We start from the raw sequence: 57382 nt of genomic DNA, 5'->3' as shown, positions 1-57382 counted from the left end.
CACCGGCAGCGGCAGGTCGGTCGCCGAAGACTGCACCGTCACATCGACCGCACGGACTTCGATGGCACCCGTCGGCAGGTTCGGATTGACCATGCCCTCCCCGCGCGCCACGACATCGCCGGTTACGGTAATCACCGATTCCGCACGCAGCGCATCGAGCACCGCAAACGCCGAATCACCGGTGTTCGACACAATCTGCGTCAGCCCGTAATGGTCGCGCAAATCGATGAACAGCACGCCGCCATGGTCGCGCTTGCGGTGCACCCAGCCCGAAAGCCGCGCGGTGCTGCCGGCATCCTCCAGCCGGAGCTGGGCGCAAGTGTGTGAGCGATAGACGTGCATGGGAACCGATCATTCTGAACAGGGCAATAAGCGGGGCGTGACACACGCTGAGCGACAAAATGTCAAGGTTCGAGCGCCGACGCGGGGCGTAATGCCGCTGGCGAGAGCCCATTTGGGGTCGTCAGCGGTGGGTGCGCGGCACGCGTTTCCCGTCCAGATGATTCGCTTGACAGCGAGTATCCATGAGATATTCACTGCATCTGTTCTATTTGATTTCTGTACTAAAATGAGTGGAGTAAAGTGTTGAAGATTTATTTATTTTCTGGCGTGATCCTTGCGCTTGCAACCATTGCAACCCCAGTTTCGGCGATAATCGTCAAAGTGACCTACACCGGTACAGTCGACTGGGGCTATGACCAAACTGGGATTTTCGGGACTCCGGGGGCCGATCTTGGCTTTTTGCCGTACCAGATGGTTTATGGTTACGATACAACGCGAGGCAACATCGTAGCTACGCCGACCACCAACAAATTGTATGGCGGGGATTTGACTGGCGTTTTGTCACCTGCGTTGTGGACAAAGGTGACGATCGGCGGCGTTACCACGTCATTCTCGCCCCGCTCCTACGGGTTGATTTGGGGTTATAACGACGGCTTGCAGAGTCAACAATTTCATGAGGCCGAACACATATATGTTAATAAAGAAATTGAATATAGAACATTTACTCAGAATTCTGTCTATGATTTTGTAGGAAATATTCCGTCGTCTATTCAAGATCCGTTTAGTTATAATGTTGAATCCAACGGCTATGCCTATGGTATTTTCCATTCTTACGCATATGATTTTTCAACTGGTTCGTACGTGCACGAAACTTATGCCTCCATGGCAATTAGTAACGTGACTTTAGCCGCGGTGCCAGAGCCAGCGAATTGGGCAATGATGATTGCAGGTTTCGGCCTGACCGGTGCAGCGATGCGGAGGCGGCGCGAAGCGGCCTTGAGCTGATTTGTACCATAGAGCCTGCGCCTGTCGGACTTCGGCAGGCGCAGCGCGCATCGATGCTAGCGATGCGACAGCGTACGCACTATGAACGGCAAATGCATATCCATCCGCTGATCACCGACACCGCCACGCTCGCCGCGCTTTGCACCCGTCTTGCCGCGGCCGACTTCGTCACTGTCGATACCGAATTCATGCGCGAAAACACCTTCTACCCCGATTTGTGCCTCGTGCAGATCGCCGGTGGCGGGGAAGCCGCCGCGATCGACCCGAAGTCGCCCGACCTTGACCTCAAGCCGCTGCTCGACCTGCTCGTCGAGGAACCGGTACTCAAGGTCTTCCACGCCGGCGGCCAGGACCTCGAAATCATCTACAACCTGACCGGCAAGACCCCGACCCCGCTGTTCGACACGCAGATCGCCGCGATGGCGCTCGGGCAAGGCGAGCAGGTCAGCTACACCAACCTCGTCCAGTCGTTCCTCGGCGTCGCCATCGACAAGGGCGCGCGCTTTACCGACTGGGCGCGCCGGCCGCTCAATGACCGGCAGATCGACTATGCCATCGGCGACGTTACGCACTTGGCCGCGCTGTTCCCCAAAATGCTCGCCAAGCTGATGAAAACCGGCCGCGGCGCCTGGCTCGATGACGAAATGGCGCGCGCGTCGAACCCCGCAACCTACGCCAATGACCCCGATACCGCGTGGCAACGCCTGCGCCTGCCCAACCGCAACCCCGTCATCCTCGGGCGCCTGAAAGCGCTCGCCGCATGGCGCGAGCGCGAGGCACAGAGCAAGGACGTGCCGCGCGGCCGCATCGTCAAGGATGAAACCTTGGGCGAACTCGCCGCCTCGCCGCCCGCCACGCAAAACGACCTCGCGCGCATGCGCGGGCTGTCAACCAGCTGGGCGAGCAACGACATCGGCAAGCGCCTGTGCGCCGCGCTCGCCGCCGCCACGCCGCTGCCCGCCGACGAAATGCCCGTCCGTGAAGTCTCGCGCCCCGGCCTCAGTTCCGAAGGCGCGCTGATCGCCGACCTGCTCAAACTCCTCCTCAAAATCCGCGCCAAGGAAGCCAATGTCGCGCCCAAGTTGGTCGTCAAAGGTGACGAGCTCGACGCCATCGCCGCCGGCGTCCGCGACGGCCTGCCGGTGCTGAACGGCTGGCGCTTCGACATCTTCGGCAAGGACGCGCTCGCGCTGGTGGACGGCCACCTCGCCTTCACGGTGCGCGACGGCAAGCTGACGATGACGGGGACCGGGGTAGAGGTAGAGTAAAAGGGCCTCCGGCGGGCAGGGCTGAGCCCTGCACCCGACTGATCAATAGTCAGATTTGGCTGCAATGTGGGAATAGGGTCTACAATATTTTCAGACCAACGCTGAAATCAAACCAAGCTGCAAAAGAAGGACCAAGGAAGTAAACACGGATAGCGGACCATCTAAACCGAATGGACCAGCAAAATGGATCTAATTGCAATTTGGCAATCATGCGATTCGACGATTAAGGCCTCAATCATTGGCGCTGGCGCAACCTGCGCAGCTGCATTCTTTGGGTTTAGTGCCGTCGTATTCCAAATCGGTGCACAAGGCCGCCAATCACGTAGGTCAATTATTGAGAATGAGCGACGTAAGCTAAAAGCGTCGATGTACGAGGATGCGGTTGCTGTTACTCGCGTGATGGCTGACGCCGCTATAGAACTAGCGAACGAAATTCGCGGGCTTGATATGCAACTGGCTGTTGCCAGCCTTGCAGCAGGTGTAGGTATGTCGTTCGACGTACCTACCGCACGATTCCCAGAAATTTTAGCCGCCTATGGTCGATTCTCGGACTCCACAATTAAATTAATATTTCTAGTTGAGAATCGTCGTGTAATCGACCCACGTTTGTTGATTTTCCGAGCAGCTTTGAACAGTGTATTGCATAATACAAATGCACTTATGTTTTCAGAATTCATGATGCACGTAATGCCAATTGTTCCTGTCGAAAACCCAAATGGAGGCACATTTCCATACGAACCTCCAAAGAAGGAAGATTTGCCGAAGATTAAGGAAATATTTTCGGCATTTATCGATAATGTTGAAGATTCAATAGCATATACAGACGATTTTTTAGTAGATTTGCAGAATTTACTTCTAAGCGACTTATTTGATAACAAAGTCGAGCACCGAGTTCCGCTTGATCCCGCAAAAAGAACGATAACTATCGAAAATTTTAAGGAAATTGAATCCTGGCTAAATTCTAATACCGCTTTCGGCAAAACGACTGCTGATATAGATTCCAACGTGGCCGCCAAATATAGATGATCTTTTTCATAATTCCGATTACAATTGACCAATCAATTTCAAATTTTACCGATAATTACTTCGGATAAAAATCTAAACAACACACCGTCGATAGTTGTTCTGGAAGTCGGGTGCAGGGCTCAGCCCTGCCCGCCGGAGGCCCTTCCCGCTTCCCCTAACTCACCCGAAACTCGGGCGTCAGCCCCAAGGCGCCGGCGAGGGTTTTCAGCCGCCGTGCCACGGCCTCGCCGTAGAGCGGGGCGTCGCGTTGGGCGAGGCTGAGCACGAGGGCGCTGCCGTCGCGCCAGAGGCGGCTGGCCACCAGCGGCTTGGCGGTGCCGCCGGTGAGGCGTTGGCCCAGCCGCAGCGCCATGCCCCAGCTGCGGGCGCGGGCGAGTTGCGCGGGGGTGGCGAGTGCGGCGAAGGAGGCGACTTGCGGCGCGGTCGGGCTGCCGCCGAAGCACGAGAAGAGTGCGGCGGCGAGCATGGCGCGTTCGGGGGCGGTGATCGCCACCCAGTTGCCGTGGAGCGCGAGCTCGAGGCCGCGTTCGGCGCGGAAATCGGGGTGGGCGCGCCAGGCGACGTCGCTGAGCAGGCTGGCGGCCCAGCGGATGCGGCGGTCGGCGAGGGTTTCGTCGGCTTCGAACAACCCGTCCATCCACGTCATCAGCAGGTCGCCGTGTTCGGGGAAGCGGCCCTGGCGTTCGCCTTCGTGGCGCGCGGCGGCGAGCAGCGGGTCCTCGCGTTGCTGGGCGGCGGGGAGTTGCGCGTAGAGCAGCCCTTCGCGCAGGCCATAGGCGCTGGCGACGACGCTGCTGCTGCCGAGTTTCTTGACGACGGCGCCGAGCAGCGTCGCGGCACCGGGCAGCGACGGGATGCGCGAGCTCGACATCGCGGGAATGTCGCGCAAAGATCGCGGATTGGTCTGCGCCAGCGAGCGCGCCAGCCGGTCGGGGGCGCCGGCGTCCATCGTATATTGGTGCACCACCGGCAACGGATAGTCGGTCAGGTGGATGTGCAGCTGCGTCAGCGCGCGCCAGGAACCGCCGACCATGTAGAACGGCTTGCCGCGCCCGGCCTGCGCCCAGCCGACGCGGTCGAGCGCCTTTTTGATGAACGGCACGAGCTGGCGCTGGCCGCGCTTGCGCACCGCATCGAGCCGCAGCGAGCCGATCGGCAGCGAGATCCACTCGTGCGCTTGGCCCCCCGACACGCGCACCAGCTCCAGACTACCGCCGCCGAGGTCGCCGATGACGCCATCGGCTTCGGGGATGCCGGCAATGACGCCTAAGGCTGCGGCGCGGGCTTCGGCCTCGCCGTCGATGATTTCGACTTCGAGGCCGCAATGTTCGCGGACCAGCCGGACGAATTCATCGGCGTTCGATGCCTCGCGCACCGCGGCGGTGGCGACGGTGCGCAGCGAGGTGACCGCCATGTCGTGCGCCAGCATTGCAAAGCGCGACAGCGCGGTCAGCGCGACGCCGATGGCGCCGGCATCGAGCTTGCCGTCAGTGGCGACGCCGCGGCCGAGACCGGCCATGACTTTCTCGTTGAAGATGACGGGGGGCACGCGCGACAGGCCCTGATAGACGACAAGCCGGATCGAGTTCGAGCCGATGTCGATGATGCCGGCCAGCCCGGCACGGGTCGGCGCCAGGCCCTCGATCAGATCGAGCTGCGGCACGAAATTGGTCGCCGGCAGGTTCGCCTCCACTCGCCCCGGCGCCGGCATGATTGCCCGGCGCCTGCGCGCCGCCGCCCCCGGCGTCGCGCGCTGACTGCATAGCGCGGTCGGTGGGTTAGCGCCAGCGGATGTGCGCCCTACCCGGCCTTCTCCCAGCCGCCGCCGCTTTCTTTCCAATAGGTAAGTTGGTGCCCGCCGCCGCCGAGCGCCTTCCACTGGCGCCGCGCCATTTGCAGTGCGGCGTTGTCGTTGCCGTCGAACAGCAGCAGCACGCGCGCAAAGTCATTGGCGCTGTCGGGCAGGCCGCCGCCGACGCACATCAGCACATCGGCGCCGTTGAGGTTGGTCGCTTCGGTGGCGAGCAGCACGGCCTGTTCGGCGGGTTCGTCGACGCTACCGTCTTCGCCGACGAGCGCGTGTGGCAGGAACGACGCAGGCGCATAACTCCACAGCGCGACGTCGAGCTTTTGCAGCACGGCGCGGTCATCGCCGATGAGCAGCACTCGGTGCCCCGCCGCGATCACCTTTTCGAGCAGCCGCGGCACGACGGCGTCGAGCTGCCGCGTCATCAGCTGGTAGAAGCCGTAGTTGCTCACTGGGTGGGCTTTTGTTCGCCTACGCTCACTTGCTCTCGTAGTTATCCGCAATGAAGCGGTCGAGCAGGCGCACGCCGTAGCCGGTGGCGCCCTTGTCCCACAGCGGGCCGGCGCTTGCCGCCCAGACCATACCGGCGATATCGAGGTGCGCCCATTTGACGCCGGGCTTGACGAAGCGCTGGATGAACTGCGCCGCGGTGATCGAGCCGCCTTCGCGCGGGCCGACGTTCTTGATGTCGGCGATCGGCGAGTCGATCAGCTTGTCGTAGGCGTCGCCGATCGGCATGCGCCACAATTTGTCGCCGCTGGCGTCACCGGCGGCGAGCAGCTTGGCGGCGAGGCCGTCGTCGTTGCTGAAGCAGCCGGCATATTCATGGCCGAGCGTGATGATTATGGCGCCGGTCAGCGTTGCCAGATCGACGACGACTTCGGGGTTGAAGGTTTCCTGCGCCCACCAGATCGCGTCGCAGAGCACGAGACGGCCTTCGGCATCGGTGTTGATGACTTCGATGGTCTGACCCGACATGCTGGTGACCACGTCGCCGGGGCGCTGGGCATTGCCGTCGGGCATGTTTTCAACGAGCCCGCAGACGCCGATGACGTGCGCCTTGGCACCACGTGCGGCGAGCGACGTCAGTGCGCCGGCGACGGCGGCCGCGCCGCCCATGTCCCACTTCATGTCTTCCATGCCGGCGGGCGGCTTGAGCGAAATGCCGCCGGTGTCGAAGGTCACGCCCTTGCCGACGAGCACGACGGGCTTGGCATTGGCATCACCGGTGCCGTTCCAGCGCAGCACCAGCATGCGCGGCGGCCGCACCGAGCCCTGCGACACGCCGAGCAGCGCGCCCATGCCGAGCTTCTTCATCGCCGGTTCGTCGAGCGTTTCGATGACGAGGCCGGCGGGCGCGAGACTCTTGACGCGCTCGACGAAGCTTTCGGGGTAGATGATGTTCGCCGGCTCGGTGACGAGCTCGCGCGCCACGCCGACGCCGCGCGCCAGGGCGGCGAGCGCGGTGTGTGCGGCGTCGGCACCAGCGGGGGCATTGACGACAGTCAGCGCCGCCAGCGTCGGCTTCTGGTTGGGCTTGAGCTTGGTGCGATACAGGTCATAGCGCCAGCTTCGCAGCGCACTGCCATGCGCCAACCGTGCAGCAGCTTCGTCGCGCGAGATGGCGATATCGTCGACGCCGTCGAAATCGACCGTCACGGCAGTTTCGCCGCTGGTCAGCAGCTTCGCGGCGAGCGCGCCGCCGATCTTTTCGAATGTGCCGGCATCGGCCTTGCCGGCGGGCCCGGTGCCGGCGACGATGACGCGCGATGCCGCCATGCCGGCGGGCGCGAGGATTTCGACGAGGCTGGCGACGTCACCTTCGAAGCGCGCGCTCTTGAGGGCGCGGACGATCTGCCCGCCGAGTTTGGTATCGAGCGCCTGCGCGGCGCGCGACAGCACCGCGTCCTTGGCAGCGAAAACGACGAGCGTGCCGGCGGGATCGGCAGCGGCAGTGGTCTGGAAGGCGATGTCCATCTGAAGTCTTTCCATTTGCAAGTTGCTGTCATCTAGCGTCGAGGGGCCGCCCCCGTAAAGCCTAGCTGCGTAAAGCCCGCGCCTTGCGGGCAGCGGTGGTGCGGCCTAAGACGCAGACCAGACTTCCCGCCGGAGTACCGCTTGCCCCCTCGCCTTGCCCGCAATGTTGCCGTGACGGCCCCGAAGCTGGCGGCGCTGGTGGCATCGCTGCTGGCCTCGGCGGCGATGGCGCAGGACTATGTGACGCCGTCGGCGGATGTCACGACGAACAACTACGACCCCGCCAAGCCTGCCGCCAAGCAGCCGGTGCCGCTGCCCGCCGCGCTCAAGCCCGGCGACACCATCGATTTCGCCGCCGACCAGATCGGCTATTCGGACAACGACCAGATCGTCACCGCGCAGGGCGCCGTGCACATCAGCCGCGACGGCTATGTGCTGACCGCCGATTCGGTGAGCTGGGACCGCACCACTGGGCAGATCATCGCGACGGGCAATGTCACCACGACTGACCCGAGCGGCAACCGCGTGTTTGGCGACCGCGTCGAGCTCACCGATTCGCTGCGTGACGGCGCGCTCGACAATATCTTGCTGGTGCTCGAAGGCGGCGGGCGGCTGGCGGCGCAATCGGGCGTGCGGATTTCGGGTAAGACGGTGATGAACCACGCGGTTTATTCGCCGTGTTCGGTGGTTGGCGCCGATGGCTGCGCCAAGGAGCCGTTATGGCAGGTGCGTGCCGTCAAGGTCACGCACGATCCGGTCAAACACCGCATCAGCTACAAGGACGCGACGCTCGATTTCTTCGGGCAGCCGGTGATGTTCCTGCCGACGATGTCGCACCCCGACGGCGTTGCGACCCGCGCCACCGGCCTGCTGGTGCCGATCCTGTCGTACAACGCCAACCTCGGCTTCGGGCTGGCGGTGCCGTATCTGTGGTCGATCGCGCCCGACAAGGATCTGACGATCACGCCGTGGATCTACACCGCGGTCAATCCGGCGTTGGGCTTCGAATACCGCCAATTGCTCGCGCAAGGGCCAGTACAGTTTTCGGGACTGATGACCTATGCGGCGCGGACGGTTCTGGCACCCGACAATGTGACGCGGCTTGAAACCGGCGAGCAGTTTCGCGGCTATTTCGCCGCCAACGGCCAATTCCAGCACAACGAAAACTGGCGCACGACATTTTCGGCGCGCTACGCCACCGACGACACCTTCACGCGGCGCTACGACATTTCGCTCGATGACACGCTGCGCTCGACGTTCAACGTCGAACGCTTCGGGTCGGACAGCTATCTGTCGATCCAGGGCTGGGCGTTCCAGGGCCTCGCGGTCGGAGACAGCTTCGGTGCCTCGCCGGTAGCACTGCCGCTGATCAACTATCTGTGGAACCCCGAGGAAACGATTCTCGGCGGCCATCTCGCGGTCAACGCCAACAGCCTCGTCATCACGCGCACCGACGGCACCGACATGCAGCGTGCGCTGGCCAGCGCGGTGTGGAACATCGACACGATTACCAAGGGCGGCCTGCGCATCGACGCGTTGGCGCAGATCCGCGGCGACGTCTACCACGCCAGCGAGACCGTGCTCGCCGACCTGCCGATCTATGCCGGTCGCGACGGCTGGCACACGCGTTTCCTGCCCGCCGCCGCGCTCGATTTCCGCTGGCCGCTGGCGGGGCCGGCATTCGGCGGCGTGCAGACGCTGACACCGCGCGTGCAGTTCGTCGCCAGCCCGACGGGGCGCAACACCAACATCCCCAACGAGGATGCGCGCTCGATCAACTTCAACACCGTCGACCTGTTCTCGATCAACCGCTTCCCCGGCTATGACCGCTGGGAGGGCGGCACGCGCGTCACCTACGGCGTCGAATACACGCTCGACCGGCCGCGGCTGGCACTGCGCACGCAGATCGGCCAGAGCTACCGCTTCGACACCAGCAACGAGTTCCTGCCGCCGGGCACCGGCCTGTCGGGCAAGGTGTCGGACATTGTCACGCGCACCACGCTGCAAGTCGGCAAGCTGCTCGAAATAACCCAGAGCCTGCGCTTTGACCCCAACAGCTTTGCCGCGCGCGCCAACGAAATCGACATCGCGGTCGGCAACAGCCAGACCTATGCGACGGTCGCCTACGTCAAGCTCAACCGCAACATCCCGATCGAGGACCTTGCCGACCGCGAGGAATTGCGCGTCGGCGGCCGCGTGGTGTTTGCCAAATACTGGTCGATCTTCGCGTCGAGTATCGTCGATCTGACGTCGACATCCGAAGACCCGACGACGACCAATGATGGCTTCTCGCCGGTGCGCCACCGGATCGGCGTGGCCTATGAGGATGAATGTTTCCGCATCGGCTTCAGCTGGCGCCACGACTATACGTTCGACCGCGACTACCGGCCGGGCAACACCTATTTGTTCACCGTAGCGCTCAAAAACCTCGGCCCGTCACCCAAGGTTCAGTAACCCACCGGTAAACGGTCCAGCTAAGCGCTTTCAGTTAGCGGCGTGACGCTGTAGAGGATGCGCCGGAAGGCGTTGGGGAAGCGCCGGTCGACGCATGGCAATGGGGCCGCGGCGGACGGAACCTCGATGGAACTGCTTTCGGGAGAATTGAATGCTTTCGCGTTTTCGTCTGGTTCTTGCGGCAGCGTTGCTTGGCGCCGGCATGTCGGCCATGCCCGTGCTGGCGCAGCAGGGCCCGGGCCAGGAGGATATGGGCTTCGACAGCCCCGAACTGCGCGTGCTCGGCCAGGCCGATCCGTCGGTGCGCAAGGCGACCGTCATCGTCAACGGAGACATCATCACCGACACCGATGTCGAACAGCGGCTCAATCTGGTGATCGCCGCCAATGGTGCGCAGATTTCGCCCGATGAACGCAACAAGCTGCGGCTGCAGGTGCTGCGCAACCTGATCGATGAAAAGCTCGAAATCCAGGAAGCCGCGAGCAACGAAATCCGCATCAGCGACGCCGAAGTTGAAAAAGCCTTCCAGCGCGTTGCCGCCAACTTCAAGCAGACGCCTGAACAGTTCAGCGCCTTTCTGGTGCAGAACGGTGCCTCGGCGGCATCGATCAAGGCGCAGATTCGCGGCGAAATGGCATGGTCGCGGCTGCTGCGCCGCAAGGTCGAACCCACTGTCACCGTCGGCGACGAGGAGGTTCAGGCGCTGCTCGACAAGCTCAACGCCGCCAAGGGCACCGAAGAATATCGCGTTGGCGAAATCTTCCTGAGCGCCACCCCCGAAAACCAGGCGCGCGTCATGGCCGACGCGCAGCGCATCGTCCAGCAGATCCGCGGCGGCGCGTCGTTCGTCGCCTATGCCCGGCAGTTCTCCGAAGCTTCGACCGCCGGTGTCGGCGGCGAGCTTGGCTGGGTCCGCGCCGGACAACTCAATGATGCCGTCGGGCCGGTCGTCACGGCGTTGCAGCCCGCCACCATCAGCGACCCGATCGTGGTGCCGGGCGGCATCGCCATTATGGCGCTGATCGAAAAGCGCCAGGTGCTCGCCGCTGATCCGGCAAACGCCGTTCTCAGCCTCAAGCAGATGGCCATCCAGTTCAAGCCGGGCATTACCGAGCCCGAAGCCAAGGCGGTGGTCGCCAATTTCCAGAAGGTCACGCAGGACATGGGCGGCTGCGGCCGTGTCGAAACCGTGGCAAAGGAAATCGGCGCCACAGTCGCGATCAACGACGCCATCCGCATCAAGGACTTGCCGCCAGCGCTGCAGGAAATGATGAAGACGCTGTCGGTCGGCCAGGCGACGCCGCCGTTCGGCTCGGCCAAGGACGGCGTCCGCGTGCTGGTGCTGTGCGGCCGCGACGACGCCGGGGTCAAGGCGCAGTCGGCATCGTTCGACGAAGTTTATGCGCAGCTCAACGAGGAACGCGTCAACATGCGCGCCCGCCGCTACCTGCGCGACCTGCGTCGCGACGCGGTGATCGACTATCGCTAGGCGCGACTGATGGACGCGCTCGCGGTTGCGCTTGGCGATCCCGCCGGCATCGGGCCCGAAATCATCGCGCTGGCGTGGGCACAGCGCCGCGAAGCCGGGCTGCCGCCGTTCTTCGCGATCGGCGACAAGCGCTCGCTGCGCGCCGTGTGGGACGGGCCGATTTCCATCGTATCGGGTCCGGACGAAGCAGTGCGCGCGTTCGACGAAGGTCTGCCGCTGATCCAGGTCGACGACCCCGGCGAAATCGTCCCCGGCGAGCCCAACCTCGCCGGCGCGCGCTGCGCGCTCGACAGCCTCGAAATCGCCGTCGGCTTGACGCGCGCCGGCAGCGCGCGCGCCGTGGTCACCGGCCCGGTGTCGAAGGCGCAGCTCTATGCCATCGGCTTCACCCACCCCGGCCAGACCGAATTCATCGCCGAACGCTGCGGCATGGCGGCAGGCAACACCGTGATGATGCTGGCCGGGCCGTCGCTGCGCACCGTGCCGATCACCATCCACACGCCTTTGTCCGAAGTCGCCAGCCAACTCACCACCGAGCTCATCGTGTCGCGCGCGCGCGTCGCCGCTCGCGGGTTGCAGCGTGATTTCGGTATCGCCGCACCGCGCCTCGCCGTCGCAGGGCTCAACCCGCACGCCGGCGAAGGCGGCACGCTGGGGCGCGAGGAAATCGACATTATCGCCCCCGCCATCGAGGCGCTGCGCGCCGAAGACATCGACGCGTTCGGGCCGCTGGCGGCCGACACGATGTTCCATGCGGCAGCCCGCGAGCGCTATGACGCTGCCATCTGCATGTATCACGATCAGGCACTCATCCCGTTGAAAACGCTGCATTTCGATGCCGGCGTCAACGTTACACTGGGGTTGCCGATCATCCGCACCTCGCCCGACCATGGCACCGCATTCGATATCGCCGGCAAGCGGCTGGCGCGCCCCGACGCCATCATCGCGGCAATCCGGATGGCGGGCGAATGCGCCGCACGCCGCATCGCGTGACCGACGCGCTGCTGAGCCTGCCGCCGCTGCGCGAGGTCATCGCGCGCCACGGCCTCGCCGCGAAAAAATCGCTCGGCCAGAACTTCCTGCTCGATGGCAATCTGCTCGACCGTATCGCCCGCGTACCCGGTCCGCTGGCCGGCGCCAGCGTCTATGAAGTCGGCCCCGGCCCCGGCGGGCTGACGCGCGCACTGCTGCGCGCCGGCGCCAATGTCGTGGCGGTCGAACGCGATGACCGCGCATTGCCGGCACTCGCCGAACTCGGCGCCCTGGCACCGGGCCGCTTGCAGGTCGTCGGCGGCGATGCGCTCGACTATGACCCGCGCGGCACCCTGCCCGGCCCGCTGCATATAGTCGCTAACCTGCCCTACAATATCGGCACCGCGCTGCTGGTGCGCTGGCTGACCATCGAACCCTGGCCGCCCTGGTGGGCCAGCCTGACGCTGATGTTCCAGAAGGAAGTCGCGCAGCGCATCGTCGCCGCCGCCGGCTCTGACGCCTATGGCCGGCTGTCGGTGCTGGCGCAGTTCCGCAGCCGCCCGCGCATTGCGTTCGACCTGCCCGCCAAGGCGTTCACGCCGCCGCCCAAGGTCGCCTCCGCCGTCGTCCACATCGTGCCCATGGACCCGGTGCTCGACGTGCCGATGGCACGCATTGAAGCCGTCACCGCCGCCGCGTTCGGCCAGCGCCGCAAGATGCTGCGCGCCAGCCTCAAGACATTGAACGGTGGTATCGAGGCGCTGCAACGCACCGGTATCGACCCCGAACGCCGCGCCGAGACGTTGACGGTGGCGGAGTTCGCGGCGTTGGCGGCGGAGCTTTAAGGGCCTCCGGCGGGCAGGGCCTTAGGCCCTGCACCCATTTGTTGGCGCTCTTCAATCGGGTGCAGGGCCTAGGCCCTGCCCGCCGGAGGCTCTTAGTTCTTCGCGGCCGCCGGCTTCGCCGGCTCAGCACTCGCCGTCACCGGCGCCTTGGCGGCCTTCGCTGCGGCCTCGGTCATTGCCGTCTGCAGCCGCGTTGCGGCAGCGCAGTCGGTCTTGCACAGCGTCTTGATACGCTGGAGATTGACGTTGGCGCGGGCGTTGGCGCCGCGGGCGACGAGCGCGAGGCCCTGGCCTTCCAATGCGGCGATGTCGTTGGGGTCGAGCTGCAGCGCGTCGCCCCAATAGCGCACGGCCTTGCCGGTCAGGCCTTGCGCTTCATAGGCGCGCGCGATGCCGATGTAGGCGTTGGCGTTCGCCGGATCGACCGCAAGCGCGGTTTCGAAGGCATCGATGGCGGCGGTCGGCTGGCCCTTGGCGAGCGCGGCCTGGCCCTTGGCTTCGAAGCTTTGCGACAGGGCCGACACCGGCTTGCCGGAAACCCCGGTGCTGGTCGCCGCACTGGCGCCCATCGCCGACGTCAGCAACACAGCCACGAACAGATTACGAAACATCATCGGGCAAATCCCAAACTATACTGGCGCGAAAGCTATCAGAGCCGCGTCAGTCTTGCGACAAAAAAGCCGTCGCAGCCATGGCGGTGCGGCGTCACGACCGCCGACGTTACCGGCTTCGGATCCGTGGCGATGCGGAATTCCGCCGGCTCCCAACCGTCATTCATGCTGAGGAAGCGCTTGATCTGCGCCTCGCCCTCGTCGGGCAGCAGCGAGCACACGACATAGACCAAGGTGCCGCCGGGCTTGACGCACGCCGCACCGATGTCGAGCAGCCGCCGCTGTTCGGCAATCAGCCGGTCGAGCCGCTGCGGCGTCAGCCGCCAGCGCGCTTCGGGGTTGCGCCGCCACGTCCCCGTCCCCGAGCACGGCGCATCGATCAGCACCAGATCGACACCACCGGTCAGGTCGGCGAGTGCCGCAGCTTCCTTGCCCGGGTTGAGCAGGCGGCGCTCAGCAATCGTCACCCCGGCCCGCGCGACGCGCAGCGCCAGCCGGTCGAGCCGGCCGCGGTCGGTATCGGTCGCAATCAGCCGACCGGTGTTGGCCATGTCGGCGGCGAGCGCCAGTGTCTTGCCGCCCGCCCCCGCGCACAGGTCGAGCACTGTGGTGCCGGGCTGCGCCGCGCACGCCAGCGCGGTGAGCTGGCTGCCTTCGTCCTGGACCTCGATCAGCCCGTCGTTGAACGCCGGATGCGATTCGACCGCCATCGCGCCGCTGGTCCGCAATCCGTCGCGGGCATAGCGGCAGGCGCTGACGCCCTCGATTTCGGCCAGCATCGCGTCGCGTGTCGTACGCAGGATATTGACGCGCAGATCGAGCGGCGCGCGTTCGAGCAGTGCACGTACTTCCTGCGGCGTTGAGCTGCCGAAGCGCGCGCGCAACCGCGACAGCAACCATTCGGGCGCCAGGCTGCTGTCGGCAGCATCCTCGTCCTCGTCGAGCGCGCGCGGCGAATGGCTCGCGTCGGTACCGAATTCGAGCAGCAGATCGGGCGCATGCGCGCTCGCGTAGCCGATCATCGCCGCACGACCCGACCGCGGGCAGGTGCCGATCGAGCGGATGACCTCGTAAATCAGCTCGCGCACCGCACGACGGTCCTTCGACCCGGCATAGCGCCGCGTGCTGAAATAGCGCGCGATCAACGTGTCGGCTGCAGCGCCACCGTCACGTGCGGCAGTGGCAATCTGGTCGAGGCAGTCGATGGCGGCCTGGATGCGGGCGGCTGGGGTCATGGCATTGTCGATTCAGAATAGGGGGAGAAAGTGCCTCCGGCGGGCAGGCCTGAGGCCTGCACCCGACTATTGGCCGGGTGCATCATGGGCCGAGGTGGCGGTATGCGGCGCCGACCCAATAATTGGGTGCAGGCCTCAGGCCTGCCCGCCGGAGGCCCTTTAGTCTTAGCGCGTCGGATAATTCGGCGCCTCGCGGGTGATCGTCACGTCATGGACATGGCTTTCGCTGAGGCCCGCGTTGGTGATCTGGATGAACTGCGCGCGCTTCTGGAAATCGGCGATCGTGGCCGAGCCGGTGTAGCCCATCGCTGCCTTGACGCCGCCGACGAGCTGGTGGAGCACGTCCTTCGCCGGGCCCTTGTACGGCACTTGGCCCTCGATGCCTTCGGGGACGAGCTTGAGCTGGTCCTTGATGTCCTGCTGGAAATAGCGGTCGGCCGAGCCGCGCGCCATCGCGCTGACCGAGCCCATGCCGCGGTAGGATTTGTAGGTCCGGCCCTGATACAGGAAGGTCTCGCCCGGGGCTTCTTCGGTGCCGGCGAGCAGGCTGCCGATCATGACGGCGGCAGCACCCGCGGCGAGGGCCTTGGCGATGTCGCCGCTGGTCCGCAAGCCCCCATCGGCGATGACCGGAATGCCGAGCTTGGCGGCGGCTTCGGCGGTATCCATGATCGCCGTCAGCTGCGGCACGCCGACGCCGGCGACGACACGCGTCGTGCAGATCGACCCCGGGCCGATGCCGACCTTGATACCGTCGGCGCCGGCGCCGATCAGCGCGCGGGCGGCTTCGGCGGTGGCGACGTTACCGGCGATGATCTGCACCGAGTTCGAGATGCGGCGGACGCGCTCGACGGCTTCGGAAACGCGCACCGAATGGCCGTGCGCGGTATCGATGATGATCAGGTCGCAGTCGGCGTCGAGCAGCGCTTCGGTACGTTCATAGCCAAGGTCGCCGACGGTGGTCGCAGCAGCGACGCGCAGGCGGCCGGTACTGTCCTTGGTCGAATTGGGATAGGTGACGGCGCGCTCGAAATCCTTGACGGTGATCAGACCGATGCAGCGATAGTCGTCATCGACAACGATCAGCTTTTCGATTCGGTGCGCGTGCAGCAGGCGGCGCGCTTCTTCCTGGCTGACGCCGGCGCGCACGGTGACGAGGTTATCGTGCGTCATCAACTCGCTGACCGGCTGGTCGGGGTTTTCGGCAAAGCGCACGTCGCGGTTGGTGATGATGCCCACCAGCTTGCCGGCCTGCCCGTTGGCGGCGGCGTCAAGCACCGGAATGCCTGAAATACGGTGATGAGCCATCAGCGCCAGCGCCTCGCCGAGTGTCTGGTTGCTCAGCATCGTCACCGGATTGACGACCATGCCGCTTTCGAAGCGCTTGACCTGACGCACCGCATGCGCCTGTTCGTCGACCGTCAAGTTGCGGTGCAGGACGCCGATGCCGCCGGCCTGTGCCATGACAATCGCCATGTCGGCTTCGGTCACGGTGTCCATCGCCGATGACAGCACCGGAATGTTGAGCTTGATGTCGCGCGTGATGCGCGTCGATGTGTCGGCCTCGCTAGGCAGGATACGCGATTCGGCAGGCACCAGCAGCACGTCGTCGAAGGTCAGGCCAAGCCGGATATCCATGGGTCTTACGTGCCTCCTATGGGCACCTTCGGGAACCGAGTCCTTGGATGCACCGGGATCAAAAACCGAAAGCGGGTCGCGCTCTATACGGAATGCCGCGCCGAAAAGCTACTGGTCAAAAAGCAACGGGCGGCACCATTGCTGGGACCGCCCGCAACTTTAGCAGCTTGTGGCTCAGGCCTTCTTGCTGAGCCAGATCAGCCAATACTGCGCGAGCGTCTTGCGTGCGCCAGGGCCGGCGACGGCCTTGAACGCGGCTTCGGCGCCGGCCTTGTCGCCCGACTTCGCCAGCACCATGCCGAGGCGCAGGTTGGCGGTATCGGCGTCGATGCCGCCCTTGCTCAGCGCCAGCTTGTACATCGCGGCAGCGTCGGCGTACTGGCCGTAACCGTACATCGCGTCGCCGGTCGACAGTGCGAGCTTGCCGTTGGCGGCCTTGGCGGCATCCTTGGCGAGACCCGGCAGGCTGGCCTTGTCGGCAGCGATCTTCGGCGTCACGACGCCCGACAGTTCCTTGACGAACGGCTTGCTGGTCGAAAGCATGCCCTTGGCAACGCCCTCGTCGAGCGCCGTCTTGGCTTCGCCGGGCAGGCCGCGGTTCGAAGCGGTTTCGGCGTATTCAGCATAGTCGCGTTCGCCGTTGAGCGCGCCGACCGTCGCCATCAGGCGCAGCGTATCGAGGCTCGCCTGGTCATCGAGGTTGGCGCCGTCACGGAAGATGGTGAGCGCATCGCGCCAGTTGACCGGGTTCGGATAGGCCGCAACCAGTGCCATCGCGGCCGGCTGGATATCGGCAGTCAGCTTGGCGTCATAGGCAATCGCCAGGCGGCGGCGATAGACCGTCTCCGGCGCCACGGTGCCATTGGCCTTGGCGGTATCGATGACCTTGCCGAGCATCGCCACAGCCTTCACCGGCTGCTTCTGGCGCTGGTAAAGTTCGGCGAGCGCGATCATCGGCTCGGTATCGGCAGGGTTGAGCGCCGCGAGCTTTTCGAAGTCCGACGTCGCGGTCGCATAGTCATTGTGCTGCAGCGCCAGCGCGCCGAGGTTGCGGTAGAACTTCGCCTGGTCTTCGGGCGGCACCAAGCCCGACGACAATGCGCCGCGCAGCGCCTGTTCGAGCAACGTGTTGTCCTTGGTCGCGATCGCGATATTAATCTTGACGGCGTTGATCATGTAGACTTCGTCAGGCGTCAGCGACGGCAGCGCCGCAGCTTCATTGGCCTTGGCGAGCGCACCGGCATTGTCACCGGCAGCCGACAGCTTCTGCGATTCGGCGAGCGCCTGCTGCACCGGCTTCGAAAGCTTGTACTTCGGTGCCGCGGGCTTGTCGGCGGCCTGTGCGGGCGCGGCCACGCCGACAACCACGCCGGTTGTCGCGAGCAGTGCCGAAATCGCCAAAGTCTTGAACGCTTTCGTCGTGAACGTCTTCATCGCATGAAACTCCCCAAAATGCCGCCTGACAGCGGGCGCTGTCTGCGTTTCAACATGTGTTTGCGCTAGCCCCGAGCGGCGTGCAGGTCAATCGGCTATGGCGATTTGATTAGTACCGCGCGGGTGAATGGCGATTGAACCGGCAACCGGCCATATCGCAAAAAAGCAAAAAGGGCCGGACGCTTGTGCGCCCGGCCCTTCATGTTCGATTCGATGTAAGAAGCTTACTTCTTCATCGCGTCGGCAGCGGCCTTGACCTTGTCCGCACCGTCGCTGACGGCACCGGCAGCAGCCGAAGTCGCATCGGCAGCAGCGGTCGTCGAAGCGGCAGCAGCAGCATCAGCAGCGACAGCAGCGTCGGTCGTGGCGACAGCAGCAGCGTCGGTTGCTGCAGCAGCAGCATCGGTCGCAACAGTGGCGTCAGCGGCCGGAGCGGCTGCGGCGTCAGCGGCAGGTGCTTCGGTCGTGGTTGCAGCGGTGTCAGCGGCCTTTTCGCCGCAAGCTGCGAGCAAACCCAGGCTGGCGACTGCCACCAGCGTCATTGCCGTCTTCATGTGTGTTTCTCCTTAGACATTGATGCGTGTGACACGCGAGCGCCCCCATATACATTTCAGACACGGATGCGAAGCGTTTATGCATCATCATTTCGTGCTGTGCAACAGGAGAGAAGATCATGCCACAAGTCACCGCCAGGACGCAAATCGTGCGTGTGCTGATTGCCGCATCTCTGTTGCTTGGCAGCGTCTACCCGCTGATTGAACCGCAACTCGCACCGGTGCCGGGCGTGGTGCTCAAGGGGCTGTGCATCGGGTTGTTGGCGCTGGTGGCGCTGCTGTGGGCGCGCAGCACCGATGGCTGGCTGCTTGCCGGCGTCATGGCGGCGGGGACGGCAGGCGACGTGCTGCTCGGTATGCCCGGCCGCTTCGAAGTTGGCGCGGCGGCATTCGGTGTCGGGCACATCCTCGCGATCACGCTCTATCTGCGCAATCGCCGGCGCCCGCTCGATGCACTGACGCTGGCCATCGTCGCGGCGTTGCTGGTCGCCGGCGTGGCGTTGCCGCGGATGCTCGTCGCCGGCAACACCGGGCTGGCGGTCTATGCGCTGCTGCTCACCGGCATGACCGCCGCAGCATTTGCCAGCCGCTTCGACCGCCGCGTGCCGCTCGGCGCGCTGATGTTCCTCGTCTCCGACGCGCTGATTGCGGTGCGCCTGCAGCACCCGGGGTCAGGTCCGGCGCTCGGCTTGGCCGTCTGGTGGCTCTATTACTTCGGCCAGTTCCTGATCTTCTGGTTTGTCGCCGGGGCTATTCGGTCGGGTCCGGCGCGCTGACGTCACCTGCGTCACCGTCGATCACCGTGCCTTCGATCACCGTGCCTTCGATCACCGTGCCGTCGTCCGCCGCGTCATCTTCCGACTCGTCATCGGTGATCTTCGCGGCCGACACGACATGCTCCTCGTCAGCGACGGTGAACAGTTTCACGCCCTGCGCGCCGCGTCCCATGATGCGGATCTGGTCGCAGCGGATACGGATCAGCTTGCCCTGGTCGGTGACGAGCATCAGCTGGTCGGCATCGGTCGCCGGGAAGCTCGCGACCACTGGCCCGTTGCGTTCCGAATCGGCGATGTTGGCGATGCCCTGCCCGCCGCGGCCCGACTGGCGATATTCATAGGCGCTCGACCGCTTGCCGAAACCGTTGGCGGTGATGGTCAGGATGAACTCCTCGGCGGCGGCAAACTGCGCCTGGCGCGTTTCGGAGAGCACTCGCTCGCCTTCGCCTTCCTTCCACGCAGCGGCCTTGAGATAGTCCTCGCGCTCCTGCGGTGTCGCCTCGAAACGCTTCAGAATCGACATCGAAATAACTTCGTCGCCTTTACCCAGCGTCATGCCGCGGACGCCCGTCGAGGTCCGGCTCTGGAACTCGCGCACGTCATCGACGGCAAAGCGGATCGCCTTGCGGCTGCGCGCCGCGAGGAACACGTCATCGCCTTCCTCGCACAGCGCAACGGCAATCAGCCGGTCGTCGTCGCCTTCCTCGAAGCGGATTGCCAGCTTGCCGTTCGACTGGATGTTGGTGAAGGCATCCATCGAGTTGCGTCGCACCGAGCCATGCGCGGTAGCGAACATGACGTGCAGACGGCCCCATTCGGACTCATCCTCGGGCAGCGGCAATACCGTGGTGATGGTTTCATCATCCGCCAGCGGCAACAGCTGCTTCATGAAGCGGCCCTTGGCCTGCGGACTGCTCAGCGGCAGCTTCCAGACCTTGAGCCGGTAAACCTTGCCGGCGCTCGAGAAGAACAGCACCGGCGTGTGCGTCATCGCCACGAACAAGTTCGTGACGACGTCTTCGTCCTTGGTCGACATGCCCGACCGGCCTTTGCCGCCGCGGTGCTGCGCGCGATATTCGGACAGCGCGACGCGCTTGATGTAGCCCGTCATGGTGACGGTGACGACCATCTCCTCGCGCGCGATCAAGTCTTCGTCGTCGATGTCGTCGCCGGCAACGACGATTTCGGTGCGGCGCTTGGTGGCGAACTGGTCGCTGACGGCCTCCAGCTCAGCGCGCAGCACGGCATACAGCCGCGCGCGGTCGCCGAGAATGTCGAGCAGGTCGGCAATCTGCGCTGCCAGTTCCTTGAGCTCGTCGGAGATTTCCTCGCGGCCCAGCGCGGTCAGCTTCTGCAGGCGCAGGTCGAGTATCGCGCGGACCTGCAGCTCGCTCAGCCGGTAGGTGTCGGCGTAATCGGCGTCACCGATCGCCAGCGTCGCGGTCGCGTCGACCAGCCCGAGATACGGCCGGATTTCGCCCATCGGCCAGTCGCGCGCCATCAGCGCTTCGCGCGCAATGACCGGTGTCGCCGAGGCGCGGATCATCGCCACGACTTCGTCGAGGTTGGCGACGGCAATCATCAGCCCGAGCAGGATGTGGGCGCGCTCGCGGGCCTTGCCGAGCTCGAACTTCGAGCGCCGGGTGATGACTTCTTCGCGGAACTTGATGAACGCCTCGATGACGTCTTTCAGGTTGAGCAATTCGGGGCGGCCGCCACGGATCGCCAGCATGTTGATCGCGAACGATGATTGCGCCGGCGTGTGGCGATAGATCTGGTTGAGCACGACGTCGGACACCGCATCGCGCTTCAGGTCGAGCACCACGCGCACGCCTTCGCGGCTCGATTCGTCGCGGATGTCGCTGACACCTTCGATGCGCTTATCCTTGACGGCTTCCGCCAGCTTTTCGACGAGGCTGTTCTTGCCGAGCTGATACGGAATTTCGGTAAGCACGATCGAGCGCCGGTCGCCGCGGCCCTCCTCGACGATGGCGCGGGCGCGCATGATGATGCTGCCGCGGCCGGTGTGATAGGCGCTGCGCAAGCCTGTGGTGCCGACCAGAATCGCGCCGGTGGGGAAGTCGGGCGCCGGCAAATGCACCATCAACTCGTCGATGGTGATCGCCGGATTGTCGAGATAGGCGCGGCAGGCGTCGATGACTTCGCCAAGATTGTGCGGCGGGATATTGGTCGCCATGCCGACCGCGATACCGCCGGCGCCGTTCACCAGCAGGTTGGGATAGCGCGCCGGCAATACCGAGGGTTCGGATTCGGAACCGTCATAGTTGTCGATGAAATCGACGGTATCCTTGTCGATGTCGTCGAGCAGCTCGTTCGCCGCTTTCGCCAGCCGCGCTTCGGTGTAGCGCATGGCGGCAGCCTTGTCGGGATCCATCGAGCCGAAGTTGCCCTGGCCGTCGATCAGCGGCAGCCGCATCGACCAATCCTGAGCCATGCGGACCAGCGCTTCGTAGATCGAGCTGTCGCCGTGCGGGTGGTATTTACCCATGACTTCGCCGACGATGCGCGCCGATTTGCGGTAGGGCTTACCGGCGACGAAGCCGCTTTCATGCGCGCCCCACAGGATGCGGCGGTGCACCGGCTTCAGCCCGTCGCGGACATCGGGGAGCGCGCGTGCGACAATGACGCTCATCGCATAGTCGAGGAAGCTGACACGCATTTCCTTGACGATCGAGACCGGCTTGATGTCGGGCTCGCCCGGAAGCTGCGATGTCGTTGAATCCATGAGACTATTTAACCTTGACGTTCAGGCAGATATCGAACCTCCGCTTCTAGGGGGTTTGCCCGCAAAACGCCAGTTTTTCCGCGCTTTTGCCGCACAAAACCGGGGCCGGACGGAACCTCGCGGCCAGGATTGCGTTGAAACGGTCATCGACAACGCAACCAGCGAGGAAATTTTATGGGCAAGGGCCTGATCTTGTGGATGCTCGGGGTTCCGGGGATCATCGTCATCGGCTTGCTGGTGTTTCACGTCATCTAGGCCTTAGCGCCAGCGCTTGCCTTAACCGTATTATTTATGCAATACACCTGCCGGCAACAACAGGTGGCAAACGGTTCATGGCGCTTCTTTCGCTCGACAATGTTTCGAAATCCTACGGCCGCAAGGCGGTTCTAAACGGCGTCTCCCTGACCTTCCCGGTAGGTCTGACGCTGCTCGTCGGGCCGAGCGGCGCGGGCAAATCGACGCTGCTGCGGCTGCTCGCCACCGCCGAACGCCCTGACCACGGCGCCATCGCTTGGGACGGCGCCGCACTGCCTGCCGCGCGTGCGACGTTGCGCGCGACGCTCGGCTATGCCCCGCAGGCGGTCGACTTGCCCGAAGACCTGACCGCACGCGAATTCGCACGCCACATGGCGAGCCTCAAGGGCCTCGACCTCGGCACCGCCGATGCACAGTTCCTCGGGCTTGCCGATGCCGTCGGGCTGCACGCCGACGTCAATGGCCGCATCGCCAGCTACTCGGGCGGCATGCGGCGGCGGCTGGTCTTCGTGCAGGCGCTGCTCGGCCAACCGCAACTGCTGGCGCTCGACGAACCGACCGCCGAACTCGACGGCGAAACCGCGCGCAAGCTCGGCGCGCTGATCGTCGACCGCGCCCGCGAGGCGGTGGTCGTCATGACCACACATCTGTCCGACGAGCTGGCGCCGCACGCGGTGCAGGTGCTGCGCGTCGACGGCGGCCAGGTGCTGCCGGCATGAGTGCAACAGCCGTCGCGCAGTCATCGCTGCTCACATCGCTCAAGCGCTATTCGCGCAGCTGGGGGCTGTGGCTGCTGCTGCTCGTCGGCCCGGTTGGCGCGCGGTTCTTTGTCGGGCGCGATGACGGCTCGTCGGTCACCATCGCTGTCGGCAACCACCTGCCGGTGCTCACGTCGGCGATGCTCGGCGTGTCGCTGGGCATCGTCGTCTCGACGCTGCTGCTGCCGGTGGCGTTCCTCTACCTGCGCGCCAACACAACGCGCCGCCAGCCATGGCAGATCGAGGAGGTCAGCCCGGCATCGCGCGTCGCCATCACGCTCGGTCGCTTCGGCGCCGATGTGCTGGTGCTGTTCGGCGTGCTCGCCGCGCTCAACCTCGGCGGCTGGCTGCTCGGCTGGCTGGTCATCACCGTCGAGCCGGTCAGTTTGTGGCAAATCAGCTTCGCGTTGTGGCTCGTCGCCGCGCCCGCAGTCATGGGGCTCGCCGCCATTCGCCAGCTGTTCGACGCAATGCCGTGGACGCGCCGCGCGCTCGGCGACTTTATCTATCTGTGGGTCTGGCTCGCGTCGATCGCCGTGCCCGCCGCCGCGCAGCATATGGCGCCAAGCTTTGCCGCCAACATGTACGATTTCGCCGGCTTTGTCCGGCCTTTGGTCTATGGCGCCCCCGCCGGCAGCGACGACTTTGCCGTCGGCGGTGTCGATGCACTGCCCGGCCGCGTATCGCTCGATGTCATGGCCGGGTTGCTGTCGCCGGGCTACATCCCGTCGCGGCTGGCCTGGGCGGCGATTGCCGTCGCGCTCGCCGCGTTCGCCGGGCTCATCTACCGCCCGCACCGCCCCGCCAAGCGGCGCTGGTACGCGGCGCTCGCCGACCGGGTGACCGCGCAGCCTGCGCCGCCACCCGCCAACCCCAACGCACAGCCCGCCGGCGCTGCCCGCGTCCCATTGCTCGGGCTGCTGCGCGCGGAATTCACCCTCATCGGTGGCGGCCGGCTGCTGTTACTTCTCGCGCTCGGCGCCAGCATCGCCGGGCTGGCTGCCGACTATCGCCATGTCGGCAGCGCCACCGCCAATCTGTGGCTGATCTTCGCGCTCACCGCGCACGCCGGCCGCACCGAGCCCAAGGGCCTACGCGCGCTGACCATGACCACCGCGCTCTCGCCGACACTGCGCCGTGCTGCCTTCGTCACGGCGGGACTGGTCTGGGCGCTGGCGATGGCGCTACCAGGCGCACTGTGGAACGCCGATGCCGCGCGGCTGCCGCTGGCGCTCGCCACCGGTGCTGTCGTCGCGCTGGTCAGCATGGCGCTGTCGGCCGTTTCGGGCAGCGGCTTTGCCGCACGCATGCTGCTGCTCATCGTCTGGTACGGCTATCTGTCGACCTAGACGACCTGCGACCGCCGTGCCAGAAATAGGGCGATTCGACAGGATTGCGCATGGCCAAATTCCCCGACGACATCTTCACCGAGCCCGAGGACGTCGACCCCGACACGCTCGCCAACCTCGGTCCCTTGCTGCCGCTTGCCGGCGTCTGGGAAGGTACGTTCGGCGTCGATCTCGCGCCCAAGGCAGACGGCCCAGAACGCCGCACCTTCATCGAACGCGCAGAGTTCCAGCCCATTGATCCGCAAGCCAATGGCCCGCAGCTGCTCTACGGCCTGCGCTACCACATCCACATCACCACGCTGGAAGAAGACATCACCTTCCACGACCAGATCGGCTATTGGTCGTACGAACCTGCCACCGGCCTGATCCTGCAATCGCTGACCATCCCGCGTGGCCAATCGGTGCTCGCCAAGGGCACCGCCAATCCCGGCGACCGCGTCCTCAAGGTCAGCGCCCAACGCGGCAGCACCGAAAATGGCATCGTCTCGACGGCTTTCCTCGAACACGCGTTCCGCACCGATGCCTACGATCTCGAAATCCTCTTCAACGATGCCGACAGCTACAGCTACGTCAGCGACACCACGCTGATCGTCCGCGGCAACAAAGAACCGTTCCTGCACCGCGACACCAACACGCTGAGGCGCATCGCGCCGCCGAAGCCCAATCCGTTGTTCGAGATTGTTTCGAAGCGGAAAAGGGCCTCCGGCGGGCAGGCCTGAGGCCTGCACCCGATTGTTGGGGCGTGCCCTAGTCCATTGGGTGCAGGGGCAAGCCCCTGCCCGCCGGAGGCTCTGCTGCTTTACGCCGCCGCGCGCAGCGCATACATCGCCCCCATGGAAAACACCGTTCACATCATCGGCGGCGGCCTCGCCGGATCCGAAGCCGCGTGGCAGCTGGCGCGTGCCGGCGTCTCGGTCGTGTTGCACGAAATGCGCGGCGTGCAGGGCACCGACGCGCACCACACCGACGCGCTGGCCGAACTGGTGTGCTCTAACAGTTTCCGGTCGGACGATCCCGAACACAATGCCGTCGGGCTGATCCACGCCGAAATGCGCCGGATGGAGTCGCTGATCATGCGCTGCGCCGACGGTGCGCGCGTGCCGGCGGGGTCGGCGCTCGCCGTTGACCGCGATGCCTTTGCCGATGCCGTCACCGCCGCGATTGCTGCCGAGCCACTCATTGAACTGCGCCGCGAACGCGTCGATGCGCCTGACCCCGACTGGCGCCATGTCATCATCGCCACCGGGCCGTTGACCGCGACGCCGCTCGCCAACTGGATCGCCGCGCGCACCGGGCAGGACGCGCTGGCGTTCTTCGATGCGATTGCGCCGATCGTGCATTTCGACAGCATCGACATGGAAACCGCCTGGTACCAGTCGCGCTGGGACAAGGGCGACACCAAGGACTACATCAACTGCCCGATGGACAAGGCGGAATACGAAGCTTTCATCGATGCGATGCTCGCCGGCGAAAAGACCGTGTTCAAGGAATGGGAGGCCAACACCCCCTATTTCGACGGCTGCATGCCAATCGAGGTCATGGCCGAACGCGGCCGCAACACGCCGCGCTTCGGCCCGATGAAGCCCGTCGGGTTGACCAATCCCGCCACCGGCCGCCGCGCCTGGGCGGTCGTGCAGCTGCGGCAGGACAATGCGCTCGGCACACTGTGGAATATCGTCGGCTTCCAGACCAAGCTGAAGCACGCCGAACAGGTCCGCGTGTTCCGCATGATCCCCGGGCTGCAGAACGCCGAGTTCGCGCGGCTCGGCGGCCTGCACCGCAATACCTTCATCAAATCCCCCGTGCTGCTCGATGAGACGCTGCGCCTCAAGGCCGAGCCGCGCATCCGCTTCGCCGGGCAAATCACCGGCTGCGAAGGCTATGTCGAAAGCGCCGCCGTCGGGCTGTTCGCCGGCCGCGCCGCCGCTGCCGAAGTCGCGGGCCGCACGCTCACCCCGCCGCCGCCGACCACTGCACTCGGCGCGCTGCTCACCCACATCACCGGCGGCGCGCGCGCCGACAGCTTCCAGCCGATGAACGTCAATTTCGGGCTGTTCCCGCCGATCGACGGCGTCGGCACCGGCCGCAAGGCCAAGGGCGACCGCAAAGCCGGCCTCGCCGCGCGCGCGGTGACTGACCTCGGGAACTGGCTCGGCGCATAGAGCCTCCGGCGGGCAGGGGCTAGCCCCTGCACCCTAAAATCACATGGGTGCAGGGGCTAGCCCCTGCCCGCCGGAGGCCCTTGCCGCCATTCCCCCCTTGCCAACCCCGCCGCGCCTGCGCCAAGTCACATCAAAACCTGTGGGGAGCATCCAATGAACGGCGCCGAAGCCCTGATCCAGACGCTGCACGACTGCGGCGTCGAGGTGTGTTTTGCCAACCCCGGCACGTCGGAAATGCAGCTCGTCGCCGCGATCGACGGCCAGCACGGCATGCGCGCGGTGCTGGCGCTGTTCGAGGGCGTGGTGACCGGCGCCGCCGATGGCTATGGCCGCATGGCCGACAAGCCCGCCGCGACATTGCTCCACCTCGGCCCCGGGCTCGGCAACGGGCTGGCGAACCTGCACAACGCGCGCCGCGCGATGTCGCCGGTGATCAACCTCGTCGGTGACCACGCGACTTATCACCTACATTATGACGCGCCGCTGACGTCGGATGCCGCAGGTGTGGCGCGGCCGATGTCCGACTTTGTCCGCATCTCCAAATCCAACCGCGACCTGCCGCACGCCGGTGCCGAGGCGTTCGTCGCCGCCCAGGGCTATCCCGGCCGCATCGCCACCGTCATCGTGCCCGCCGACCACGCCTGGGACGAAGGCGCCGGTGCCGTCGCACCGATTGCCGCCCCGCCCGCGCCGCAGGCACCCGAAGCCGCGGTTGCCGAAGCCGCCGCTGCACTCAAGGCCGGCACCCGCACCGCGCTGTTCCTCGGCGGCCGCGCATTGCGCGAAGGCGCGCTGCATGCCGCCGGCCGCGTCGCTGCCGCCACCGGCGCCAAGCTCATCTGCGAAACCTTCGCCGCGCGCATCCAGCGCGGCGCCGGCCGCGTCGCGGTCGAACGCCTGCCCTATTTCGGCGAAATGGCGGCCGAGTTCATCAAGGACTATGACACCATCATTTTCGCCGGCGCCGAGCCGCCGGTGTCGTTCTTCGCCTACCCCGGCAAGCCGAGTTGGCTATCGCCCGACGGCGCGAGGCTCGTCCGCCTCGCCACTCCGCGCGAGGACCCGCAAGCCGCACTGGCCGCACTCGCCGATGCGCTGGGCGCGCCCGCCGAACCCGCCGGCGTCGCCACACCGGGCACGCCGCCGGTCGAGCCCGGGCCGCTCAACCCGGCCAACCTCGCCGCCGTCGTCGCCAAACTGCTCCCTGAAAACGCCATAGTCTCAGACGAATCCGCAACGCTCGGCGGCGCCTGCTTCATGTTCAGCGCCGGCTCGAAGCGCCACGACTGGCTGGCGCTGACCGGCGGCGCCATCGGCCAGGGCCTGCCGCTCGCGGTCGGCTGCGCGGTCGCCTGCCCCGACCGCAAGGTCGTCGCGCTGCAGGCCGACGGCAGCGGCATGTACACCGTGCAGGCGCTGTGGACGATGGCGCGCGAAAAGCTCGACGTCACCACCATCATCCTCAACAACTCGAGCTACGCCATCCTCAACATCGAACTGCGCCGCGTCGGTGTGGCGAACCCCGGCCCAAAGGCACTGTCGATGCTCGACCTGTCGAACCCGTCGCTCGACTGGGTGGCGCTGGCCAAAGGCATGGGCGTCCCCGGCGTCCGCGTCACCACCAGCGAAGGCCTGTACGACGCACTGTCCGAAGCCCTCGCCGCCAAAGGCCCGCGCCTGATCGAAGCCATGTTCGTCTAACCTCTAAATCCTCCCCGCCTTCGGGGAGGGGGACCGCCCCTTGGCTGTGGAGGGGTAGCGCGCGCCGCCGCCAATCGCACCATATTCCAGCGCAAGCCACCCCTCCACCATGCGAAGGGCATGGTCCCCCTCCCCTTGCAGGGGAGGATCAGGCGCCCTCATCCCCCGACCGCCGCATGCTCGACGTCGCCTGAAACTCCCCCGCCGTCAGTTTCCCGTCATGGTCGGCATCGGCGCCGGTGAAATTGGCGATGGTCTTCGCCGCCGCCTCCTCGAAACTCAGCACCCCGTCCTTGTCGGTATCGAGCTTGGCAAACGCCTTGCGCCGCAGCGCCAGAAACTCGGCCTGCGTCACCGCCTTGTCATGATCCTTGTCGACCCGCGCAAAGCGCTTGGCCTCGCGCGCCGCATCATCTGCGGCGGCACTGGCGTCGCCGCATCAGGCGCCGGCATCACCATCGGCGGCACCGGCAGCTGCGCCGGCTGCGGCACCGGCAAGCCGCTCGGATGCGGCCGGTTCCACAGCCACACGGCGGTGACGAGCAATGCAAAAACAAAGGTCAGCGCAATCCATCGCCACATGGCAATTTCCCCGTTCGCGCGGCCCTGAACGGCAGTCTAGCTTAGCGAAATTGTGTGTGGCAAGCGACCGCGACAACGCGCCGGCACCGGTCCTGCAACGGTCAAATCACGCGCTGCAGAACCGGCGCCGGTCGACCTGACCGGGATCTGGACGAAATCAGGCGGCGACGACGCGACCGTTGCGACGGCGCAGCGACGCGCCGACCATGGCGAAGCCGGCGATCAGCAGCGCCCAGCTTGTGGGCTCGGGCACTGCGGAAACCTTGATCCGGAAGGCGCCCGTGTTGTCGGCAAAGTTGCCGTCGCTGACGCCGAAATGTAGCTGGCCAGGCGTCGTCAGCCCGGTGTTCAGCAAAAAGCTATAGCGATGGTTAGGATTCCACGCCGGCAACGGGCCGCCGAGGAAATACTTCGCTTCGCGCGCCGGATTGAACGGCACCAGCGGCACCGTATCAAACGCCAGCTGGTAATAAGATGACGAGTTGAAGTTGATGGTGCTGTTGTAGACGTAGAATGCGTCGTTGAACGTCGTACCAGCTGATTGCCCGGTGCCAGAGACAAACACCTTGACGGTTCCCGAATAAAGCCCGGTCGTCACCCCCGCATCCGGGGTCGTGAATGGTGCGGTAACCCACTCGCTAGCGGCGATGGCCTGCGTGGACACAGCCAGAGCACCAAGCGTCAAAACCGTCGATACGAGCTTCATGATTCCCTCCCGGATAAGTGTTAACCTGTGTTAACGCTATCCTAGGCATTGCTACAAGGAGAAATCGTTAAATAAATATTAATCATGATGCAGCCCACACGCCGAGGCATCGGACCCAGCCAGCTAAAGCCGGCCAACGCGCAGACGTCGCCCGCAATATTCCTGCATGCTCCCTTGGCAACACCCCGCGCGCGGCACGCCCAGCATGCTCGCTCTGCCCGCATCAAGCGCGGCAGAGAAGCAAGGAGCCTCCGGCGGGCAGGCGGAACGCCTGCACCCAGTTGTAAGAAGGCAACGCTACTCCGCAGCAACCCCCGCCAGCAGCCCGCCGGGTTCTTCCGCGCCGTCGCCGTTCGCAGCCGCATCGGCGCTCTTGGCCCCCTTGCGGCGATCGAACATGTCCCAGACCTCGTTCCAGTTCCCCTTCGTCGCGGCCTTCGAATATTCGGTCGCGCGCGCTTCGAAGAAGTTGGCGTGCTCGACACCGTTGAGCAGCGGCGTCAGCCACGGCAGCGGGTGTTCCTCGATCATGTAGATCGGCTTCATGCCGAGTTGCTTGAGTCGCCAGTCGGCGATGAAGCGGATGTAGCGCTTAATTTCCTTAGCGGTCATGCCCTCGACCGGGCCCATTTCGAACGCCAGGTCGATGAAGTTGTCCTCCAGACGCACGGTGCGCTGGCACATGTCGGCGATGTCGTCGCGGATCTTGTCGGTCATCACGCCGGTTTCGGCGCAGAACGCGTGGAACAGCTTGATGATGCCTTCGCAGTGCAGGCTCTCGTCGCGGACGCTCCACGTCACGATCTGGCCCATCCCCTTCATCTTGTTGAAGCGCGGAAAATTCATCAGCATCGCGAAGCTGGCGAACAGCTGAAGGCCTTCGGTGAAACCGCCGAACATCGCCAGCGTCCGCGCGATATCGGCGTCGGTATCGACGCCGAACGTCGCCAGATAGTCGTGCTTGTCGCGCATTTCCTTGTAGTTGAGGAAGGCGCTGTACTCACTTTCGGGCATGCCGATGGTGTCGAGCAAATGGCTGTAGGCGGCGATGTGCACCGTCTCCATGTTGCTGAAAGCCGTCAGCATCATCTTGATCTCGGTCGGCTTGAACACCCGTCCGTAGTTCTCGTGATAGCAGTTCTGCACCTCGACATCGGCCTGGGTGAAGAAGCGGAAAATCTGCGTCAGCAGGTTGCGCTCGTGCTCGCTGAGCTTCTGCGCCCAGTCGCGGCAATCCTCGCCGAGCGGCACTTCCTCCGGCATCCAGTGGATCTGCTGCTGGCGCTTCCAGAAATCGAACGCCCAGGGGTATTCGAACGGCTTGTAGGTGTTCGAGGCTTTGAGCAGCGACATGGGGTGGACTCCGGAGAAAGTGTTCTTGGTTTGTATCAGAAAATCAGGCGAAAGTCATCGAGAGTGAAGCGCGCCCGAAAATTGGGTGCAGGGACCAAGCCCCTGCCCGCCGGAGGCCCTTCACCCCGTCACCTGTCGGCAAGGAGCGAGGGGCCGTGCGGCTGCGTCGTGGAGGGCGGCAGCGCGGCCCCTCGCTCGCCCGTCGCGGCTGACGCCGCGCCGAGTCCGGCAGGAGGTCCCACCGGGATGCCCTACTGACAGGCAAGGCATTCGTCATAATCCTTGACCTCGACTTCGATCATCTTGAGGTCGGGGGTGTTGTCGGCTTCGACGCCGCCGGCGAACCCGGCGCGCTGGATCGACTTCGAGCGCAGGTAATACAGCGATTTGATGCCCAGTTCCCACGCGCGGTAGTGGAGCATCAGCAGGTCCCACTTTTCGACATCGGCGGGGATGAACAGGTTGAGTGACTGCGCCTGGTCGATATACGGTGTGCGGTCACCGGCGAGTTCGAGCAGCCAGCGCTGGTCGATTTCGAACGCGGTGCGGTACACCGCCTTCTCGTCGGGCGTCAGGAAATCGAGGTGCTGGACCGAACCGCCCATTTCGAGGATCGAGTTCCATACCGCGTCGGAGTTCTTCGACTTCGCCACCAGTAGCTTTTCGAGGAACGGGTTCTTGATCGAGAAGCTGCCCGACAGCGTCTTGTGCGTGTAGATGTTCGCCGGGATCGGCTCGATGCACGCCGAGGTGCCGCCAGTGATGATGCTGATGCTTGCCGTCGGCGCGATCGCCATCTTGCAGCTGAAACGCTCCATGACGCCCATATCGGCGGCGTCGGGGCACGGCCCGCGCTCGACAGCGAGCTGCATCGATGCTTCGTCCACTTGCGCACGAATGTGGCGGAAGATCTTCATGTTCCACGATTTTGCCATCGCGCCTTCGAACGCGATGCCGCGCGCCTGGAAGAAGCTGTGCAGGCCCATGACGCCAAGCCCGACCGAGCGCTCTCGCATCGAAGCGTAGCGCGCGCGCTCCATTTCGGGCGGCGCGCGGTCGATATAGTCCTGCAGGACATTGTCGAGGAAGCGCATCACGTCTTCGATGAAGCGCTTGTCGCCCGACCAGTCGTCCCACATTTCAAGGTTGAGCGACGACAGGCAGCACACCGCGGTGCGGTCCTTGCCGAGGTGGTCGGTGCCGGTCGGCAGGGTGATTTCCGAGCACAGGTTCGACGTGCTGACCTTGAGGCCGAGGTCGCGCTGGTGCTTGGGCATGTGGTCGTTCACATGGTCGATGAAGACGATGTACGGCTCGCCGGTCGCCAGCCGCGTTTCGACGATCTTGGTGAACAGCCCGCGCGCATCGACGGTCTGGCGCTGCTCGCCCGATTTCGGGCTGACCAGGTCCCAGGTGCCGCCCTCCCGCACCGCTTCCATGAACGCGTCGGTGATCAGCACGCCGTGGTGGAGGTTGAGAGCCTTTCTGTTGAAATCGCCCGAAGGCTTTCTAATTTCAAGGAATTCCTCGATTTCGGGGTGGTTGACGTCGAGGTATACCGCCGCCGAGCCGCGACGTAGCGAGCCCTGCGAGATCGCCAGCGTCAGCGAGTCCATGACGCGCACGAACGGGATGATACCGCTGGTCTTTCCGTTGAGGCCGACCGGTTCGCCGATGCCGCGGACATGGCCCCAATAGGTGCCGATGCCGCCGCCGCGTGCCGCGAGCCAAACGTTCTCGTTCCACGTGCCGACGATACCCTCCAGGCTGTCCGACACCGAGTTGAGGTAGCAGCTGATCGGCAGGCCGCGGCCGGTGCCGCCGTTCGACAAGACCGGCGTGGCGGGCATGAACCATAGCCGCGAGATATAGTCGTACAGCCGCTGGGCGTGCTCGGCGTCATCGGCGTAGGCGGCTGCGACGCGGGCGAACAGATCCTGGTACGACTCACCGGGCAGCAGGTAGCGGTCGCGCAATGTCTCGCGGCCGAAGTCGGTGAGCAGCGCGTCACGCGACCGGTCGACTTCGACAGGGAAGGCCCAGTCGAGCACCGTGCTGCTGGTCATCGGTGTTACCTGCGGCGCGCCGGCGGTACCGCCGCTGCTGCCGCCTTCACTCGTGCTGCTGAAATCCATCGTCTCTGCTCCATGGGGCTGCCCCGCCCCTTCAAGAATCTGTCGCCACGCTGCGGGCTGAACCGTTGCTGCTGGACCTTTCGGAGGCCGGCGTCACGCACCAAATTGCGTGGCCCGCCATTCATCCCCGATATCCACAGCCTGACTGGTCTGCCCACCTCATACGCTGTCGGGAAACTTGTCGCTGCGGCCGGCCGGAACATTCCCGGTGCTACCACTGCTAGTGCGTTGCCCCACCCCTATGCCTACAGATTGTGCCTGAAACGGGGGGTCGCGCAAGTGTAATAATCGTCGCTGATGTAGGAATTTTTGCAAATAGAACAAGGTCAAGGCGTTGGCGCGCTGCGTTCAATCGCTGTGGATAAAGCGTTAAAGCTGGACCTGATTCCCCACCCGCTAATGACAATCGGGTGCAGGCACCAGAGGCTCTGTTCTTGGTCTTTTCGCTCGTCTAAGACAGCGCCGATTCCGCTACACAAGGTGCGCCATGACCATCATCAAACAGGAAGACGTCATCGAGTCGGTCGCCGACGCGCTGCAATACATCAGCTATTTCCACCCGATGGACTATATCCGCGCGCTGGGTCGCGCCTATGACGCCGAGGAAGGCCCCGCCGCCAAGGACGCCATCGCGCAGATCCTGACCAACAGTCGCATGTGCGCCGAGGGCCACCGGCCGATCTGCCAGGATACCGGCATCGTCGTGGTGTTCTGCAAAGTCGGTATGAACGTTCGCTGGCAAGCCTCTATGACACTTGAAGAAATGGTCAACGAAGGCGTGCGCCGCGCTTACATGCACCCCGAAAATCGCCTGCGCGCCTCGGTGGTCAGCGACCCGGCGTTCACGCGGTCGAACACCCGCGACAACACGCCGGCCGTCGTCCACGTCGAACTGGTACCCGGCGACCACGTCGAAATCATGGTCGCAGCCAAGGGCGGCGGCAGCGAGAACAAGTCGAAGTTCACGATGTTGAACCCCAGCGACTCGATCCGCGACTGGGTGGTCAACACCGTGCCGCTGATGGGCGCCGGCTGGTGCCCGCCGGGCATGCTCGGCATCGGCATCGGCGGCACCGCCGAAAAGGCCATGCTGCTGGCGAAGGAATCGCTGATGCTGCCGATCGACATGTCGGAGCTCAAACTGCGCGGTCCGAACTCGCGAATTGAAGAACTTAGGATCGAACTCTACGACGCCGTCAACGATCTCGGTATAGGTGCGCAGGGGCTCGGCGGGCTGTCGACGATCCTCGACGTCAAGATTCTCGACTACCCGACGCATGCCGCATCGAAGCCGGTGGCGATGATCCCCAACTGCGCCGCGACTCGCCACGCGCATTTCACCCTGGACGGCAGCGGCCCGGCGTATCTCGAAGCGCCCGACCTGTCGGCGTGGCCCAAGGTCGACTGGAAGCCGTCGAAGGAAGCCATCCGCGTCGACCTCGACAGCCTCACCCCCGCCATCGTCGCCAGCTGGAAACCCGGCGACCGGCTGCTGCTCAATGGCAAGATGCTCACCGGCCGCGATGCCGCGCACAAGCGCATGACCGACATGCTCGCCGCCGGTACCCCGCTGCCCGTCGATTTCACCAACCGCGTCATCTACTACGTCGGCCCGGTCGATCCGGTGCGCGAAGAAATCGTCGGCCCCGCCGGCCCAACCACCGCCACGCGCATGGACAAGTTCACCGAAGCCATGCTCGCGCAGACCGGCCTGATCGCCATGGTCGGAAAAGCTGAACGAGGTCCTGCCGGCATCGATGCCATCAAGAAGCACAAGGCCGCCTATCTGATGGCGGTCGGCGGCGCGGCCTATCTCGTCTCGAAAGCCATCAAGGCATCGAAGGTGCTGGCGTTCGAAGATCTCGGCATGGAAGCGATCTACGAATTTACCGTGCAGGACATGCCGGTGACCGTCGCCGTCGACAGCAGCGGCGAAAGCGTCCACGCGACGGGCCCGCTGGTGTGGCGCGAGAAGATCGCCAAGGCGCGGGCGCTCGAAAAGGCATAAGGGCCTCCGGCGGGCAGGGCTGAGCCCTGCACCCATTTGAAGAGTGCACAACAATTGGGTGCAGGGCCTAAGGCCCTGCCCGCCGGAGGCTCTATCCGCCGATCATCCGCGTCGCCACCGCCGGCCACCAGGGTGAGAGATAGAGCCACAGCGACACCATCTCGGTGCCGATGATCAGCCCCGCCGCCGGCAGGAATACCGGATGCAGGCGGCCGCGGCTATAGAGATCATACGCCGCCATCGCCAAAATCAGCCCCCAGGCGATGGGAAAGCGCCCGAGCATTTCTGTCGCCGGCCCGTCGCCGAGCAGGGTTTTGATTTGCGGCCCCAGCCAGCGGCTGAAGCCGGTGTCGGTAATCGCCGCGACGGCGAGGATCATCAGGCGTTTGTGCGCGCCGGGCTGGCGCGTCATCAGCAGCGCCGCCGCGGTCAGCACGGCGAACGGGATGATGTGGCCGAGTTGGAACGAGAGGCGTTCGATCTTGATCCCGCCGAGCACCAGTCGCGCGCGGTCGGCCGCCCAGACCGTGCCGAGCGCCGTCACCGCCACCGCCGCTGCCATCGCCGGGCCAAAGCGCCGGCCGCTGCGCCGATGCCCGGCGATGTCGCCGACGCGGACGCGCCCGGCCTGCCATGTCAGCAGCGCCATCCAGCCGAACGCCAGCAGCGCATGGAGGTGGGTGATCGGTTCGTAGGGCTTGGCAGTCGGGTCGCCGGCAATTTTCAGCATGTCGGGGATGAACCCCGACAACAGCGCGAACCACAGCACACCGATCGCGACCAGCACCGCGGTGCGGTCATGCGGCATGCTGCGGTCGAAATCGGCCTGCCCGCGCGGCACCGCCGCCTGCATTGTCGCCATCATACCCCCCGGTTGTTGCGTGGCGCAGGTGTGCGACAGCGCTGGCGCGGCGTCAATCCTGCGGCTACGCCGCGCCGTCTGCCCCGTCCGGATGATGCGCGTGTTCAAGCTCGACTTCGTGTTTGAAGATGTTGAGCTCGATGACGAAGAAGCACAGGATCCAAAGCAGCGCGTCGTAGAAATCGAGCCAGTCGCTGGTCAGGCCCCACCATAGCGCGATGCCGCCGAGCGCGACGTAAAGGCAGATCTTGATGGCGTTGCGGACACGCCATTCGTGCGTGCCGAATTCGCCGGGCACGAACACGTCATAGATGATCGTCGCACAGACCAGCAGCCACAGCACGGCGTTGGCGAAATCGAGCCACTCGGCAGACATGAAATAGACCCGCGCCGCGTTGATCGCCAGGCCGTAGCCGATGATCTGCAGCGCCCACAGCCCGGCCTTTTCGAAGCCGCTGACATAAGGCGCCGCGAGCGCACGGGTTTCCCATTCGAATACCCCGAGCAGCAGCACCCAGCCGAGGCTGTCGAGCGCCTCGTTGAGCGTGCCGTGGCGCAGGTAGAGGAAGATGTTGATGACCAGCAGCGTGTAGACGCTGACCTTGAAAGCGTTGAACAACCACTGCCGCGTTGCAATCGTCACCGTCAATGCTCCCTGCCGCAGCGCGAATTGGTCGCCGATGACCTAGGCGAAACGCCGGCGCCGGACAATCCGCAAGACACCGTCGCGGGCTTGGCATAGACTGACTGCGAGGGAGGAACCGTCATGACTGATATTACTTCGCCCGTTGGCCGCGGCCAGCCGAACAAGGCTACCGACGTCAAGCTTGTCCAGCAATTGCTCAACTATTGCGTCAAGGCGCTAGCGCTGCCGCCCTTGGCCGAAACCGGCGTGCTCGATCCCGCAACCGAGGCCGCCATTCTCGCCTTCCAGGGCAAGATCGTCAAACTCGCCAAGCCCGACGGCGTCATCAGCCCCGGCCGCAACACCATCAAGAAGCTGGTCAGCGAAGCCCGCATCGTCCCGCCCGCCCCGTCGCCGGCGACCCCGGCCCCCTCGCCCGCCGAAGACGCCGCCGCCAATGACGCGCAGATCGCCGCCGCTGCCAAGCTGATCGGCTGCGAAGTCGCTGCGGTAAAAGCGGTAACGATGACCGAAGTCGGTATTCGTGGCGCGTTCGATGCGCTGGGGCGCCCGATGATCCTGTTCGAACGCCACTATTTCAGTCGCCTGACCGGCCACCGGTTCGATGCCGCGCACCCCGACATTTCGAACCAGAAGTCGGGCGGCTACGGCAAGTTTTCGGCGCAGTACGCCAAGCTCGACCGCGCCATCGCGCTCGATCGCCACGCAGCGCTGCAGTCGGCATCCTGGGGAGCGTTCCAGATCATGGGCGCCAACTACGCCGCCGCCGGCTTTGCCAATGTCGAGGACTTTGTCGCGGCGATGAAGCATTCGCTGGGCAAGCAGATCGAGGCCTTCGGCAACTTCGTCGTCGCCAACCCGCGGCTGCGCGCCGCCATCAAGGCGAAGGACTGGACAACATTCGCGCGCATCTACAACGGTCCCGGCTACGCCGAAAACCACTACGACCTGAAGATGAAGCAGAATTATGAACTCCTCAGCAAACGCCTCTGAAACACAGTTGCAGCATCCACGGACGGCGCTGAAGTGGGGGGTGATTACCGCGGCAGCGCTGTTGCTGCCCGCCGCGACGCTGGCTTTGCGCCCGACCGCCGCCAGCGACGCAGCGCTGATCGCCAAGGCGCGCGGCGTCGCGGCGAACACCGTCGGCGATGTCGCCATCGATGACGCGCAGAGCTTCCGCGTGCTGCGCGGCAAGCAGTTCAAGGGGCTGCTGGTTTCCGGTTCAGGCCAGGTCGCGCGCGACGGGGCCAGCCCGGTCCACGGCTGCTTCGTCGTCGGGGTCAACGCCGACGGCCGCGTCAAGGTCATCCAGACGATCGGCACCGACAATTGGGAGGCCGAAACCTGCCGCGGCGTCAAAGCCGTCAGCCTGCTCAAGTCCGATGCCGACGGTACGCAGCGGCTGGTGCTGATTTACGACGCCGCGTCACCCAACGCCGCGACCGTCGAGCCCGTGGTATTGCGCTGGACGGGCCGCCTCGACCGCGCCGAAGTCGACATCACCGCGTCCGACAAGGCCTCGCAGGCGGGCGCTGAGACCGTGGCCGACGTGCGCAAGGCGCTGGGGCTTTAAGGGCAAGAGCCTCCGGCGGGCAGGCCAGCACTTATCCAAGACGGCGGCCTGCACCCATTTGAAGAGCGCATAACAATTGGGTGCAGGGCCTGGGCCCTGCCCGCCGGAGGCCCTAACTTGACCTTGACGGTCCAATGCCCGACGTTTCGCCGCAAAGGGAGATCACCATGACCGACGCCGCGCCACCGGCCAATGCCGCGCAAATCGATTACTGGAACGCCAAGGCCGGCGAGACCTGGGCGCGTTTCCAGGAACAGCTCGACCGTCAGATTGCGCCGCTGGGCGATGCCGGCATCCGCGCGCTGGCGCCGCAGCCCGGCGAGCGCATTCTCGATATCGGTTGCGGCTGCGGGCAGACGACGCTGGCGCTGGCCACCGAGGTGACGCCGGGCGGATCGGTACTGGGGCTCGATATTTCGAAGCCGATGCTCGATGTGGCGCGCAAGCGTGCGGTGGGCGTGCCCAACGTCGCGTTCCGCGATGCCGATGCGCAGACCGATGACTTCGGCCGCAACGGTTTCGACGCGGTATTTTCGCGCTTCGGGGTGATGTTCTTCGCCGATCCTACGGCGGCGTTTGCCAACATCGCCACCAAACTGGTCGAGGGCGGCCGGCTGACTTTCGTGTGCTGGCGGCCACTGGCGGAAAATGACTGGATGCGCGTGCCGCTGGAGGCGGCGCTGCCGCTTTTGCCGCCGCTACCGCCGTCTGACCCGCTGGCGCCGGGGCCGTTCGCCTTTGCCAACCCCGACCGCGTCCATGCGATCCTGTCAGGGTCGGGCTGGCATTCGGTCAATATCGAGAAATACGACGCCGAGATTGGCAGCGGCGACCTTGCCGCTACGGTCGACATGACCTTCCGCGTCGGCCCGCTCGGCATGGCGTTGCGCGAAAACCCCGACCGCGTCGCGCCGGTGGCCGAAGCCGTCCGCAAGGCGCTCGCGTCCTATGACGGCCCCGACGGTGTCAAACTGCCTGCCGCGGTGTGGATCGTGCAGGCGATGCGCGCCTGATGATGGCAATTGCGGTCATTGCCGGGCTGGTGGCGGCGCTGTGGCTGGCGCGGCGCGGCTTTGTCGCGTTCGTCGCGCGCGACTGGTGGCGCGGGCCGGTGACCGAACATTTCGATGGCGTACGTTTCCGCAACATCGGGCCGCAGCCGAAATATCACGGGGCAAGCGACATGCTGCGGTGGAAGCTGACGTCGAAGGCCGCGCCCTGGCCGAAATCGGTGCCGGTGACGCCAGTGATCCCGGCCGAGCGCATCGACGGCGATGCTCTGGTGACCACCATGGTCGGCCATGTCACCGTGCTGATCCAGACGCAGGGCCTCAACATCCTGACCGATCCGGTGTGGAGCGACCGCGCCAGTCCTTTCCAATGGGCGGGGCCAAGGCGCGTGCGGGCACCAGGGGTACGCTTCGATGACCTGCCGCGCATCGATGTCGTGCTGCTCAGCCACAATCACTATGACCACCTCGATCTTGCCACGCTCAAGCGGCTGTGGGCGCGCGACCGGCCGCGCATTATCACGCCCATCGGCAACGCCGCGCTGCTGGCGCGTCACGGCATCACTGCGACCGAGGGCGACTGGGGCGACAGCTTCGACCTTGGCCCAGCGGCACAGGTGCATATCGAACGCGTCCAGCACTGGTCATCGCGTTGGGGCTTCGACAGCTACCGCGCCTTGTGGTGCGGCTTCACGCTCGCGCTGCCCGGTGGCAGCGTCTATTTTTCGGGCGACTGCGGGCTCGACGCTGCGGCCTTCGCAGCCGTGCGCCGCCACGGGCCGGTGCGGCTGGCGCTGCTCGGCATCGGCGCCTATGAGCCGCGCTGGTTCATGCAATATCACCACATGAATCCCGCCGATGCGGTCGCGGCCTTCGCCGAGCTGGCGCCGGCGCACGCCATCGGCATGCACTGGGGCGTGTTCAAGCTGACCGACGAGGCCATTGACAGGCCGCCCGCAGCACTGGCCGATGCGCTGGCCGATGCCGGAATCGCGCCGCACCGCTTCACGGCAGAAACTGCCGGCGCGGTCATCGAAATCGACGCGCTGCCGGTCGACGCGCTGGTCACGGACTGACGCGATGGAACCGTTCAAGTTCATCCGCTCGCTCGAAGACCTGCTCTATGAAATGGTCATCAGCCTGATCCTGTTTCCGGTGACGCTGGTGCGCATCGTGCTGCGGCCGGTGGCGATGATGCAGGTCATCCAGCAGGAAAGTGGCGATACCGACGCCGGGCATTACAGCGACAACCTCAACCCGCCGCTGTGCTTCCTGTTCGCGATCTTTGCCGCGCATCTGGCGGCAATGCCGTTCGGTGCCTCGCAGATCGCGCAGTCGGGCAATGCGCTGGCGCGGCTGGCAATGGCGAGCGAGGAGAACACGTTGCTGTTCCGCGCCGCGACCTTCCTGATCTGGCCAATCGTTGGTGCATTGGTCTGGCGCCAGGTGGCGCGCGTGGCGCTCGACCGAAATATGCTGCGGCCGATATTCTACCAGCAATTCTATCTGGCGGCGCCGTTCGCGCTGCTGGTGTCGTTTGCCACCAGCACCTCGGCCGATTTCGTCAACGCCAATTTCGCGTTGGTCACCGCGCTGATGGCGGCTGCGGCGCTGTGGTTCGTGGTTGCGCAGGCGCGCGTTGCACAAGCGGTGCACGGCTGCAGCGTGCTGCGGAGCTGGCTCACCGCACTCGCCATCCTTGCAACCGGCGCCGCGCTGTTCATTGCGATGATGCAGGTGGCGATGTCAGTCTGAGCGCGTCGCCAGATCGGTCAGCACCGCCTCCTCGAACGACAGGAACTTCGAGCGAACGCCCGGATATTTCGCCGGATCATCGCCGGTACCGGTAATCAGATAGACGAAGACGCGGTCGCGCGCCGGGTCAATCCACAACCCGCCGTAAAGGCCATACGCCTCGCCCAGATGCCCCCAGCCGGTCAGTGGCTTGCCTGCGACGGGCTGGTCGCCTGCCCCGCCGGTCAGGCACTGCAGCCCCGGTCCGTAGCAGCGCATCAGCCCATCGTAATTGTCGCCAATCGGCGGCGTGCCGTTCCATACCGGCGTCAACAGCGCCTTGACGGTTTCGGGCTTGAGCAGCCGCACGCCGTCAACCTCGCCGCCGCGCAGCAACAGCCGGCCGATCTTGGCCAGCCCCAGCGCCGATATACGCAAGCCGCCTTGTGGCGAAAACAGCGTGCCGTTGGTGCCTGGGACGTAGCTCGCGATGTCGCAGGTCGCCATGCCGCGCACCGGGCACGCCGGCCGCACGCCGCGTAGATCATCGACCTGCGCCACCCACGGCCCGGCGGGGTTCCAGTGGTCCTCGTCGATGCCCTTGCGGTACAGCGTCGCCGCTGCCTCCACCGCGGCGTCCGAACAGCCCGACCAGTTGAAACAGGCGTCGAGCCGCAGCGGCGCGAACACCTGCGCCGTCATCAGCCGGTCGAAGCGCTGGTGCGTCGCCGCCTCCATCACCGTCGCGATAATGCCGTAGTTGAGGTTGGCGTAGCTGAACCGCACGCCGGGCGCATAGGCCGACCAGTGCACCGCCGTCAGCCCGTCGCGCAGACTGGTGCCAAGCGGGAAACTATACCCCGGCCCGTCGTCGATGCCCGAGGTGTGGCTGAGCAATTGCCGCAGCGTCAGCGGCGCAGCGGGAAAGCCCGGATTGCGCAGCGTCCAGCCGAGATAGCTCGACACATCACGGTCAAGATCGAGCTGCCCCGCCTCGACAAGCCGCATCACCGCAACCGCCACCGTCAGCTTCGAAATCGAAGCAACGCGCACCGGCGTGTCTGGCGTCAGCGCGCGCGGCGGTGCCACCACAGCATCGCCCAGCGCGGCGCTGCGCACCACCTTGTCACGGTCGGCCACCACCACCGCCAGCCCGGTGAGCGGCGGTGACGCCGCCGTCGTACCCGCGACCAGCGCCGCGAGCGGCTCAGCTGCCAGCACGGGCGCCGGCATCAACACCAGCAACAGCGCCGCAACGCGGAGTACCAAATTCATGCTGGCAAGGTCAGGCCGGCCCGACGCGGAACGCGCAGAACTTGTTGCCGTCGAGATCGCGGAAATAGGCGCCGTAGAACGCCTGCTCGCCCTCGTCGCCGCGCACGCCGGGCGCGCCCTCGTCCTTGCCGCCCAGCGCGAGCGCCTTGGCGTGCACCGCATCGACCTTGGCGCGCGTGTCCATCGGCAGTGCCAGCATGCAGCCGTTGCCGACGCTCGCCGGCTTGCCGTCATACGGCGGGCCGACGGCGATCATCGGCGCCGTCCAGCTGCTACCATAGGCCACCGCGCCGGTCGGAAACTCCATCAGCCGCCCGATGCCGATCACGCCGAACAGCGCGTCGTAAAACGCCGTCGCCTTCGCCAAGTCGTTGGTACCGATATTTGCATAGCCAATCATGTCCTGCGCCTCCCAAAGCGAGTTATGGGCGGCAGAATATCATGAGAACAAAACGTGTCCACACATTTTCGCACCCGCGCTTGTTTCGGCGCACGGCGGGGCGCATAGTCGCTACATAAATGTTCCGGGGGGAATTTCGCATGTCACTGCAAGTCATCGGCGCCGGGCTCGGCCGCACCGGCACAAAGACGCTGCAAGCCGCGCTGGTCGAACTCGGCTTCGGCCCGTGCCACCACATGACCGAAGTCTTCGAACACCCCGAGCAAATGGCGTTCTGGTTTCGCGCCGTCCAGGGCGAAGCCGTCGACTGGGACGACATCTTCGCGCACTACCGCGCCAGCGTCGATTGGCCGAGCGCGCACTTCTACAAACAACTCGCCGACCGCTACCCCGATGCCAAGGTCATCCTGTCAAAACGCGACCCCGAACGCTGGGCCGACAGCATGGCCGAAACCATCCTGAAAGTAATGACGCAAGCCGCGGCGATCCCGCGCGAAGACCCGAACGACCCGCGGCAAGCCACGCTGTTCATCGTCGGCCGCGACACCTTCGGCTATGACTACACCCGCGCCAACGTCATCGCCGCGTTCGAACGCCACAATGCCGAAGTCGTGGCGTCCATCGCCCCCGAACGCCTGCTGATCTTCGACCCCGCGCAAGGTTGGGCACCGCTGTGCGCGTTCCTGAACGTCGCCGTCCCCGACACCGAGTTCCCGCGCACCAACTCACGCGAGGAATTCTGGGCGCGGATCGCGGAGAGGGATGCGGCAGCGGCGAAAGCGAAGGACGACTAGCGAAGGCTGAAGAGCCTCCGGCGGGCAGGCCTGAGGCCTGCACCCGATTGATTGGCTGATGACTGGAATGAGGTGGTCAGCGCTCGGTCTGCTTATGGATCAGCTCGTAAACGAAGCGGACATTCGGAATGCGCAAAAATTGCGCGGTCGCGTCAAACGTGGGCTGCCAAAGGCCGAAGTTCTGGCCACTAAACAGGCTCGCGGGTTGACCAAAACGTATCGACCCAGATCCATCCGAGCGCTCGCTCAACTCGATGGATGGCAAATGCCTTATGTCGACAGACTTGGACGTTGCGGTGCCACCTTTCTTATATATTAGAATACGACGATTTGTGACAGCGTATTGCAATCGTCGACGCAACCAGACGTCAATAAAGAACCGACCGAATGTAACATATAGGCCCACTACCAGAAATGGCAGTCCAAATAGTTTAAATGGCAATGCGGCGGCATCTTGGTCTGCAGACCAAACACTGAAGTTCCAGAAAACGGCAAAGCCAGCCCATAGTAGGCTGAATGGAATAAGGAAGGCTTCAATTGGTCGAAAGATTAAACCCCTATAGGGTTCGCCGCTCCAAAGCACGCGCTCGTCAGGAAGCAGCGCTCTTTGCAAATCATCACGCAATTTTTTACCCTTACTCACGAACTGAAGCGTTACTTGATAGCCTGCAAACTGAGCTGAGCACAATGTCCATTTTCGGGCGTTCTACAAGAGATTAGGAGTGGCGTTATGGGGGTCGTTAGCTGACCGGCAGCTGAAGCCTACCCCGTCCCACCCTTGCAGTAAGGGACAGGAAAGCACCCAGCGCCAAACAATCGGGTGCAGGGGTCACCCCTGCCCGCCGGAGGCTCTTCAAAACCCCCGCCTCACCCCATCGGGTACATGATCTCGCGCGTCACCGCGTCGATGGCCTTCATCACCGCGGGTTCGAGGACGAGGTCGCTGGCGGCAAAGATGTCGGCGAGCTGGTCGAAGCGGGTGGCGCCGACGATGGTCGAGGCGACGAAGTCGTGCTGCTTGCTCCATGCGGTGGCGAGCGTGATCGGCGTCAGGCCCGCGTCGGCAGCGATTTTCATGAAGCGCTTGGTCGAGGCGAGCGACTTTTCGTTGACGAAGCGCTGCGCCATCGCCGCCTGGCGCCCGCCGATTTCGAGGTAGCGGCTGAAGCGCGCGCCTTCTGGGGTCGCGCCGTCATTGTACTTGCCCGACAGCACGCCGCCGCCGAGTGGTGAATAGGGGATCAGGCTGATGCCTTCCTGGCGGCAGACTTGCGACAGTGCGTCCTCGAAGCGGCGGTTGTTGAGGCTGAAATTATTCTGGATGGTCTCGTAGCGCGCGAGGCCCTCGCTCGCGCTGGCTTCGAGCGACTTCATTAGCCCCCAGGCGGTTTCGTTGCTGCAGCCGAGCACGCGGACCTTGCCGCTTTCGACGAGGTCATCGAGCGCGCGCATCACCGGTTCATAGCTGGTGCCATGGTCGGGCCAGTGCGTCTGGTAGAGGTCGATATAGTCGGTCTGCAGGCGCTTGAGGCTGGCTTCGACCGCGCGGACGATGTTGTGGCGGTCAAGCGAGGTCATGCCGGCGCGCTGCGACGACTGGATCCAGCCATGGCTCGGTCCGCTGACTTTCGTCGCGATGATCAGCGCGTCGCGGTCCTTGGTCTTGAGCCAGCGGCCGACGAATTCCTCGGTGCGCCCGGCCCATTTGCGGTCGGGCGGCACGGGGTAGTTTTCGGCGGTATCGAAAAAGTCGATGCCGGCATCGACCGAGGCATCGAGGATGCGGAACGATTCCGCCTCGTCGACCTGCGACCCGAACGTCATCGTCCCCATGCAGATTGACGAGACATAGATGCCACTACGGCCGAGACGCTTGCGCTGCATGGTGTTCCCCGATGGATGTTGTTTGCACCATGGATAGGGTGCGCGCGGCGGGCTTGCAACCGGTGCTAAACGCCCGAGCGCACCGCTTTGCCCGGCAAGGCGGTGGCAACGATGCCACTGCGGTCGACGATGAGCGTCCCGCCGACCATGACATAGGGGATGCCGGCCGACGGCGTCGTCGGCTTGGCAAAGGTTGCGCGGTCGATGACCGTCGCTGGATCGAACAGCGCCAGATCGGCATCGGCGCCGACCTTGACGCGGCCCTTGTTACGCATGCCCGGCGCAATCACCTCGAGGCGCTTGGCAGGCATCAGAGTCATCTTCTTCAGCGCCTCCATCAACCCGAGCACCTTGCGCTCGCGGACATAGACCCCGAGCACGCGCGCAAAGGTGCCGGCGCCGCGCGGGTGGCCCTTGCCATCGACAAATGGCATCGCGTCGGACGCCACCATGACGATCGGATCGGCCATGGCGATATCGACGGTGCGCGCCGGAATGGTGTGCATGATGACCGCACCGTTCGGAAACTCTCGGCGGTATTTGGCGAAGCTCGCCGCGGTCAGCCGCTCGCCCGTCGGCGGCCATTCGAGGTCGCCATAATCGCCGCCGATGCGTTCCTGCCAGCCCGCGTCGAACAGCGCGCTGCCGATCAACGTGCTGCCGGCGGTATAAGGATAGACTTCGGTAGTGACATCGAGCCCCTGCGCCTGCGCGCCGTGGATCAGCGCCAGCACCTGGTCGATGGCGCCGACCGACTTGCTGCCGATGTGGCAGATGTGCAGCGGGCCGCTGGTGGCTGCGGCCATGGCGATGACTTCCTCCATCGGCGCCACCGGACCGTCACCTTGGGCGGTGATCGAGCGCCGGACATGCGTGAAAATCGGGCCTTTGGTGGCGGCTGCGACCCCGAACAGCGCCAGCGATTCCACCCGGCTGGCAGCGGGCAGATATTCGTTCATCAGCCCGATGCCGAGCGCGCCGGCGGCGATTTCGCGGCGCATGATCGCCGCCATCTTTTCGATCTGTGGCGCGTCGAAGCGCGTATAGGCCCAATCCTGTTCACGTCGCATGATTTCAGGGTTGAGCGACGCGAATGTCGGCGTCGCCAACCCTGTCGTCATGAAGATCCGCACCGCGCGCTGCCCCGAACTGGCGCCATAGTTGATCCGCGCCTGGCCCGCGCGCGCCGCCAGAAATTCGGTGACGGGATAGGTGCCGGCCTCGAGCTCGAGCGAGGTCGTCACGCCGTCCTGGGCCTGCAGATCGGCGTCACCCAGCGTCCGGCCATGCGAATGCAGGTCGATGAACCCCGGCGCCACCACCAGCCCCGTCGCATCGATGCGCTTGCCGCCGACCAAAGGCGCGGCTGAAATCGCAACGATCTTGCCGCCGCGAATGCCGACATTGGCGACGGTGTCGAAGCCGCTTTCGGGGTCCATGACGCGGCCGCCGGAGATGACGGTATCGAACCCCTGCCCCGCGCCGATGATCAGCGGCGCGACCGCCAGCCCGGCCGCGGCAACGGCAAACTGGCGCCGTGAAATCTGATGGTTGTCGTGCATCTGCTGCTCCCCCGAACTGCTGCGCTGCCCCATGCGATCAGGCCTGATAAACCGTCCGCCCGCCCGTCACCGTGCGCACCACCTTGATGTCCTTGATCTTGTCGTGGGCCACCCCCAGCGGATCATCCGACAGCATGACGAAATCGGCGAGCTTGCCGGTGATGATCGAGCCCTTGCTGGCTTCTTCGAACGACGCATGCGCACCGTTCAGCGTGCTGACGCGCAGTGCTTCGGCAGGCGTGATGCGCTGGTTGGCGCCCCAGGTCTGGCCGTCCCAGCCGGTGCGCGTCACCATGCCCTGCATCGCCATCATCGGCGCGAACGGGCCGGGGTAGAAGTCGGAACCCGCGCACACCGGAATCCCGGCATCGAGGAACGAGCGGAATGCCATCGCATTGCGCATCAGCTCCTCGCCGTAGAAGCCGAACTTGTCGGAGTTGTAATAGGCGTAGCTGGTGAACGGCGCCGGGATCGCGCCGACCGCCTTGATGCGCCGCACGAGGTCGTCATTGACCAGCGTGCAATGGGTGATCTTGAAGCGCGGATCGGCGACCGGATAGAGTTTCTGCGCGCGTTCATAGGCGGTCAGTGCCATGCCGATCGCGACATCGCCGTTGGCGTGGCAATTGGCCTGGATGCCGGCGCGGTGGACCTTTTCGACCCAGGCGTTCAGCGCTTCCTGGCTTTGCGCGACATTGCCGTAATACGGCGGCGTGCGGCCGGGGAACGGCACGCTCATCGCCATGGTGCGTTCGGAAAATGACCCGTCGACCATATGTTCGAACGTCGCGCCGAAGCGGATCCAGTCATCGCCGAAGCCGGTCTTGATGCCATTGGCGATCATAGCATCGAGCATCGGCCCGGTGGATTCGTAGCTGACGCGGTGCAGCAGGTCGCCACGCGCGCGGATCGCCTGCAGCGCCGCGAAGTCGCCACCCTGATGATGGACGCTGGTCAGGCCGTAGCGGGCAAACGCCTTCGACATGTGCGCGGCGCCGTCGCGGCCGCGCCGTTCGGTTTCGGCGGCGCTGAACACCGGCCGTGTGCCGGCTTTTTCGAATACGTCATTGGCGTTGTCGGTGACGCGGCCGTTGAGTTTCCCCGCCGGGTCGCGGTCGAAGGTGCCGCCGGGCGGGTTGGGCGTCGCATCGGTGACGCCGGCGAGCGCGAACGCCTTGCTGTTGTAATAGGCGGTGTGGCCGCCGCGGTGCAGCACCATCACCGGATGTGTGGTCGAGACGCGGTCGAGGTCGGCCTTGGTCAGCGCGCGCTTGTCGGAGATTTTGGTGTCGTCGAAGAAAAAGCCCTCGACCCATTGTCCCGGCGGCACGGCTGCGGCGCGCGCCTGCAATTTGTCGATGATCGACTGTATCGTGAAGAATTCGACATCGAACGGGTTGCCGACGATGACTTCATACAGCAGCACCTCGCCGACCGCATGGTTGTGGCAATCGATGAAGCCCGGCACCACCGCCTGGCCCTTGGCATCGATTACCTGCGTGCGCTTGCCGGCGAATGCCATGGCCGTGTCGTCATCGCCCACCGCGACGAAGCGCCCGTCCGCCACCGCGAACGCCGTCGCGCGCGGCTGCCGGTCATCGACGGTGTGCACGCGGGCATTGCGAACGACGAGATCGGCGTCACCGGGCAGCGCCGCGAAACTCGGGGCGGCGAGCCCCAGTCCGGTGAGACCGAGTCCGCCCAGCACTTCGCGCCGGTTTGCCGTTGTCCGCATGATGTGTCCCCCGCCGCGCCACATATCGCGCGGAAGGACAGGCTAACCGCTGCGCCGTAATGCGGCAACTGCTCGCTGGACGCCATGCCGCGCACACCTTAGCTTCACCCCGATGCACGCAATCTTCTACAACGGCCCGGTCAACGCCGGCGGCATGCGCAACACGCAGCAGCTGCTCGCCGATGCGGTGGCGAAGCGGCTCGACGACATCGTGCTGGTGCTGTCGAGCAACGGCGGCGATGTCGCGTCGGGGATGGGGCTGTACCATTTCATCCGCGCACTGCCGGTGCCGGTGCGGCTACACGCGGCGGGCGTGTGTTCATCGATTGCCGCGACGATTTTGCTCGCCAGCGACATCCGCACCGGCGCCGACCCGACGCAGTTCGTGCTGCACGCCGCGACCTATCGCGAAGGCCCCAAGCTCGGCGAGCGAGCCGAAAACACCGTGGTCATTACCGCCCCCTTTCGCAGCCGGCTCGGCTGGGACGACGCCCGCATCGCGCAATGCTTCACCGCTGAAGAAACTGCACTGAGCGTGCAACAGGCCTGCGCCTGGGGCATGGTGGAGCAGGTCGCCGACCTGCGGCTGATGCCGAGCGACACCACCGCGATCGTGTCGATCCCGAAGTAGCCTGACGCCGTCAGGCGGTGGCGAAGTCGCGACGTCGGCGCAACCCTGCGCCGACCATGCCGAAACCGGCAATCATCAGCGCCCAACTCGCCGGTTCGGGGACCGTGCCCGTCGAATACAGGACGGCGTTCGAGCTTGCGTTGTAGTTGAGCGTGAGCACATCGGTCGATGCGCCGGCGTCGATCATGTAGAAAGCCGTGACGTTGCCCGGACCACCCGTGCCATTCCCGAAGTGGAACGCCACATAGCTGATCCCGTGCAGCATGGTCGCAAAGTCAACGCTGTGCGAACCGCCGAGGCCGCTGATCTTTTCGACGGCATTCCAGTTGCCGTTCCAGGCAAAGCCGAGCCCGGCCAGATGCGTAGTTTGGGCAAAGATGTCGGCGGGGCTGTTGCTGAGCAAATTTCCCGAATAAAAACCCTGACAAACCAGAGCATTAGGCGTGACATCCGAGTTCGCGCAGGCAACTGCCGATGCCGGCGCGGCGAGGCACAATGCGGAAAAGCAGGCACCCAGAACAAGACTGAAGCGACCCTTTGATTCAATCATTTCCTTACCCTTCCATGAGCACATCGTTAATATGATGCGCGTCTAAGTTAATACACTGTTCATGAAATGGGAAACGGAAATCGCGCTTCGTTTATTAATATTAATCGGACAGCGGACTAGTTTGGTAGCGCGCATGCGCCATGTCATGCTTTGCCACCGCGACCGCCCCGATCACGAGGCAGGCCGGCGCTAGCGCCAGCGTGGCGCCGCAGCGCGCAAAGGGCGGCGGCCTCGCGGCCGCCGCCCCTCGAACCGTCACCGGATCAGGCGGTGACGTAGCTGCGTCGACGGCGCAACCCCATGCCGACTATGCCGAAACCGGCAATCATCAATGCCCAGCTCGCCGGTTCGGGCACGGTTCCCGTCGAATACAGGACAGCGTTCGAACTTGCGTTGTAGTTCAGCGCGATCACATCGGTCGCTGTGCCGGCGTCAAGCTTGTAGAACGCCGTCGCGTTGCCGGGGCCGCCTACGCCGTTCCCGAAGTGGAACGCCACATAGCTGATACCGTGCAGCATGGTCGCGAAATCAACGCTGTGCGATCCGCTGAGACCGGAAATCTTTTCAACGTTATTCCAGTTGCCATCCCAGGCAAAACCCAGTGCGGCCAGATGCGTGGTCTGGGCAGCGATGTCGCTGGGGTTGTTGCTGAGCAGATTGCCCGCGTAGAAACCCTGACAGGCCAAGGCATTGGGCGAGATATCCGTGTTTGCGCAGCCAGCTATCGCAACTGCCGACGCCGGCGTGGCAAAGCCCAAAGCGACAACGCAAGCACCTAGAGCAAGACCAAAGCGGCCTTTTGAGTCAATCATTTCCTTACCCCTCCGCAAGCACACCATTAACTTGATGCCCCTAGGTGTTAAAATATCGGAAACGTAACGGGAAATTAATTTTATAAACATTTAACTATAATTAACATTTGGATTGCCCGATTTTCCAATGCGCGTTGGCGTGGCATTGTTGGCCGCTGACCGGGTTGCCGCGTGTGAAACGCGGACATGACCACTGGAACAAATCGGGCCCATGCCCCATATTGCTGCTATGGCCATCCAGATTCGCACCAGCCTCGATGAACCCGATGACGCCGGCACGTTCATCCCGCACCGCCCGGCGCGCCCCGAAAAGTCCGAAGGCGGCAAGGCGTTCCGGCTGGTCAGCGACTATACGCCCGCCGGCGACCAGCCGGCGGCGATTGCCGAACTCGTCGCCAACGCCAATGCCGGCGAACGCGACACCGTGCTGCTCGGCGTCACTGGTTCGGGCAAGACCTTCACCGCCGCGAAGGTCATCGAGGCGGTGCAGCGCCCTGCCCTGATCCTCGCGCCCAACAAGATCCTCGCGGCTCAATTGTACGGCGAATTCAAGAGCTTCTTCCCCGACAATGCGGTCGAATATTTCGTCAGCTATTACGATTATTACCAGCCCGAAGCCTATGTGCCGCGGTCGGACACCTATATCGAGAAGGAAAGCTCGGTAAACGAAGCCATCGACCGGATGCGCCATTCGGCGACGCGCTCGCTGCTCGAACGCGATGATGTCATTATCGTCGCGAGCGTTAGCTGCCTTTATGGCATCGGCTCGGTCGAAACCTACTCTGCGATGACCTTCGCGCTGAAGAAGGGCCAGACGCAGGACCGTCAGGAGCTGATCCGCAAACTGGTCGCACTGCAGTACAAGCGCAACGAAATGGCGTTCGTGCGCGGCAATTTCCGCGTTCGCGGCGATTCCGTCGAACTATTCCCGTCGCACTACGAAGACAGCGCGTGGCGCATCAGCTTCTTCGGCGACGAGATCGAAAGCATCACCGAATTCGACCCGCTGACCGGCAGCAAGGTGGCGAACCTCGACTACATCAAGATCTACGCCAACTCGCACTATGTGACGCCCGGCCCGACGTTGCAGCAGGCGAGCCAAGCCATCCGCTTCGAACTCACCGAACGCCTCAAGGAAATGAACCTCGAGGGCAAGCTGCTCGAGGCCCAGCGCCTCGAACAGCGCACCAACTTCGACCTTGAAATGATCGCCGCGACCGGCAGCTGCGCCGGCATCGAAAACTACAGCCGCTTCCTCACCGGCCGCCTGCCCGGCGAGCCGCCGCCGACGCTGTTCGAATACCTCCCCGAAAACGCGCTGCTATTCGTCGACGAAAGCCATGTCACCGTGCCGCAGATCGGCGGCATGTCGCGCGGCGATCACCGCCGCAAGGTTACGCTGGCCGAATACGGTTTCCGCCTGCCGAGCTGCATCGACAACCGCCCGCTGAAGTTCGAGGAATGGGAGGCGATGCGCCCGCAGACGGTGTTCGTCTCCGCCACGCCGGGCAAGTGGGAAATGGAAGCCACCGGCGGCGTCTTCACCGAACAGGTCATCCGCCCCACCGGCCTCATCGACCCGCCCGTCGAGATCAAGCCGGTCGAAGACCAGGTCGAAGACTGCATCGCCGAAGCCCGCAAGGTTGCCGCCCAGGGCTACCGCACGCTCGTCACCACGCTGACCAAGCGCATGGCCGAAGACTTGACCGAGTTCATGCACGAAGCCGGGATGCGCGTGCGCTACATGCACTCCGACGTCGAGACGCTCGAACGCATCGAACTGCTGCGCGACCTGCGGCTCGGCGTCTATGACGTGTTGATCGGCATCAACCTGCTGCGCGAAGGCCTCGACATTCCCGAATGCGGACTGGTGGCGATCATGGACGCCGACAAGGAAGGCTTCCTGCGCTCCGAAACCGCGCTGATCCAGACCATCGGCCGCGCCGCGCGCAACGTCGATGGCCGCGTCATCCTCTACGCCGACCGCATGACCGGCTCCATGGAACGCGCCATCGCCGAAACCGACCGCCGCCGCATCAAGCAGCTCGAATACAACGCCGAACACGGCATCACCCCGGCGACGATCAAGCGCAACATTTCGGATGTGCTCGCCGACGTGTCGAACCGCGACTCCGTCCTCATCGAAACCGGCGACGCCGACACGCCGCACCTCGTCGGCCACAACCTCAAGGCCTATATCAAGGACCTCGAGGAGCAGATGAAAAAGGCCGCATCCGAACTCGATTTCGAAATCGCCGCCGGCATCCGCGACCAGATTCGCCGGCTCGAAAACGACGAGCTCGGCTTGCCGCCCGACCAGCGCAAGGCGCCGGTACAGGGGCGCTCGACCGAGGGCATGCCCGGCACGCGCAAGACGCGGTTCGGCAAGGTGCAGAAGAAGTGGGGCGGGAAGCGGTAGGTTAAGGGCCTCCGGCGGGCAGGCCTCAGGCCTGCACCATAGGTTTGGGGCATCGCCACGCTAGCCGACGCTGCGGTATGGTGCGCCGGCGCAAACTATTGGTGCAGGCCTTAGGCCTGCCCGCCGGAGGCTCTTACCTTTCCTCAAGCCGTCGCGAGCAACGCCGCGACATCCGCCGCCGGACGCCCGGCATAATCCTTGTCGATTTCCGCGACGATCGCCGCGCGCACCGGCGCCGCACAATGTTTGCGCAGTACGCCGAGCGTATGTGGCGGTGCCACCACGATCAGCGGCGTTCCGGCACCGGCGAGTGCGGCCAGCCGGTCGGCCGCTGCAATCGCAAAGCGGTCCTCGTCGGCCTGGTGGAAGTCGGTTTCGCTGTAGCCGCTGCGGCCGGACCCGACGCTAGAAAAGCTGCGGCCGGGCTTGTCGGTGCCTTGTTCGGACGTGCGCGCCGAATGCTGGCCTTCGGCTTCGACTACTTCCAGCGCCGGCGCAATGTCGCTGCCGTGATTGCGGAAAATCGTCATCTTGGCGCCATCGGCGACCAGCACCAGCGTTCCGTGTGCAACCAACATAGCGCTCTCCATTTAGCTGAATATTTACATAATTTTAATTTAATAAGATACGCCGATGATGCAAGCCCCAGCCGGCAAAGCCGGCCGCTCAGCCTGCGTCAAACACCCCCTTTCGCCGCAAGCCGACTGGGGTATACTGATGGCTAAACGCAACGACACTAATGGGGGTTCCACGATGCGCCGCACCAACCTCGCCATGCTTGCCACCAGCCTGCTGCTCGCCGCACCGGCGCTGGCGCAATCGACCCCGCGGTCGCAGCAATTGTGGACGCCCGACGGCGCGCCGGTGAACTGCATCAGCCTGCAGTCGATCCGCAGCACGCATGTCGTCGATGACCGCACGATCAACTTCGTCATCAGCAACAACCGCATGTTCACCAACACGCTGCCGCGCGCCTGCGCCGGGCTCGGCATGAACCGCGCCTTCTCGCACAACTCGCGCACGACACAGCTGTGCGCGGTCAATTCGATCACCGTCGTCCAGCGCGGCGCCAACCGCATGGCCGGGCCGAGCTGCGGCCTCGGCCAGTTCCAGCCGATGAAGCCCGTCCCCGCGACGCCCGCCGCCACGCCGCCCGCCGGGTGAGCGCCGCGCACCGCATCCTCGCACTGGCGCTTCTGGCGCTGGCCTCGACCGCGACGGCGGCCGAACAAACCGAGGCGGACGCCTACACGCGCTACGAACTGCTCGACCCCGCGAGCCACAAGTTCCGCATCGTCTATGACGTCACCGCGACCACGCCGGGCGCGACGCGCTATTTCAACCCGATCCGCCCGGGCAGCACCGCGAGCAACGAACATGTGACCGACCGCGCCACCGGCAAGCCGCTGGCGTTCGCCGAAGTCGGTGCCGCCGAGGCCATCGCCGGCGGCATCCCCGACGCCAAGCCCGACAGCCGCTGGATCGCCGTCACGCTCGCCCGCCCCGTCCCCGCCAACGGCGGCGAAGGCCGCATCCGGATCGACAAGACCTACGAAGACGCGCGCAGCTATTTCACCGACGGCACGACGATCGTGTTCAAACGCGACCTCGGCATCAAGCGCAACGCCGTGCTGCTGCCTGCCGGCTATGACCTGATCGCCAGCAACGTCCCGTCGCAACTGCTGCAGCAACCCGACGGTCGGCTGCTGGTGTCATTCTGGAACAGCATGCCCAGCGCCGCGACACTCGAACTGCGCGCGGCACCGTCCCGCAACCGCGCACCGACCGTCGCACCACCCGAGACAATCGACGAACGCGCCGCGCAAAACCGCGAGATCGTCTATTACCTGCGCGACCCCGCCAGCCACAGCTTCGACCTGACGCACGACTATACCGAAACCCGCGCCGGCACCGGCCACTACCTCAACATCGTCCGCCCCGGCAGCACCGCCAGCAACCCGTCGGCGCGCGACCTCGATACCGGCGCGCCGCTCACCGTGAAAACCCTCACTGGCGCCGCCGCCATCCGCGCCTACGAACCCGACGCCAAAGACCTCGCCGACACCAGCACCGCCATCCTGTTCACCTACGCCCCGCTCGCCCCAGGCACCACCAAGCGCCTGCGCATCAGCGAAACCTACACCGACGCCGGCCGCTACAGTCTGACCAATGGCGCGCTCGTCTGGCACCGCAGCCTCGGCCGCCCCGCCAACGCCGTCGTCCTGCCCGCCGGCTGGACCCCCACCAACATCTCGGTCCCCGCCACCGTGAGCGTCGAACCCGACGGCCGCATGCGCATCGACCTGATCAACCCGCGATTGGACGATATCGACGTGCTGATTACCGCTACGCGGACAGGGGGTTAAGGGCCTCCGGCGGGCAGGCCTGAGGCCTGCACCCAATTGTTATGCGCTCTTCAAACGGGTGCAGGCGTCACGCCTGCCCGCCGGAGGCTCTTCCTCTACAGCGCCTTGATACTCACAAACTCGCGCAACCGCGCCACGCTGGCATCCTCGGGCTCCACATCCACGCACGCCCGGCCCCACAGGTCGAGATGCAACAGTCGTTGCTGGAAACTGTGGTCGGCGCTGGCGAGCGTGGCGTCCATCTGCGTGTTGGTCAGGCCGAGCAGGCTGGCGATCGAGCTGTCGTGGAAGTAGCGCGGGTCGATGCGGGTGCGTTGGAAGACGTTGGTCCAGAAGCCAAACTTGGGGCGCTGGCTGAGTTCGGGCGGCATGTAGCGTTTGGCGACTTCGCGGACGACCCATTTGTCGCGGGTGAAGGGGTGCGACTTGTCGAGCGCGCGCCAGTCGCGGCGCAGCTTGTACTCTGTCGGCATGTTGACTGCGGCGCGCACGACGGCGTGGTCGAGGAACGGGAAGCGCGATTCGATGCTGCCGGCCATGCCCATCGTGTCGTTGCGGTGGAGCAGGATGCGCAAATGGTGGTGGAGATAGTCGAGCGTCCAGCGATGGCCTTCGGACTTTATCGCCGGGCCGAGTGCGGCGACGGCGGCGGCGACACGTTCGGCGTCATCGACGACTTCGCGGCGGTTGAACAGCGAGCGCACCAAGTCGACATTGCCTTCGGGCACCGGCCACAGCAGGTCACCGACGCCGGGCACCGCGCGGACTCCGCTGCGCAGCTTGCCACCGAGCGCGTAATAGCCGTCGGTCAGGGCCTTGCGGCCGAGCCAGGGGTAGCCGAGGAAGCATTCGTCCGAGCCCTCCCCCGACAGCAGGCCCTTGACGCCGCTGTCGCGCGCGAGGCACGCGACTTGCATCATCGGCACGCAATTGGGGCGGTCGGCGAGCGGTTGTTCGAAGTGGCGGATGGCGCGCGGTAGCAGGTCTATGAACTCGCGCTCGGTGACCGAAACGGCCTTGAGGTCGAGCTTGAGGTGTTTCGACAGTGCCGCGGCAGCGCCGAGCTCGCTGAACGGGCCTTGCACGTCGGCGTGGAAGATCGCGAGGTTGTTGTGACGGCGCGCCGCGATGCCCATCAGCAGCGACGAATCCACGCCGCCGCTGCAGAACGCGCCGACCGGCACGTCGGCGAGCAGGTGCGCTTCGACGCTGTCGCTGAGCAATTGCTCCATGTGATCGACGATTTGCGTCGATGACAGCGCGGCGTATTCGTCGATCGCCGCGGGCGTCAGAAAGTCCTCGAGCCGGGCGAAGGCGTGGAATTGCGGTGCGCTGCCAGGGCGTTTGACGACGATCTGGCCGGGCGGCACCGAGGTGACATCGTCGAGGAAGGTGAAGCCGCTGGTCGGGCCGCGGAAGCCCTGCAGATACGACGCGACCATGAAGCGGTCGACGCTGGGCGCGGTCCACGGCGCGAACGCCTTGACTTCGGAACCGAACAGAAACGCCTCACCCACTTGCTGGATGAACAGCGGTTTCATGCCGAAGCGGTCGCGCGCCATCAGCAGCGAGCGGTCGGCGCTGTCGAACAGCGCGAACGCGAACATGCCCTCCAGCGCGCGGATCGCGGTGTCGGGATCGCGGTGGAGCAGCATCTGCAGCAGCACTTCGGTGTCCGACGTGGTGCGGAACACGACGCCTTCGGATTCGAGCTGCGCGCGCAGCTGGCGGTAGTTGTAGATTTCGCCGTTGAAAATCAGCGCATAGCGCGCGCTAACGTCCCAGAACGGCTGGTCCGAGCGCGCATCGACATCGACAAACGACAACCGCGTGTGCGCGAAGCCGGCACCGGGGCCGGCGTGAATTTTCTGCGAATTGGGGCCACGATGGACGAGAGACTGCATCGAGGCGTCAAGGCGGGCGCGATCGGGAACGCTCTCGCTATCGGTGACAATCCCGAAAATCCCGCACATGCGTGACGACCCCCTTGCAGATGAC

Annotated in this window: 51 protein-coding genes (1 of these 51 running past the window's edge); 25 read left to right on the top strand and 26 right to left on the bottom strand. The window is 64.9% G+C overall.

Annotated features, from left to right (window positions below; genetic code table 11):
* A protein-coding gene (aspS, locus tag EUV02_RS11375; RefSeq protein WP_135246327.1) for an aspartate--tRNA ligase crosses the window boundary here: on the bottom strand, positions 1-342 show its beginning. Its footprint begins 1455 nt before the window's first position; only the first 342 of its 1797 coding nucleotides appear in the window; it begins with the start codon at positions 340-342; the stop codon falls past the left edge of the window.
* A gap of 240 nt (positions 343-582) precedes the next feature.
* Here aspS and EUV02_RS15950 point away from each other — a divergent pair, with 240 nt between their 5' ends.
* The 3 genes from EUV02_RS15950 to EUV02_RS11360 all read left to right on the top strand — a co-directional run bounded on the left by EUV02_RS15950 (position 583) and on the right by EUV02_RS11360 (position 3581).
* Positions 583-1287, top strand: coding sequence for a PEPxxWA-CTERM sorting domain-containing protein (locus EUV02_RS15950; protein ID WP_243445871.1), 705 nt, complete (start codon positions 583-585; stop codon positions 1285-1287).
* A 92-nt stretch (positions 1288-1379) separates the two neighbouring features.
* Complete coding sequence (gene rnd, locus EUV02_RS11365; protein WP_135246326.1) at positions 1380-2555, top strand: ribonuclease D; 1176 nt, start codon at positions 1380-1382, stop codon at positions 2553-2555.
* 183 nt (positions 2556-2738) lie between these two features.
* The gene (locus EUV02_RS11360) at positions 2739-3581 is read left to right on the top strand and encodes a hypothetical protein (RefSeq protein WP_135246325.1); all 843 of its coding nucleotides are present in this window, start codon (positions 2739-2741) and stop codon (positions 3579-3581) included.
* 154 nt (positions 3582-3735) lie between these two features.
* Here EUV02_RS11360 and EUV02_RS11355 read toward each other — a convergent pair whose 3' ends face one another.
* The 3 genes from EUV02_RS11355 to EUV02_RS11345 all read right to left on the bottom strand — a co-directional run bounded on the left by EUV02_RS11355 (position 3736) and on the right by EUV02_RS11345 (position 7365).
* Positions 3736-5292, bottom strand: coding sequence for a Ppx/GppA family phosphatase (locus tag EUV02_RS11355; protein WP_135246324.1), 1557 nt, complete (start codon positions 5290-5292; stop codon positions 3736-3738).
* 89 nt (positions 5293-5381) lie between these two features.
* The gene (locus EUV02_RS11350; RefSeq protein WP_135246323.1) at positions 5382-5840 is read right to left on the bottom strand and encodes a DNA polymerase III subunit chi; all 459 of its coding nucleotides are present in this window, start codon (positions 5838-5840) and stop codon (positions 5382-5384) included.
* 25 nt (positions 5841-5865) lie between these two features.
* Positions 5866-7365 (bottom strand): leucyl aminopeptidase, encoded by a 1500-nt coding sequence (locus tag EUV02_RS11345; protein ID WP_135246505.1) that lies wholly within the window; start codon positions 7363-7365, stop codon positions 5866-5868.
* 171 nt (positions 7366-7536) lie between these two features.
* Here EUV02_RS11345 and EUV02_RS11340 point away from each other — a divergent pair, with 171 nt between their 5' ends.
* The 4 genes from EUV02_RS11340 (at position 7537) to rsmA (ending at position 13125) form a co-directional block, all read left to right on the top strand.
* Positions 7537-9819, top strand: coding sequence for an LPS-assembly protein LptD (locus EUV02_RS11340; protein ID WP_243445869.1), 2283 nt, complete (start codon positions 7537-7539; stop codon positions 9817-9819).
* Between the two features lie 151 nt (positions 9820-9970).
* Complete coding sequence (locus EUV02_RS11335) at positions 9971-11308, top strand: peptidylprolyl isomerase (protein ID WP_135246322.1); 1338 nt, start codon at positions 9971-9973, stop codon at positions 11306-11308.
* Positions 11309-11317: 9 nt separating this feature from the next.
* Positions 11318-12301, top strand: coding sequence for a 4-hydroxythreonine-4-phosphate dehydrogenase PdxA (gene pdxA / locus EUV02_RS11330; protein ID WP_135246321.1), 984 nt, complete (start codon positions 11318-11320; stop codon positions 12299-12301).
* A complete protein-coding gene (gene rsmA / locus EUV02_RS11325; RefSeq protein ID WP_207790161.1) occupies positions 12277-13125 on the top strand; it encodes a 16S rRNA (adenine(1518)-N(6)/adenine(1519)-N(6))-dimethyltransferase RsmA in 849 nt (282 codons plus the stop codon). Before pdxA ends, rsmA begins: the two co-directional genes overlap by 25 nt.
* 92 nt (positions 13126-13217) lie before the next feature.
* On the opposite strand, the gene EUV02_RS11320 is transcribed toward rsmA, so the two are convergent.
* The 5 genes from EUV02_RS11320 to EUV02_RS11300 form a co-directional block, all read right to left on the bottom strand.
* Positions 13218-13739: a tetratricopeptide repeat protein gene (locus tag EUV02_RS11320; RefSeq protein WP_135246320.1), complete on the bottom strand. Its 522-nt coding sequence runs from the start codon at positions 13737-13739 to the stop codon at positions 13218-13220.
* Positions 13740-13774: 35 nt separating this feature from the next.
* A complete protein-coding gene (locus tag EUV02_RS11315) occupies positions 13775-14971 on the bottom strand; it encodes an RsmB/NOP family class I SAM-dependent RNA methyltransferase (protein WP_135246319.1) in 1197 nt (398 codons plus the stop codon).
* 165 nt (positions 14972-15136) lie between these two features.
* Entirely contained in the window at positions 15137-16609 is a 1473-nt protein-coding gene (guaB, locus tag EUV02_RS11310; protein ID WP_135246318.1) for an IMP dehydrogenase, read from the bottom strand.
* A 174-nt stretch (positions 16610-16783) separates the two neighbouring features.
* The gene (locus EUV02_RS11305; RefSeq protein ID WP_135246317.1) at positions 16784-18043 is read right to left on the bottom strand and encodes a tetratricopeptide repeat protein; all 1260 of its coding nucleotides are present in this window, start codon (positions 18041-18043) and stop codon (positions 16784-16786) included.
* Between the two features lie 224 nt (positions 18044-18267).
* The gene (locus EUV02_RS11300; protein ID WP_135246316.1) at positions 18268-18597 is read right to left on the bottom strand and encodes a hypothetical protein; all 330 of its coding nucleotides are present in this window, start codon (positions 18595-18597) and stop codon (positions 18268-18270) included.
* A gap of 119 nt (positions 18598-18716) precedes the next feature.
* Here EUV02_RS11300 and EUV02_RS11295 point away from each other — a divergent pair, with 119 nt between their 5' ends.
* Positions 18717-19373: a lysoplasmalogenase family protein gene (locus tag EUV02_RS11295; RefSeq protein ID WP_135246315.1), complete on the top strand. Its 657-nt coding sequence runs from the start codon at positions 18717-18719 to the stop codon at positions 19371-19373.
* On the opposite strand, the gene gyrA is transcribed toward EUV02_RS11295, so the two are convergent.
* Positions 19348-22119, bottom strand: a complete 2772-nt coding sequence (gene gyrA, locus EUV02_RS11290) for a DNA gyrase subunit A (protein ID WP_135246314.1) — start codon at positions 22117-22119, stop codon at positions 19348-19350. The two genes, EUV02_RS11295 and gyrA, sit on opposite strands and share 26 nt — an antisense overlap.
* Positions 22120-22451: 332 nt before the next feature.
* On the opposite strand from gyrA, the gene EUV02_RS11285 reads away from it, so the two are divergent.
* The 5 genes from EUV02_RS11285 (at position 22452) to EUV02_RS11265 (ending at position 28344) form a co-directional block, all read left to right on the top strand.
* Positions 22452-23093: an ATP-binding cassette domain-containing protein gene (locus tag EUV02_RS11285; protein WP_135246313.1), complete on the top strand. Its 642-nt coding sequence runs from the start codon at positions 22452-22454 to the stop codon at positions 23091-23093.
* Complete coding sequence (locus tag EUV02_RS11280; RefSeq protein WP_135246312.1) at positions 23090-24481, top strand: hypothetical protein; 1392 nt, start codon at positions 23090-23092, stop codon at positions 24479-24481. Before EUV02_RS11285 ends, EUV02_RS11280 begins: the two co-directional genes overlap by 4 nt.
* Before the next feature lie 50 nt (positions 24482-24531).
* Positions 24532-25200 carry an FABP family protein gene (locus EUV02_RS11275; protein ID WP_135246311.1) on the top strand — a complete coding sequence of 223 codons (669 nt, stop codon included), beginning with the start codon at positions 24532-24534 and terminating at the stop codon, positions 25198-25200.
* A 114-nt stretch (positions 25201-25314) separates the two neighbouring features.
* On the top strand, positions 25315-26643 hold the full coding sequence (trmFO, locus tag EUV02_RS11270) for a methylenetetrahydrofolate--tRNA-(uracil(54)-C(5))-methyltransferase (FADH(2)-oxidizing) TrmFO (protein WP_135246310.1): 1329 nt from the start codon (positions 25315-25317) through the stop codon (positions 26641-26643).
* A gap of 153 nt (positions 26644-26796) precedes the next feature.
* Positions 26797-28344: an acetolactate synthase large subunit gene (locus EUV02_RS11265; RefSeq protein WP_135246309.1), complete on the top strand. Its 1548-nt coding sequence runs from the start codon at positions 26797-26799 to the stop codon at positions 28342-28344.
* Positions 28345-28492: 148 nt separating this feature from the next.
* On the opposite strand, the gene EUV02_RS11260 is transcribed toward EUV02_RS11265, so the two are convergent.
* Positions 28493-28699: an EF-hand domain-containing protein gene (locus EUV02_RS11260; RefSeq protein ID WP_135246308.1), complete on the bottom strand. Its 207-nt coding sequence runs from the start codon at positions 28697-28699 to the stop codon at positions 28493-28495.
* 9 nt (positions 28700-28708) lie between these two features.
* Here EUV02_RS11260 and EUV02_RS11255 point away from each other — a divergent pair, with 9 nt between their 5' ends.
* The gene (locus tag EUV02_RS11255; protein ID WP_135246307.1) at positions 28709-28954 is read left to right on the top strand and encodes a hypothetical protein; all 246 of its coding nucleotides are present in this window, start codon (positions 28709-28711) and stop codon (positions 28952-28954) included.
* Between the two features lie 129 nt (positions 28955-29083).
* On the opposite strand, the gene EUV02_RS11250 is transcribed toward EUV02_RS11255, so the two are convergent.
* The 3 genes from EUV02_RS11250 to EUV02_RS11240 all read right to left on the bottom strand — a co-directional run bounded on the left by EUV02_RS11250 (position 29084) and on the right by EUV02_RS11240 (position 33051).
* The gene (locus EUV02_RS11250) at positions 29084-29632 is read right to left on the bottom strand and encodes a PEPxxWA-CTERM sorting domain-containing protein (protein WP_135246306.1); all 549 of its coding nucleotides are present in this window, start codon (positions 29630-29632) and stop codon (positions 29084-29086) included.
* Between the two features lie 297 nt (positions 29633-29929).
* Positions 29930-30985: a ribonucleotide-diphosphate reductase subunit beta gene (locus EUV02_RS11245; protein ID WP_135246305.1), complete on the bottom strand. Its 1056-nt coding sequence runs from the start codon at positions 30983-30985 to the stop codon at positions 29930-29932.
* Between the two features lie 251 nt (positions 30986-31236).
* Complete coding sequence (locus tag EUV02_RS11240; RefSeq protein ID WP_243445893.1) at positions 31237-33051, bottom strand: ribonucleoside-diphosphate reductase subunit alpha; 1815 nt, start codon at positions 33049-33051, stop codon at positions 31237-31239.
* Positions 33052-33607: 556 nt separating this feature from the next.
* On the opposite strand from EUV02_RS11240, the gene EUV02_RS11235 reads away from it, so the two are divergent.
* Entirely contained in the window at positions 33608-35128 is a 1521-nt protein-coding gene (locus EUV02_RS11235; RefSeq protein ID WP_135246303.1) for a fumarate hydratase, read from the top strand.
* Positions 35129-35219: 91 nt separating this feature from the next.
* Here the strand turns inward: EUV02_RS11235 and EUV02_RS11230 are convergent, their stop codons facing one another.
* A complete protein-coding gene (locus tag EUV02_RS11230; RefSeq protein ID WP_135246302.1) occupies positions 35220-35993 on the bottom strand; it encodes a hypothetical protein in 774 nt (257 codons plus the stop codon).
* Between the two features lie 61 nt (positions 35994-36054).
* Positions 36055-36633, bottom strand: coding sequence for a hypothetical protein (locus EUV02_RS11225; protein ID WP_135246301.1), 579 nt, complete (start codon positions 36631-36633; stop codon positions 36055-36057).
* Between the two features lie 123 nt (positions 36634-36756).
* Between EUV02_RS11225 and EUV02_RS11220 the strand changes: the two genes are divergently transcribed.
* From EUV02_RS11220 to EUV02_RS15685, 5 genes are all read left to right on the top strand, one after another.
* Entirely contained in the window at positions 36757-37629 is an 873-nt protein-coding gene (locus EUV02_RS11220; RefSeq protein WP_135246300.1) for an N-acetylmuramidase domain-containing protein, read from the top strand.
* Positions 37604-38212, top strand: coding sequence for a hypothetical protein (locus EUV02_RS11215; protein WP_135246299.1), 609 nt, complete (start codon positions 37604-37606; stop codon positions 38210-38212). Before EUV02_RS11220 ends, EUV02_RS11215 begins: the two co-directional genes overlap by 26 nt.
* A 167-nt stretch (positions 38213-38379) precedes the next feature.
* Positions 38380-39225, top strand: coding sequence for a class I SAM-dependent methyltransferase (locus tag EUV02_RS11210; RefSeq protein WP_166430604.1), 846 nt, complete (start codon positions 38380-38382; stop codon positions 39223-39225).
* Positions 39225-40298 (top strand): MBL fold metallo-hydrolase, encoded by a 1074-nt coding sequence (locus EUV02_RS11205; RefSeq protein ID WP_135246297.1) that lies wholly within the window; start codon positions 39225-39227, stop codon positions 40296-40298. The genes EUV02_RS11210 and EUV02_RS11205 overlap by 1 nt, the downstream gene beginning before the upstream one ends.
* A 4-nt stretch (positions 40299-40302) precedes the next feature.
* Positions 40303-40977, top strand: coding sequence for a hypothetical protein (locus EUV02_RS15685; RefSeq protein WP_166430603.1), 675 nt, complete (start codon positions 40303-40305; stop codon positions 40975-40977).
* Here the strand turns inward: EUV02_RS15685 and EUV02_RS11195 are convergent.
* Together EUV02_RS11195 and EUV02_RS11190 are read right to left on the bottom strand one after the other, a co-directional pair.
* Positions 40969-42231 carry a serine hydrolase domain-containing protein gene (locus EUV02_RS11195; RefSeq protein ID WP_135246296.1) on the bottom strand — a complete coding sequence of 421 codons (1263 nt, stop codon included), beginning with the start codon at positions 42229-42231 and terminating at the stop codon, positions 40969-40971. The genes EUV02_RS15685 and EUV02_RS11195 overlap by 9 nt on opposite strands.
* Before the next feature lie 10 nt (positions 42232-42241).
* Positions 42242-42631: a VOC family protein gene (locus EUV02_RS11190; RefSeq protein ID WP_135246295.1), complete on the bottom strand. Its 390-nt coding sequence runs from the start codon at positions 42629-42631 to the stop codon at positions 42242-42244.
* A 140-nt stretch (positions 42632-42771) separates the two neighbouring features.
* Here EUV02_RS11190 and EUV02_RS11185 point away from each other — a divergent pair, with 140 nt between their 5' ends.
* Entirely contained in the window at positions 42772-43425 is a 654-nt protein-coding gene (locus tag EUV02_RS11185; RefSeq protein ID WP_135246294.1) for a sulfotransferase family protein, read from the top strand.
* 76 nt (positions 43426-43501) lie between these two features.
* On the opposite strand, the gene EUV02_RS11180 is transcribed toward EUV02_RS11185, so the two are convergent.
* The 4 genes from EUV02_RS11180 to EUV02_RS11165 form a co-directional block, all read right to left on the bottom strand.
* Positions 43502-44068 carry a PH domain-containing protein gene (locus EUV02_RS11180; RefSeq protein WP_135246293.1) on the bottom strand — a complete coding sequence of 189 codons (567 nt, stop codon included), beginning with the start codon at positions 44066-44068 and terminating at the stop codon, positions 43502-43504.
* Positions 44069-44292: 224 nt separating this feature from the next.
* Positions 44293-45309, bottom strand: coding sequence for an aldo/keto reductase (locus tag EUV02_RS11175; RefSeq protein WP_135246292.1), 1017 nt, complete (start codon positions 45307-45309; stop codon positions 44293-44295).
* A gap of 65 nt (positions 45310-45374) precedes the next feature.
* Complete coding sequence (locus EUV02_RS11170; protein ID WP_135246291.1) at positions 45375-46871, bottom strand: amidohydrolase family protein; 1497 nt, start codon at positions 46869-46871, stop codon at positions 45375-45377.
* A gap of 37 nt (positions 46872-46908) precedes the next feature.
* Entirely contained in the window at positions 46909-48606 is a 1698-nt protein-coding gene (locus EUV02_RS11165) for an amidohydrolase (protein ID WP_166430602.1), read from the bottom strand.
* A 112-nt stretch (positions 48607-48718) separates the two neighbouring features.
* On the opposite strand from EUV02_RS11165, the gene EUV02_RS11160 reads away from it, so the two are divergent.
* Positions 48719-49237, top strand: coding sequence for an ATP-dependent Clp protease proteolytic subunit (locus EUV02_RS11160; protein WP_135246289.1), 519 nt, complete (start codon positions 48719-48721; stop codon positions 49235-49237).
* Positions 49238-49247: 10 nt separating this feature from the next.
* Here EUV02_RS11160 and EUV02_RS11155 read toward each other — a convergent pair whose 3' ends face one another.
* Together EUV02_RS11155 and EUV02_RS11150 are read right to left on the bottom strand one after the other, a co-directional pair.
* Complete coding sequence (locus tag EUV02_RS11155; protein WP_243445868.1) at positions 49248-49640, bottom strand: PEPxxWA-CTERM sorting domain-containing protein; 393 nt, start codon at positions 49638-49640, stop codon at positions 49248-49250.
* Between the two features lie 410 nt (positions 49641-50050).
* Positions 50051-50545 (bottom strand): PEPxxWA-CTERM sorting domain-containing protein, encoded by a 495-nt coding sequence (locus EUV02_RS11150; protein WP_243445867.1) that lies wholly within the window; start codon positions 50543-50545, stop codon positions 50051-50053.
* A 283-nt stretch (positions 50546-50828) separates the two neighbouring features.
* Between EUV02_RS11150 and uvrB the strand changes: the two genes are divergently transcribed.
* Entirely contained in the window at positions 50829-53018 is a 2190-nt protein-coding gene (uvrB, locus tag EUV02_RS11145; protein WP_135246287.1) for an excinuclease ABC subunit UvrB, read from the top strand.
* A 143-nt stretch (positions 53019-53161) separates the two neighbouring features.
* Here uvrB and EUV02_RS11140 read toward each other — a convergent pair whose 3' ends face one another.
* Complete coding sequence (locus tag EUV02_RS11140; protein ID WP_166430601.1) at positions 53162-53596, bottom strand: baeRF12 domain-containing protein; 435 nt, start codon at positions 53594-53596, stop codon at positions 53162-53164.
* A gap of 175 nt (positions 53597-53771) precedes the next feature.
* On the opposite strand from EUV02_RS11140, the gene EUV02_RS11135 reads away from it, so the two are divergent.
* Positions 53772-54182 (top strand): DUF6491 family protein, encoded by a 411-nt coding sequence (locus EUV02_RS11135; protein ID WP_243445866.1) that lies wholly within the window; start codon positions 53772-53774, stop codon positions 54180-54182.
* Positions 54179-55384: a hypothetical protein gene (locus EUV02_RS11130; RefSeq protein ID WP_135246285.1), complete on the top strand. Its 1206-nt coding sequence runs from the start codon at positions 54179-54181 to the stop codon at positions 55382-55384. The genes EUV02_RS11135 and EUV02_RS11130 overlap by 4 nt, the downstream gene beginning before the upstream one ends.
* A 95-nt stretch (positions 55385-55479) precedes the next feature.
* On the opposite strand, the gene asnB is transcribed toward EUV02_RS11130, so the two are convergent.
* Positions 55480-57357, bottom strand: coding sequence for an asparagine synthase (glutamine-hydrolyzing) (gene asnB, locus EUV02_RS11125; protein WP_135246284.1), 1878 nt, complete (start codon positions 57355-57357; stop codon positions 55480-55482).
* Positions 57358-57382 lie beyond the last annotated feature (25 nt).

This window comes from Glacieibacterium arshaanense, assembly GCF_004681125.1.
Classification (GTDB): domain Bacteria; phylum Pseudomonadota; class Alphaproteobacteria; order Sphingomonadales; family Sphingomonadaceae; genus Polymorphobacter_A; species Polymorphobacter_A arshaanense.
This window is presented reverse-complemented; position numbering and strand designations above follow the sequence as displayed.

What these genes read in the sequence shown, in the direction of transcription:
- pdxA (WP_135246321.1), top strand. Translation starts at nt 11,318, where the DNA reads ATGGACGCGCTCGCGGTTGCGCTTGGCGATCCCGCCGGCATCGGGCCC.
- trmFO (WP_135246310.1), top strand. Translation starts at nt 25,315, where the DNA reads ATGGAAAACACCGTTCACATCATCGGCGGCGGCCTCGCCGGATCCGAA.
- gyrA (WP_135246314.1), bottom strand. Translation starts at nt 22,119, where the DNA reads ATGGATTCAACGACATCGCAGCTTCCGGGCGAGCCCGACATCAAGCCG.
- EUV02_RS11285 (WP_135246313.1), top strand. Translation starts at nt 22,452, where the DNA reads ATGGCGCTTCTTTCGCTCGACAATGTTTCGAAATCCTACGGCCGCAAG.
- EUV02_RS11280 (WP_135246312.1), top strand. Translation starts at nt 23,090, where the DNA reads ATGAGTGCAACAGCCGTCGCGCAGTCATCGCTGCTCACATCGCTCAAG.
- guaB (WP_135246318.1), bottom strand. Translation starts at nt 16,609, where the DNA reads ATGGATATCCGGCTTGGCCTGACCTTCGACGACGTGCTGCTGGTGCCT.
- EUV02_RS11165 (WP_166430602.1), bottom strand. Translation starts at nt 48,606, where the DNA reads ATGCGGACAACGGCAAACCGGCGCGAAGTGCTGGGCGGACTCGGTCTC.
- EUV02_RS11240 (WP_243445893.1), bottom strand. Translation starts at nt 33,051, where the DNA reads ATGACCAGCAGCACGGTGCTCGACTGGGCCTTCCCTGTCGAAGTCGAC.
- EUV02_RS11235 (WP_135246303.1), top strand. Translation starts at nt 33,608, where the DNA reads ATGACCATCATCAAACAGGAAGACGTCATCGAGTCGGTCGCCGACGCG.
- EUV02_RS11210 (WP_166430604.1), top strand. Translation starts at nt 38,380, where the DNA reads ATGACCGACGCCGCGCCACCGGCCAATGCCGCGCAAATCGATTACTGG.
- EUV02_RS11355 (WP_135246324.1), bottom strand. Translation starts at nt 5,292, where the DNA reads ATGCCGGCGCCGGGGCGAGTGGAGGCGAACCTGCCGGCGACCAATTTC.
- EUV02_RS11245 (WP_135246305.1), bottom strand. Translation starts at nt 30,985, where the DNA reads ATGTCGCTGCTCAAAGCCTCGAACACCTACAAGCCGTTCGAATACCCC.
- EUV02_RS11315 (WP_135246319.1), bottom strand. Translation starts at nt 14,971, where the DNA reads ATGACCCCAGCCGCCCGCATCCAGGCCGCCATCGACTGCCTCGACCAG.
- EUV02_RS11205 (WP_135246297.1), top strand. Translation starts at nt 39,225, where the DNA reads ATGATGGCAATTGCGGTCATTGCCGGGCTGGTGGCGGCGCTGTGGCTG.
- EUV02_RS11220 (WP_135246300.1), top strand. Translation starts at nt 36,757, where the DNA reads ATGACTGATATTACTTCGCCCGTTGGCCGCGGCCAGCCGAACAAGGCT.
- EUV02_RS11255 (WP_135246307.1), top strand. Translation starts at nt 28,709, where the DNA reads ATGATCCTTGTCGACCCGCGCAAAGCGCTTGGCCTCGCGCGCCGCATC.
- EUV02_RS11185 (WP_135246294.1), top strand. Translation starts at nt 42,772, where the DNA reads ATGTCACTGCAAGTCATCGGCGCCGGGCTCGGCCGCACCGGCACAAAG.
- EUV02_RS11345 (WP_135246505.1), bottom strand. Translation starts at nt 7,365, where the DNA reads ATGGACATCGCCTTCCAGACCACTGCCGCTGCCGATCCCGCCGGCACG.
- EUV02_RS11170 (WP_135246291.1), bottom strand. Translation starts at nt 46,871, where the DNA reads ATGCACGACAACCATCAGATTTCACGGCGCCAGTTTGCCGTTGCCGCG.
- rsmA (WP_207790161.1), top strand. Translation starts at nt 12,277, where the DNA reads ATGCGCCGCACGCCGCATCGCGTGACCGACGCGCTGCTGAGCCTGCCG.
- EUV02_RS11195 (WP_135246296.1), bottom strand. Translation starts at nt 42,231, where the DNA reads ATGAATTTGGTACTCCGCGTTGCGGCGCTGTTGCTGGTGTTGATGCCG.
- EUV02_RS11135 (WP_243445866.1), top strand. Translation starts at nt 53,772, where the DNA reads ATGCGCCGCACCAACCTCGCCATGCTTGCCACCAGCCTGCTGCTCGCC.
- EUV02_RS11250 (WP_135246306.1), bottom strand. Translation starts at nt 29,632, where the DNA reads ATGAAGCTCGTATCGACGGTTTTGACGCTTGGTGCTCTGGCTGTGTCC.
- EUV02_RS11190 (WP_135246295.1), bottom strand. Translation starts at nt 42,631, where the DNA reads ATGATTGGCTATGCAAATATCGGTACCAACGACTTGGCGAAGGCGACG.
- asnB (WP_135246284.1), bottom strand. Translation starts at nt 57,357, where the DNA reads ATGTGCGGGATTTTCGGGATTGTCACCGATAGCGAGAGCGTTCCCGAT.
- EUV02_RS11275 (WP_135246311.1), top strand. Translation starts at nt 24,532, where the DNA reads ATGGCCAAATTCCCCGACGACATCTTCACCGAGCCCGAGGACGTCGAC.
- EUV02_RS11230 (WP_135246302.1), bottom strand. Translation starts at nt 35,993, where the DNA reads ATGATGGCGACAATGCAGGCGGCGGTGCCGCGCGGGCAGGCCGATTTC.
- uvrB (WP_135246287.1), top strand. Translation starts at nt 50,829, where the DNA reads ATGGCCATCCAGATTCGCACCAGCCTCGATGAACCCGATGACGCCGGC.
- EUV02_RS11360 (WP_135246325.1), top strand. Translation starts at nt 2,739, where the DNA reads ATGGATCTAATTGCAATTTGGCAATCATGCGATTCGACGATTAAGGCC.
- EUV02_RS15685 (WP_166430603.1), top strand. Translation starts at nt 40,303, where the DNA reads ATGGAACCGTTCAAGTTCATCCGCTCGCTCGAAGACCTGCTCTATGAA.
- EUV02_RS11335 (WP_135246322.1), top strand. Translation starts at nt 9,971, where the DNA reads ATGCTTTCGCGTTTTCGTCTGGTTCTTGCGGCAGCGTTGCTTGGCGCC.
- EUV02_RS11215 (WP_135246299.1), top strand. Translation starts at nt 37,604, where the DNA reads ATGAACTCCTCAGCAAACGCCTCTGAAACACAGTTGCAGCATCCACGG.
- EUV02_RS11300 (WP_135246316.1), bottom strand. Translation starts at nt 18,597, where the DNA reads ATGAAGACGGCAATGACGCTGGTGGCAGTCGCCAGCCTGGGTTTGCTC.
- EUV02_RS11160 (WP_135246289.1), top strand. Translation starts at nt 48,719, where the DNA reads ATGCACGCAATCTTCTACAACGGCCCGGTCAACGCCGGCGGCATGCGC.
- EUV02_RS11265 (WP_135246309.1), top strand. Translation starts at nt 26,797, where the DNA reads ATGAACGGCGCCGAAGCCCTGATCCAGACGCTGCACGACTGCGGCGTC.
- rnd (WP_135246326.1), top strand. Translation starts at nt 1,380, where the DNA reads ATGCATATCCATCCGCTGATCACCGACACCGCCACGCTCGCCGCGCTT.
- EUV02_RS11295 (WP_135246315.1), top strand. Translation starts at nt 18,717, where the DNA reads ATGCCACAAGTCACCGCCAGGACGCAAATCGTGCGTGTGCTGATTGCC.
- EUV02_RS11175 (WP_135246292.1), bottom strand. Translation starts at nt 45,309, where the DNA reads ATGCAGCGCAAGCGTCTCGGCCGTAGTGGCATCTATGTCTCGTCAATC.
- EUV02_RS11140 (WP_166430601.1), bottom strand. Translation starts at nt 53,596, where the DNA reads ATGTTGGTTGCACACGGAACGCTGGTGCTGGTCGCCGATGGCGCCAAG.
- EUV02_RS11320 (WP_135246320.1), bottom strand. Translation starts at nt 13,739, where the DNA reads ATGATGTTTCGTAATCTGTTCGTGGCTGTGTTGCTGACGTCGGCGATG.
- EUV02_RS11305 (WP_135246317.1), bottom strand. Translation starts at nt 18,043, where the DNA reads ATGAAGACGTTCACGACGAAAGCGTTCAAGACTTTGGCGATTTCGGCA.